Here is a 40,468-nt window from a genome sequence, read left to right as displayed (position 1 = left end):
GCTGTCGCCGGGCGCTGCGGCATGTTCGTCTCCGGCGCCGTAAGCGTGTTCCTCCCGGGGGTGCACCCCCGATACTGGGCGTGCCGGGCCCGGGCCAGCTGGGTCAGGGCCCAGGCCTCGCCGCGGGCGTCGCGGGTACGGCCGTACAGATCGAGGGCGGTGCGCAGTTCCCGTTCCGCGCGCGGGACGTCGCCCATGCGCAGGCCCAGCTGGCCGAGCTGGAAGTGGGCCCAGGCCTCGCCGTGCACGGACTCGCCCTCGCGGTGCAGGACCAGGGAGCGGGTCAGCAGGTCCAGTGCCTCGGCGACCCGGCCGCGGTCGCGCTCGACCGCCGCGAGGGCGTGCATCGTCCAGGCGCGGTCCGTGGCCAGTTCGGCGGGTGACTGGAGTTCCAGGGCCTCCTGGAGCTTGGCCGCCGCCTCCGTCAGCTGGCCCTGGTGGTGCAGGGTGATGCCGAGCGAGCAGAGCGCGCGGGCCGCGCCCGCGTCGTGGTGGGCCTCCATGTACAGGTCCACGACCGACGTCAGGGTGGTCCGCGCCTTGTCCAGCTCGCCCAGCTGGCGGGCCGCGATGCCCGTGCGCCACTGGACCGATCTCACCAGCAGGCCCTGGTCCACGGCCTGGGCCAGTTCGCTGATCTCGCCCAGGCGGTAGAGGTCGCCGCGCAGCAGGCAGTAGTCGCACAGGGCGCCCAGGAGGTTCAGCACCGCCGCCTGGTTGACGCCGTCGGCGTGTCTGAGAGCGGCCGTGATGAAGCTGGACTCGTCGTCCAGCCAGCGCAGCGCCTCGTCGAGGGAGGTGAAGCCGTGCGGGCTGAAGCGGTCGGAGCGGGTCGACATGTTGCCGTCGACCAGACGCAGCACCGAGTCGGCGAGATCGGCGTAGTTCTGGATGAGACGTTCCTGCGCGGCCGTCCGCTCGGCCGGTTCCTCCTCGTCGAGGAGGCGGGCCTGGGCGAAGGCGCGGACCACGTCGTGGACGCGGTACCGGCTGCCGCGGACGTGGTCGATCAGGCCCGCGCGGGAGAGCGCCGTCAGATGCCGCCTCGCCTCCGTCTCGTCCGTGGCCAGCAGCGCGGCGGCCGCGGCGGCGCCGAGCGAAGCGCGGCCGGCCAGCGCGAGCCGGCGCAGCAGCCGGCGGGCCGGCTCCGACTGGTCGGTGTAGCGCAGCCACAGCGCCCGCTCGACGGGCTCGACCGGGCCGTACGCGCTCAGGTCCGTGGCGAGTTGGCGTGGGGAGCGCGGGCCGAGCGAGGAGCCCGCGATGCGCAGCGCGAGCGGCAGTCCGCCGCACAACTCCCGGATCAGCTCGGCCGATTGGGCGTCGTAGGGGCCGGTGACGGACTCGGCGGCGGTGTCCAGGAGTTCCTCGGCGCCGGCCGCGTCCAGGGTGTCGACCGGCAGTTCGTGCACCCGGGCGGCCAGGTCGGACGGCAGGCCGAGCGGGCCGCGCGCGGTGACCAGGACCAGGCTGTCGGAGCGCTCGGGGACGAGGGTGCGGACCTGGTCCGGATCCGAGGCGTCGTCCAGCACGATCGTCACCGGCAGACCGGCCAGATGCTGGTGGTACAGCTCGCTCAGCCGCTTGACCTGCTGGTCCGGTGACGAGCGCTCACGGAAGAGCAGTTGCTCGCGCGGGGCGCCGAGGCGGTTGAGCAGATGCAGCAGCGCGTCCCGGGTGGACAGCGGCGACTCCTCCGGGCTGCCGCCGCGCAGGTCCACGACACAGGCGCCGCGGAAGTAGTCCTTGAGGTCGTGCGCCGCCCGCACCGCGAGCGCGGTGCGGCCGCTGCCGGGCGGGCCGTACAGCACGACCACCGTGGGCCGGGTGTCGGTGGTGGCGCGGGAGGCCTGCACCCACTGTCTGATCCGTCCCATTTCCGTACGACGGTCCGCGAACTCCCCGACCGGCTCGGGCAGTTGGCCGAACGACTGCTCCAGCACGCTGCGTCCACGGGCCGCCGCGCTCTTGTCCGAACCGCGCAGCCGCGGCCCCGCCTTCTTCGGGCCGGTGGACGCGCTCAGCACCCGCTGCTGGTCGAGGAAGGGCCGGATGCCCCGCACCTCCAGCGCGGTCAGCCACTGGAGGCGCAGCGCCTCGGGGCCGCCGGGCTGGCCGATCGCGCCCGCGCGGTGGTGGGCGGCCGGCAGATGCGAGCCGGCCACCTTCACCACGGTCGCGGCGGCGCCGACGACGCCCACCGTCAGGCCGGCGCCCAGGGCGGTGCCGGTGTCGGTGCCGAGCACCAGGTCGGCGACGGCGGCCGCGACCGCGGCAACGGCCGCCACCAGCAAGGGAGTTCCGGCCGCCTCCTTGGCGTAGCGCTGCCCGAAGGTCTGCTGTCCGGCCTCGGACTCGTCCAGGGCGCGGGTGTAGGCCTCGTACTCCTCGGCGGCGGTCTGTGCCATCGAGTCCAGCGCGCCGCGGGCCCGGGACAGCAGCACGGTCCCGTCGGTCCGCCCGCCCGTACGCCGTACCTCTTCCTCCACGGCCCGGGCCAACAGCCGTTCGGCGTCCGCCCGATGGCTGTCCCGCATGTCACGTCCCCCTCCGGCGGCAACGGCTTTCTTGGTCAAGTGTGCGGCGGACGGCGCATCGGGGCGAGAGGGCGTGGGCGTCGCGTTGCTGCGAAGGGTTGGTGAACCGGGGTTGTGGGGCGGCTGTGTGGCTATCGTGATCGCAGGGGGAGCGGGCGAACACGGGGGAGCGGATGACCGAGGAGAACACCACGCCGACGGAGCCGCACCAGCAGCCGCGCTGGGCCTGGTGGGTCGTCGGGATCCTGGTACCGCTGCTGGGGATCGTGGTCACGGTGGTGCTGAGCGGGTCGGACGGCGACGACCGAGGTGAGACGAACAGCGCCTCGGTGGCCCCGAGTTCGTCGGCCGTGACGGATTCCAGCGCTCCGGCGCGGACGACGCCGTCGCCGTCGAAGAGTGCGGACAAGGTGCTGTACGGGCCGGCCGTCGTGGAGGCCGACGTGTCCGAGGGCGGGACCGTGAACATCGACCTGGACGCGTCGAGCCCGGTCGTGTCGAAGGCCACGAAGGGGTCGGACGTGATCTACGGGGCGACCACCGGCGCTCCGACGCTGAGCATCTGGAACTCCGGTTCCAACCTGGCCCCGCTGCCCGAAGCCGACCCCACGCCGACAGCCGAGAGCTGTATGGAAGCCGTGGAACGCAACGGTACCTACAACCTGGAGGCCCATAGGGGCGACCGCCTCTGTCTCCTCACCGGCGAAGGCCGCGTCGTCTACATCCACGTCCTCGCGGCACCACCGGGCCTGGGCATCGGAAAGCTCGACCTCACCGTCTGGGAGGCGCCTGCCGTCTGATGCGCGGGGTACTGCGGCAGGATGGAACCCATGCCGAACCGACTGGCCCATGAGACGTCCCCGTATCTGCTTCAGCACGCCGACAACCCCGTGGACTGGTGGCCGTGGTCGGCCGGGGCCTTCGAGGAGGCGCGGAAGGCGGACAAACCCGTTCTGCTGAGCGTCGGTTACTCCAGCTGCCACTGGTGCCACGTGATGGCCCACGAGTCCTTCGAGGACGTGGACACCGCCGAGTTCCTCAACGAGCACTTCGTCAGTGTCAAGGTCGACCGGGAGGAGCGGCCGGACGTCGACGCCGTCTACATGGAGGCCGTGCAGGCGGCCACCGGGCACGGCGGCTGGCCCATGACCGTCTTCCTCACCCCGGACGCCGAGCCCTTCTACTTCGGCACCTACTTCCCGCCCGAGCCCCGGCACGGCTCGCCCTCCTTCCGGCAGGTCCTCCAGGGCGTCCGGCAGGCCTGGACCGAGCGGCGCGAGGAGGTCGCCGAGGTGGCCGGGAAGATCGTGCGCGACCTCGCCGGACGGGAGATCTCCTACGGCGACGCCCAGGCACCCGGCGAGGAACAGCTCGCCGCCGGCCTCCTCGGACTCACCCGCGAGTACGACGCACAGCGCGGCGGGTTCGGCGGCGCGCCCAAGTTCCCGCCGTCCATGGTGATCGAGTTCCTGCTCAGGCACCACGCCCGCACCGGCTCCGAGGGCGCCCTCCAGATGGCCCGCGACACCTGCGAGCGCATGGCGCGCGGCGGCATCTACGACCAGCTCGGCGGCGGCTTCGCCCGCTACTCCGTCGACCGCGACTGGATCGTGCCGCACTTCGAGAAGATGCTCTACGACAACGCCCTGCTCTGCCGCGTCTACGCCCACCTGTGGCGCTCCACCGGGTCGGAGCTCGCCCGCCGGGTCGCGCTGGAGACCGCCGACTTCATGGTCCGCGAACTGCGCACGAACGAGGGCGGGTTCGCGTCCGCGCTGGACGCCGACAGCGACGACGGCACCGGAAAGCACGTCGAGGGCGCGTACTACGTATGGACGCCCCAGCAGCTCGACGAGGTCCTCGGATCCCAAGCCGACCTCGCCGCCCGGTACTTCGGCGTCACCGAGGAGGGCACCTTCGAGCACGGCTCGTCCGTCCTCCAACTCCCGCAGCAGGACACGGTGTTCGACGCGGAGAAGATTGACGACATCAAGCGGCGGCTCCTCGACAAACGCGCGGAAAGGCCCGCTCCAGGCCGGGACGACAAGATCGTGGCCGCGTGGAACGGGCTCGCGATCGCCGCGCTCGCCGAGACCGGTGCGTACTTCGACCGTCCCGACCTGGTCGAGGCGGCGGTGGGGGCGGCCGATCTGCTGGTCCGGGTGCATCTGGACGAACAGGCCCGGCTCTCCCGTACCAGCAAGGACGGACAAGTCGGCGCCAACGCGGGCGTGTTGGAGGACTACGCCGATGTCGCCGAAGGGTTCCTCGCGCTCGCGTCCGTCACCGGGGAAGGGGTCTGGCTCGACTTCGCGGGGCTGCTTCTCGACCATGTGCTGACGCGGTTCAGCGAGGGGGAGGGGGCGTTGTACGACACCGCGGTGGATGCGGAGCGGCTGATCCGGCGGCCGCAGGATCCCACCGACAACGCGGTGCCCTCCGGGTGGACGGCGGCGGCCGGTGCGTTGCTGAGTTATGCGGCGCAGACGGGGGCTGAGCCTCATCGTGCGGCTGCCGAGAAGGCGCTTGGGGTCGTGAAAGCGCTTGGTCCTCGGGTGCCGCGGTTCGTGGGGTGGGGGCTTGCGGTGGCTGAGGCGTTTGTGGATGGGCCGCGGGAGGTTGCGGTGGTCGGGGCGACGCTTGAGGATGCGGGGCCTTTGCATCGCACGGCACTTCTGGGTACGGCGCCGGGGGCTGTGGTTGCCGTGGGGACGCCGGGGAGTGATGAGTTTCCGCTGCTTGCGGATCGGGTGCTGGTTGGTGGGGCGCCGACTGCTTACGTCTGTCGGCACTTCACGTGTGATGCGCCGACTGTTGACGCGGATGCGTTGAGGGGGGCGCTGGGGGGTTAGCGGGTGCGGCGCCGTTGGGGCTGGTCGCGCAGTTCCCCGCGCCCCTGGGGCAACTACGCGAACTCGGCCAAGGCGTTCTCCACGATGGCCTCCAGTTGTTCGTGGTGGGCGCCCTTCCAGTACGCGCGCCCGCAGTCCTGGCACTGGGCGAAGACGTCGTACGACTTTTCCGTGCCGCCCTCCAACTGGGTTGCTACCTCCTCCTTGGTGGCCTCCTTCAGCATCCCGTTGCAGGCCGTGCAGCGGGTCCATGGCCTCAGTGTGGGGCGGAAGCGGTCCAAGACGTCGCGGAGTTGCTCCTCGGGGCGGATGCTGTAGACGAAGGCGCCTGCCCAGAGTTCTCTGCGGTGCAGCAGGCCCCGGTCGCGGCTGAGGAGGACCCGGCGTTCGGATGCGGAGCGGGACGCCAGGGCCGGGTCGCCGATGTCCGTCGACTCGTACGCCGCGTCCACGCCGAGCAGCCTGAGGCGGCGGGCGAGGGTGCCGAGATGGACGTCCAGGAGGAAGCGCAGGGGAGCGCCGGGGACCGACTGGGGGCGGGTGACCGGCCGTACCTCCACACGGTCGCCCGCTACGGGAACGTACGCGCGCGGCACCTCGCGGCCGTCCACCCACAGCGCCCCGACCTCGGTCAGCGGGACGCCGGCCGACTCGACGACATGGCCGAGGGACGAGACGCCGTCGGTGACGAGCGTGCGGCGCGGTCCGCGCGGGACGAACAGGGCCAGCCGGGGTGCGAAGTCGAGGTGGATCTCGGGACCGGTCACCCGGTCAGGATGTCATGCGTCCCCCGAGCGGGCTCAGGGCTTTTCGGTGGGGAGGCCGTGTTCCATGACGTCCAGGGCGCGCTCCAGCATGGCGGGCAGGTCGCCCTTGAAGTCGTTCTCCGCCCAGGTCATGTTGACCTCCATCAGCCCGCCGACGAGGGACATCGCGCAGACCCGCACCTCCAGGCACTCCGGGTCCAGACCGGCCCGCTCGCCGATGGCCGCGCGGAGCATCCGTCCGGTCTCCGACATGCTCTCGAACATCCGGGCCCGGACGGCGGGGACCTGGATCCCGAGGTGGGCCCGCATCCGGACCACCTCGGGGTCCTCCGCCATCAGCGCGTCGGTGGCCAGGTGCAGGATGTGCCGCACCGAGTCCATCCACGGCTCGTCGGCCGGCCGGGTGCGCAACTCCTCCAGCATCAGCGGGTCGTACTCGTCCGTCAGGACGATGTCCTCCTTGGTGGGGAAGTACCGGAAGACGGTCGACGGCGACACCTCGGCCCGCTCGGCGATCTGCTCGATCGTCGTGGCGTCGTACCCCTGCTCCTTGACCAGCGCGTACGTGGCCGCGCGGATCGCCTCGCGGGTCTTGATCTTCTTGCGCTCGCGCAGGCCCAGCTGCGGGCGGTCGGCGGGGGCGGTGAAGGGGGAACGTGCGGCCGTCATGGCGTTCATTGTCGGGCATCCGCCTCCTCGGCGGCCATGACCGGAGCCGTGGAGGTCCTGGGCGGTCGCGGTGTCCCCGGCAGGAAGGCGGCGGCCAGGAGCGCCGAGAGCAGCGCCGCGACCCCGCAGACCAGCATGACCACACCCATGCCGTGGACGTACGCGCTGTTCGCGGAAGCCAGCAGGTCGGCCGAGCCGGTCCGCTCGGCGACGATGTGCGCCGCGACGACGGACTCCCCGGCGGTGTCGGCCGCCTGAGCCGGCAACCCGGTGACGTCCAGGCGGTCCCGGAAGGTGCTCGCGAGCAGGCTGCCCAGCAGGGCGATGCCGATCGCGCCGCCCACCTGGCGCAGCGTCATCAGCAGTCCGGAGCCGCTGCCGGCGCGGTCGCGGGGCAGGGCGCCGAGCGCTCCGGCCATGGCCGGCATGAGGGAGAAGCCGAAGCCGAGACCGGTGAGGGAGAGCCACAGCGCGGTGAAGCCGTAGCCGGAGTCGGTCGTCGTACGACTGGCCAGGAGGGCGGAGAAGGCCAGGACCACCAGACCGGCGCTGACCGTGGCCCGGGCGCCGAAGCGGGCTGCGGCCTGCGGCGCCGTCCGGGAGGCGAGCAGCAGACCGCCCATCATCGGCAGCAGGCGTACGCCGGTGCCGAGGGAGTCGTTGCCGAGGACGGCCTGGAGGTAGGGCGGCAGCACGAACAGCAGGCCGGACAGGACGAACATCACCAGGGTCGCGGCGACGGTGTTGAAGAGGAAGCCGCGGTGGGTGAGCAGGGTCATGTCGAGCATGGGGCGCTCGACCCGGCGTTCGCGCAGCACCAGGAGAGCTATGAGTACGACGGCTGCCGCGAGCATGGCCAGGACCAGCGGGTCGTCCCAGCCGCGGGTGGGGGCCTCGATGATGGCGTAGATCAGGGCGCCGAGGCCGGTCGCGGTGAGCGCGGTGGAGACGGTGTCGACCTTGGGGGAGGCCGGGTCGCGGGTCTCGGGGAGCAGGAAGACGCAGGCGGCGATGCCGATCGCGGCCATCGGCACGTTGACCAGGAAGACCGAGCCCCACCAGAAGTGGTTCAGCAGCCAGCCGCCGATGATCGGGCCGAGCGGCAGGCCGAGGGCGGAGGCGGCGGAGACGATCGCGTTGGCCTTGGGCTGCTCGTCGTGGGCGAACAGCGTGGGCAGCACGGAGAGTGCCAGCGGGGTGATCAGGGCTGCGCCGACACCCATCAGGGCGCGGGCGGCGATGACCCAGTTCACGTCCCCGGCGAGAGCCCCGACCAGGGAGCCGGCGAGGAAGACGCCGAGACCGGCGATCAGCATCAGCCGCCGTCCGAAGCGGTCGCCGAGGAGCCCCGCGGGGAGCATCAGCGCGGCGAAGACGATGACGTACGCGTCCGCCATCCACTGCTGCTGGCCGGTACTGGCGCCGAGGTCGGCGGCCATGGTCGGCAGCGCCACATTGAGGATCGTCGTGTCGAAGCCGAGCGTCAGCATGCTCGCGACGAGGGCGCCGAGGGCCCACCAGCGACGTGGATCCGGAGTGAGAGTGTCCATGAAATGAGAGTAGCTCTCAAAATCTAGTTACTGTCAAATGGTTTGGGCATGCAGGCGGGCATGCAAAAAGGGCCACGGCTCTCAAGCCGTGGCCCTTCGGGGTGGTATGGGGCGTTATCCGTGCTGGTAGGCGACCAGGGAGATCCCGACGTAGTGGACGACGAACGCGGCCAGCGTGAAGGAGTGGAACACCTCGTGGAAGCCGAAGAAGCGCGGGGAGGGGTTCGGGCGCTTGAGGCCGTAGATCACGCCGCCGGCGCTGTAGAGCAGGCCGCCGACGATCACCAGGACCAGGACCGCGATCCCGCCCGTGCGCATGAAGTCGGGGAGGAAGAAGACGGCCGCCCAGCCCATCGCGATGTAGCAGGGGGTGTACAGCCAGCGCGGGGCGCCGACCCAGAAGACCCGGAAGATGATCCCGGCCAGCGCGGCCCCCCAGATGCCCCACAGCAGCCACTGCCCCTTGGCTCCCGGCAGCAGCAGCATGGTCAGCGGGGTGTAGGTGCCGGCGATGATCAGGAAGATATTGGCGTGATCCAGCCGTCGCAGGACGCCGTCCATGCGCGGGGTCCAGTTGCCCCGGTGGTACAGCGCGCTGACGCCGAAGAGCAGACAGGCCGTCAGGGCGAAGATCCCGCAGGCGATCCGGCCTCTGGTGGAGTCGGCGAGGGCGGTGAGCACCAGCCCTGAGACGAGTACGGCGGGGAACATGCCGAGGTGGAGCCAGCCGCGCAGCTTGGGCTTGATGGGTTCGGCCAAATGCTGGGCGGTCTGCTTGATCTGGTGCGGCAGCGAAGCGGCGTCGGGGGCGGGCGGCGTCATGCCCGGCATCGTACCTACGGAACCGTAAGTTGCGGATCAGTCCGTCGGGGAGAACGCCCAAGAGTGGCCATCATCTCACGGGAGTTGATCGGTAAAGGGACCGTTGTCCCAACGCTACGTGTACGCAAATAAACGCGCTGTGCACAAAGAAAGCGTGGCGATCCTCACTCCGCTCACCTGTGATGCCCTCTGGACAGATGGGCGCTACGGTCGGATGATCAAATGAGTGCGGTCGGCACCGGATGAGCGCCAAGGTCACCACCGAAACGGCGCGACAGGCATCCGGGTCGCAGCCCCCACGGGGCCTCCAAACAAAAAATCCCTCATCTAGGAGCAATCGTGGCGCGCGACATCGCGGCTCCCCCCGTCATCCCCACCCAGCACAAGGAACTGATCTCGTGGGTGAACGAGATCGCCGAACTGACCCAGCCGGACAACGTGGTCTGGTGTGACGGATCCGAAGCGGAGTACGAGCGCCTGTGCGAGGAGCTCGTCGCGAAGGGCACCTTCAAGAAGCTCGACCCGATCAAACGCCCCAACTCCTACTACGCGGCCTCCGACCCGACCGACGTCGCGCGCGTCGAGGACCGCACCTTCATCTGCTCGGAGAAGGAGGAGGACGCGGGGCCGACGAACCACTGGAAGGCTCCCGGGGAGATGCGAGAGATCTTCGCGGGGGAGAAGGGCATCTTCCGTGGGTCGATGAAGGGGCGGACGATGTACGTCGTCCCGTTCTGCATGGGCCCGCTCGGCTCGGACCTCTCCGCGATCGGCGTCGAGATCACCGACTCCGCCTATGTCGCGGTCTCCATGCGGACGATGACCCGCATGGGACAGCCGGTCCTCGACGAGCTGGGCTCGGACGGCTTCTTCGTCAAGGCCGTCCACACGCTCGGAGCGCCTTTGGAGGACGGTGAGCAGGACGTCCCCTGGCCGTGCAACTCCACCAAGTACATCTCGCACTTCCCCGAAGCCCGCGAGATCTGGTCCTACGGCTCCGGCTACGGCGGCAACGCCCTGCTCGGCAAGAAGTGCTACGCCCTGCGCATCGCGTCGGTGATGGCCCGTGACGAGGGCTGGCTCGCCGAGCACATGCTGATCCTCAAACTCACGCCCCCGCAGGGCGAGTCGAAGTACGTCGCCGCGGCCTTCCCGTCCGCCTGCGGCAAGACCAACCTCGCCATGCTGGAGCCCACGATCTCGGGCTGGACCGTCGAGACGATCGGTGACGACATCGCCTGGATGCGGTTCGGGGAGGACGGCCGGCTGTACGCCATCAACCCCGAGGCCGGCTTCTTCGGCGTCGCGCCCGGCACCGGTGAGCACACCAACGCGAACGCGATGAAGACGCTGTGGGGCAACTCCGTCTTCACCAATGTGGCGCTCACGGACGACAACGACATCTGGTGGGAGGGGATGACGGAGGAGACTCCGGCGCACCTCACCGACTGGAAGGGCAACGACTGGACGCCGTCGTCCGACGCTCCGGCCGCCCACCCCAACGCCCGCTTCACCGTGCCGGCCTCGCAGTGCCCGATCATCGCGCCCGAGTGGGAGGACCCGCGCGGGGTGCCGATCTCGGCGATCCTGTTCGGCGGGCGGCGCGCGTCGGCGGTGCCGCTGGTGACGGAGTCCTTCGACTGGAACCACGGTGTCTTCCTGGGCGCGAATGTCGCCAGCGAGAAGACCGCGGCCGCCGAGGGCAAGGTCGGGGAGCTGCGCCGCGACCCCTTCGCCATGCTGCCGTTCTGCGGCTACAACATGGGCGACTACATGGGGCACTGGGTGGACGTCGCCAAGGGCAAGGACCCGGCCAAGCTGCCGAAGATCTACTACGTCAACTGGTTCCGCAAGAACGAGGCGGGCAAGTTCGTCTGGCCCGGGTTCGGGGAGAACAGCCGCGTTCTGAAGTGGATCGTGGAGCGGCTGGAGGGCAAGGCGGAGGGGGTGTCGACGCCGATCGGTGTGCTGCCGACGCCTTCGGCGCTGGACACGAAGGGGCTCGAACTGTCCTCGGCCGACCTGGAGTTCCTGCTCACGGTCGACAAGGAGGTCTGGCGGGAGGAGGCGTCTCTTGTGCCGGAGCATCTGAACACGTTCGGTGATCACACGCCGAAGGAGCTGTGGGACGAGTACCGGGCGCTGGTGCAGCGGCTGGGCTGACGTTCCGCTGAGTAGGGCGAGGCTCGGTACAACGGCGTGCCGGGTTGTGGGCCTGTCATCTTTTCCCGTCCGCCCCGACGAGGAGGGGTGGCAGGCCCTTCGTCTGCGGCTTCGGTGGGGGCTGGTCGCGCAGTTCCCCGCGCCCCTAAGGGTGTTGCTGTTCGCGTTCTTCCAAGTAGCGGGTGTGGGTTTCCTGTCTCCTGGCCTCCGTCTCCCTCAGGCCAGTTGCCAAGTGCTCTGCGTCCGTCCTCATCAGGCCCAACTGCTGTTCCAGGTGGAGTTCGGGGGATTCGCCGCCCGGGGTCATCCTCGTCCACCACCTTGTCCGTACGAAGCTGTCGACCGCCTCGGGCAGGTCGCGCCGGACGATACGGGACAGGGAGTGCACGCCCTCGGGGTCCTGTGCGAGCAGCTCCGTGCTCCAGCCCCTGTCCAGCAACGCCGTGAGCAGCTCGGTGAGTTCGCGGAGGCGGGCCGCCGCCGTGACCGACAACTCGACGTCCGTCAGATAGGCGTGCAGCTTCTCGAAGTCCTCGCGGACTTCGTCCAACTGGGCCGACGGATCGGCGAAATCCGGTACCGCCGGCCTCTCCGGTGGTGCCAGCAGGGCTCCCGCTCCGTACAGGCCCGCCACCACCGCCGGCCAGTACGGGCCCGCCACTCCCGTGAAGGTCAGGGCCAGGCCGATCAGGCCGCAGACGCTGCCCGTGATGTTCTTGCGGGACTCCAGGTATCTACTGATAGCCACGGATCTCCTCGAAGGCGCCGTCCAGCGAGCCCTGTTGGGCGTCGAAGAGGCGGCCGCCGGTCAGGTCGGCGATGTGGGACAGCTCCGTGCGGTCGGAGTCGCCGAAGAGGATGGGGAACACCGGGATCCGGCGGCGGTCCCCGTCGAGGGCGGCGTAGAAGGCGTCGAAGTCCTTCGCCTTCGCGCCCGCCGTGTTCTCGCCGTCCGTCATCAGCACGATCGACGTGAACGTGTCGCGGTCGGTGCCCAGATGGTCGTACGCCTTCTCCAGCGACGTGTAGATCGCGGTGTCGCCGTCGGCGGAGAGATCGGCCGTGTCCTTGCGGATCGCGGCCAGGCCCGCCTTCGGGTCCGCCGGGTCGACCACGTGGGTGCGGACGTCCTTGACCTCGGAGCCGAACGGCATCAGCGTGACCTCCTCGCGGTCGCGGAAGTCGCCGGTGAGGTCGGTGAGGGACTGCTTCAGGCGGGACAGCCGGTCGCCCTCCATCGAGCCCGAGGTGTCCAGGACGTAGACCGTGCGCGAGGGGCGGCGCAGTTCGTTCTCGTACGAGTCGAGCAGGCCGTCGGCGACGGATCGCGTTCCCGGGAAGGGGAGTTCGCGGCGGCGGGTCGTGTCGAGGCCGGCCGCCGGGGGGACCGAGGGGACGACCGGGCGGCGGTGGGTGCGGTCGGTGATCAGCTGCTGGATCGCCGGGGTGCGCAGGGCCTCCGTCAGTCGGCGGACGTCCTCGCGGGTGCGCGCGGTCGTCGAAGTGAGCGAGCTGACGGGGTAGTCGGCGGTGATCACTCCGTCGCGCGGGCGGATCACGGTCAGGCCCGGGATGCCCTTGAGGACGGACTCGTAGTTCAGGAGAGCGTCGACGTCACCGCGGCGGTCGTACGCCGTGGCCAGCCAGCCGGAGGAACCCGACGTCAGCTTCTGGCCCTTGAAGAACTCCTTCAGCCGGGGCGTGGCCTTCTCGACGTCCGCGTCGGTCAGCGCGGACTGGGCGCCGGAGAGGGCGGAGGCGACCGAGACCAGCGTGGAGAAGCCGGAGTTGGAGCGGGCCGGGTCGGTCATGCCGTACGTCAACTTGCCGTCCTGGACGGCCTGTTCGACCTGGGACCAGGTGACGTCCGCGGGCTTCCAGCCGAGTGACTTCAGCGTCGTGGACCGCACCCCGATCGCCACCGGGCTCGACATCACCGGCCTCTCGGAGACCACCTTCTTCGCCGCGGCCGGGTTCAGGCGGAGGTAGTCGTTCGAGGACAGCCACAGGGCGTCGTAACGGCCGTCCGTCCGGCCCTTCGCGAGCAGGTCCACGGCGTCCAGGGTGCCCATGTAGGTGGGCCGGACCTTGATGCCGGTGGTCTTCTCGACCCGCTCCAACACCGGGCTCATGTCGCTCAGTTCGCTGGACGCGAGGACGCGGAGGGTGCCGGGCTGTGGGGCGTTCGGGTCCTCGTCCGACGAGGAACTGCACCCTGCCAGGAGGGCGACCGCGAACAGCACCGGGAGAACTCGTCTCATCCCAGGCCCCCTTCCAGCGCGCCCCGCGACCGGCTGCGCTCCAAGTAGGCGGAGGCGTGCTGGAGTTCGGAGGTCAGGGACTCCACGGTCGTCGCCATCGCCTCGGTCGCCTGGACCTTGTACGTGTCGATCGCGTCGAGCGTGCGGTAGATCTGCTGGAAGGCGCTGCGGAGGGTCTCGGCGCCCACCGCCGGGTCGGCGGCGATGCGCTGGATCTCCCCGCTTTGCGTCGCCAGCATCTCGGCGTTGCCCCGGATCAGGTCCTCGGTCGTCCCGCGCAATGCGTTGACCTGCTCGATCACCTTCTTCTGGTGGTCGAGCGCGGACGCCAGCATCACCGAGATCCTGAGCGCCGAGACGGTCGTCGTGGCCGCCCGGTCGACGCCCTTGATCAGCTCGTCGTTGTTGCGGCGTACGACGTCCATGGCCAGGTATCCCTGGGCGCAGACGGCGAGTTGGGTGAGCAGGTCCTGGTGCTTCTGGCGGACCGGGAAGAGCACGTCGGCGCGGAGCGAGTCGGCGGCCTCGGGGTCCGGGACGCCGGCGATGTGCTGCTCGACGGCCGTGTCCAGGGCCTCGGTCAGCACGACGTACTCCTGGAGCTTGCCCATGCTCTCCCACAGGCGGACCCGCTCGGTCTGCAACGCGGCGTTGTCGCGCCGGAGTTCGTCCTGGCCGCCCCGGAGCGAGCCCACGATCCGGTTCAACGTCCCCTGTGCGGAGGCGTACTTGGCGACGTGGTCGCGCAGTCTGTTGCCGCCGGGCAGCTTGGAGAGGAGCTTGCGGCCCTTGGAGGCCGGGAGGTCGCGCGGGTCCAGGTCCTCGACCACCCGCCGGAGTTCGACGAGCGAGCCCGCGACCTGCGACTGGGCGTCCCCGCCCTTGTCGGGCAGGCTGCGGATCGTGCGCTCCAGCATGCGGTTGGACTGGGCGGCGGCGGTGCGCATATCGCCGGCGCCGAGCGCGGTGATCTCGCCGACCTTGCCCGCGAACTCGGGGGAGCGGGCGTCGAGCGCCGCGAGTCCCTCGACGTAGGCGGAGGCCTTCGCGGCCATGTCGGTGCGGACGGTGTCGTCGACGGGGACGAGTCCGCCGGCCTTCTCCCGGGGCACGGCGGCCACCGGTTCGGGCGGGGTGAGCAGGAAGGTGTCGTCGTTCATGGCTGTCATGACTCGGGTCCCCCGTTATCCGCGCGCCCGTCGCGCCAGTTCGTGCAGCACCTTCGAGGTGGGCACGGGCGCCTGGCGGACGCCGGTGAGCTGTTGCTTGAGATAGGTGTCCGCCGACGCGAACTCGGTGGCCTCGCCCTGCGGCCGGAACCCGTGCCGCACCTCCAGCCGCCGCAACCGCGGGTCGGTGGAGAGGAGTTCGGCGAGGGCCGTGCCGTTCTCGGTGAGTGGTACGACGGTGTGGTCGCTGTTGACGGTGGTGTCCGGGTAGAGGACGACCAGGTCGTCGGGGCGCTGTCCGTCCGCGAGGAGGGCGGCGACCTGCGACTCGTAGACGAGGACGAGCGGGTTGCCTGCGCCGCTGACGAAGTCCCGGAACGCCGCGTCCGTGCTGGACTGCTGGGCGCCCTGCACGCCGACGAGCTTGCGCAGCAGGGGAGTTGTCCGCCCGACCTCGCTGTCGCTCGCGACGACCTTGCCGCCGTTCGCCACATAGGAGGCGGCGGCGAGGTAGAGGGCGCCGGAGTTGGAGGTCTCGGGGTCGGTGCTGGACAGGTAGAGGGTGCCCGTCAACTCCCCGTACTTCTCCGCCCCCTTGAGCTGCTGCCAGGTGCGGTCCTCGCGGGCCGCGTCCAGGTAGGCGGCCATCTTGAGGGTGCCGCGGTGCTCGGCGTCCAGGGTGGCCAGGCCGTTGTTCGCCAGGACCTCGGCAGCGCTCTTGTGCGCCACGACGACGAGGGGCGAGTAGAAGGGGCGCGGGAGGGTTCCGCGGACCTTGTACTTCGCGGCGAGTTCGGCGGCCGGGGCCTGGCTGGAGGGGAGCGCGAAGTCGTACCCCTTCAGGTCCAGCCCCTCCATGGCCCAGGACCCGGAGGTCTCGGCCTTCACGGTGTAGCCCTTGGCGGCCAGGGCCTTCACCACGTCCGGATCCTCGAAGAACTCCGCCTTCTCCGATCCGATCACTCCACGCACGGTCTTCGTTGCCGTGCCCTTGTCCTCACTGCCGCGACCTGCGACGACGGCGGCCACCACGCCACCGATCAGCAGGACCGCGAGGACGATGCCTGCGATGCGTCTCACAGGGGGGAGCCTGCTCGCGGAACCCAACATTCCTGGGCGGGCCGGGTGAACACGGGGTGACCGGCCCTTCCCGGTATGCAACGGGAGTGCGCCGCTCCGGGCGGGGGTACCCGGACGGCCGACCGAAGGAGTGATCCGTGATGGCCGACGGTGACTTCTACTCCCGCGACCGCCCGCCCGACCCCGACCTCCGGGAAGACCGCCCCCGAGGCGGCGGCCCCGACGACCCCCGCGGCCGCGGGACCTGGCCGGTGTGGGTGCTGGTCCTGGGGATACTGGCGCTGTTCGTGATCCTGACGGTGCTACTGGGCTGACGCGGGCACGGGGCGGGCGGCGCTGCGGCGGATACCGTCCGGGCCGGTCGGCGACGCCGCGCGGTCGATGCGCCATGGCGGCGGATCTCGGCGACGCCCGTCGGACCGCCACCCGCGATCGCATACCGGCAGACAGGCGAACCGGCGTTCACCAGTAGCCCCGGTTCAAGCCAACGCAGTGTGGGGCGCCCGGTCCGCGCGGCGCTGTGGGTGCACGCGGACCGGGGCCGATCGAAGAGACCCCGTGAGGTCAGCCGGCGTCGACCAGTTCCCTCGGTCCGGCGAGCGCGGCGGCGTGCGCGTCCATGCGTTCCGCCGTGAGGATCGCCGCCGCCGTGTCCGCCCGGGACGCCGCCACGACGAGCGCGCGGCCCGCGAGGGTGTGGGCCTTCTCGTGCAGGGCGGCCGGATCGGTCCCCCGGCCGGAGCCGGCGGCACGGACCGGCGGGCGTCCGCCCCGCAGCCTGGTCACCTGCTCGGCGAGCCGCTCGGCCGCCGTGTCCAGGTCCTCGGACGGCACCGCCGTACGCAACTCGTCCGTGACGGCGAGCAGCGCGGCGAGGTGGCCCGCGAGCTGGATGTCCAGCTCCTCCTCGCGGGAGCGGTGCGGGAAGTCCGAGGACGCGCCGGCCATCGTGCTGTGGACCGACTTGGTGCGGATCGGCTCGTACATGGGATGGCCTCCTGGCTGTGTCAGGAAACCATCCTAGCTTAGATTCTGTCTAAAGTTGGCTGTAGCCGTCGAGGAAGTTCGCCATCCGCCCCACCGCGTCCCTGAGGTCCCCGACCGTCGGCAGCGTCACCACCCGGAAGTGGTCCGGCTCGGGCCAGTTGAACCCGGTGCCCTGCACGACCATGATCTTCTCCTGTCGCAGCAGGTCCAGGACCATCCGCCGGTCGTCCTTGATCTTGAAGACCTTGGGGTCCAGGCGCGGGAAGAGATACAGCGCCCCCTTCGGCTTCACGCAGGTCACACCCGGGATCTGGGTCAGCAGGTCGTACGCCACGTCCCGCTGCTCCCGCAGCCGCCCGCCCGGCAGCACGAGGTCGTTGATCGACTGCCGGCCGCTCAGCGCGGCGACCACGCCGTGCTGCCCCGGCATGTTCGCGCACAGCCGCATGTTCGCCAGGACGGTCAGGCCCTCGATGTAGGAGTCGGCGTGCGCGCGCGGGCCCGAGATCGACATCCAGCCCACGCGGTAGCCGGCCACCCGGTACGCCTTGGACATGCCGTTGAAGGTGAGGGTGAGCAGGTCTGGGGCGAGCGCCGCGGTCGGGGTGTGCTTGGCGTCGTCGTAGAGGATCTTGTCGTAGATCTCGTCGGAGCAGACCAGCAGGTTGTGGCGGCGGGCGATGTCGGTCAGCCCGCGGACCATCGCGTCGTCGTACACCGCGCCCGTGGGGTTGTTGGGGTTGATGATGACGAGCGCCTTGGTGCGGTCGGTGACCTTGCGCTCCACGTCCGCGAGGTCCGGCATCCAGTCGGACTGCTCGTCGCAGCGGTAGTGGACGGCCGTGCCGCCGGACAGGGAGACGGCGGCGGTCCACAGCGGGTAGTCGGGCGACGGTACGAGGACCTCGTCGCCGTCGTCCAGCAGACCCTGCATCGCCATCACGATCAGCTCGGAGACGCCGTTGCCGATGAAGACGTGCTCGACGTCGGTCTCGACGCCGATGGTCTGGTTGTGCATCACGACCGCGCGCCGCGCGGCGAGCAGGCCCTTCGCGTCGCCGTAGCCATGCGCCCCGGAGACGTTGCGCAGGACGTCCTCCAGGATCTCCGGGGGCGCCTCGAACCCGAAGGCGGCCGGATTCCCGGTGTTCAGCTTGAGGATGCGGTGCCCTGCCGCTTCCAGCCGCATCGCCTCCTCGAGAACCGGGCCCCGGATCTCGTAACAGACGTTGGCGAGCTTGGTCGACTGGATCAGCTGCATGTCTGGGAGCTTACGACCCGGTAACGCGATGCGGCTCGTGCTTTCCGCCACATGAGATGGGCGGGGTTGGGCTGTTATCGCCGGTAACTGTCGCTGTCGTCCCACCCGTCTCTGAAATGCGCGGCCATGTCGACGCCGCCCGAACACGAGAACGGACCAGACGTGGCGAACGTGTACCGACCGCAGGGCGGACCCGCTCCGGCCTACGAGGAGTACGAGGACCCGGCGGCCGCGCACGGCTGGCAGAACGCGTACGACGAGACCCGGGAGCTGCCCGCGGTGGGCGACGAGGGTGCCGGGCGCCCGGAACCCCGTACCCACAGGCGCTCGCGTCGCCGTACCCGCGGATCCCTCTCGCGCCGGACGGTCGTGGCCGTCGGCGCGGTCGGGGCCGTGTCGGCGGCCGCCCTGATCGCGGGCCGCCTGTCCCTCTCCGGCTCCTCCTCGGACGGCGACCGGACGCGGGGCGGTACGGGCGGTGTGCGGACGGCGTCCGAGGAGCCCGCGCCATCAACGTCCGCGAGTGCGTCGGCCGGCGGGTCCGTCGGCGCGGCGCCTTCCGATGCCGTTACGACGCTCCCGTCCCCGGCCGCCTCGACGAGCCGTCCCGCCGCCGGGGGCGAGGCGTCCTCGACGCCCACCGGGGCCTCGGCCTCCGCGACCGCCGCCGCGCCCGCCACCTCGGCGCCCGGCAACTCCCGCAACGGACAGAGCCGCGGACAGGGCGCGACCAAGAAGCCCAAGTAGACATCTTCGCGGGATGGTCACGTCATCACCCGCTCAAGTCACCGTTCCTGTCGATAGGTTGGCCGCCGGTCGTCCGGGCCGGAAACAACTCCTTGCCCTCACCCGCCCCCCAGTTCAGAATGTGCATGACAAATTAGCGGGTGGCCGGAGATTTTCCGGTCACCCTCGTCATGTAAGAGGGGACCCCCACATGAAGAAGCCTCTCGTCGCCGTGATCGGCGCCCTGGTGCTGGCCGGGGCCGGCGCGGCACCCGCGGTCGCGGCCGAGCCCACCGCCACGGGCGTGGGCAAGAGCGTGGACACGGAGACGCTCACCGGCGTGGTGCACGACGTGGTCACCTCGGCCACTTCGGCCGTCAACCAGGTCACCTCGCCGTCGCTCAGCGCGGTCTCCCTGGCCGGGACCGTCTCGCTCAGCAACTGTTCCGGATCGGTCGTCCGCCTCCCCAACTCCCTGGACACCGACCCGGCCCTGGTGATGTCCAACGGCCACTGCCTGACCTCCGGGTTCCTGGACCCGGGCGAGGTGGTCACCAACCAGAGCTCCACCCGCACCTTCGGCCTGCTCAACTCCTCCGGCACCCGGGTCGCCACCCTGCGCGCCAGCAAGCTCGCCTACGCGACGATGACCGACACGGACGTCTCGATCTACCAGCTCACGAGCACGTACGCGACGATCAAGAACTCGTACGGCATCTCGGCGCTCACCCTCCAGGACACGCACCCGACCGCCGGGACCGCGATCACCGTGGCCTCCGGCTACTGGAAGACGCTCTACAACTGCAACATCGACGGGTTCGTCTACCGCCTCAAGGAGGGCGACTGGACCTGGAAGGACTCGGTCCGCTACACCTCCGCCTGCAACACCATCGGCGGCACCTCGGGCTCACCCGTCATCGACCAGTCCACCGGCAAGGTCGTCGCCGTCAACAACACCGGCAACGAGGACGGCGAGTCCTGCACGGTGAACAACCCCTGCGAGGTCGACGCCAACGGCACCGTCACCGTCCGCCAGGGCATCAACTACGCCGAGGAGACCTACATCATCCCGGCGTGCTTCACCACCGGGAACCAGCTCAACCTGAACGCCAGCGGGTGCACCCTGCCCAAGCCGTAACTCTCGTACGGCTGTGAAGGCGGCGTTCCGTCACATGGGACTGCGACGGACCGCCCGCCCCGCCAGCACGTCCGTGCGCCGGCCGTCCTCGATCACGAACCGCCCGTCGACCAGGACGTGCGGGATGCCGTACGGCAGCCTGCGCGGTTCCTCGAAGGTCGAACCCGCCGCCACCGTCGCCGGGTCGAAGAGCACCAGGTCCGCCCGGTACCCCTCGCGGACCAGACCCCGGTCGGGCAGCCGCAGCCGCGCCGCCGGGCGCGAGGTGAGATGGGCGACGCACTCCTCCAGGGACAGCACGCCCAACTCCCGTACGTAGTGGCCGAGATAGTGCGGGAAGGTGCCGTACGCGCGCGGGTGCGGTTTCGCGCCCCGCAGGATGCCGTCGGAACCGCCGGTGTGGACGCGGTGCCGCATGATCGTGCGGACGTTCTCCTCGTGGCCGACGTGCTGGAGGATCGACGGGGCCAGCCGGTCGGCGAGCAGCAGATGCCGGGCGGTCGCCCAGCTGTCCAGACGGCGGCCCACGTACTCCGACAGCGCGGGATCCGTGACCCCCGAGATCTCGATCGTGTCCCACTCCATCGGCACCCCATGGCAGCCGTCCGAGCCGATGACTTCGAGGTGGTGGCGGATGCGCTCGGAGGTCCCGTCGTCCGCGAGCCGCTTGAGGATCTCCTCGGGTCCGCCCTCGCTGGCCCAACTGGGCAGCATCGCCACGAGCGTTGTGCAGCCCGGGGTGTAGGGATACGTGTCCAGGCTGATGTCCGCGCCCGACTCCAGCGCCTCGTCCAGGAGGGTCAGCAGCTCCGGTGCCCGGCCCTTGTTCACGCCGAAGTTCATGGTGGCGTGGGCCAGATGGAGGGAGCAGCCCGCCTCCCGGGTCAGGGCCACCATCTCCTCGTACGCCTCCAGCGCGCCCGCCCCGTACGAGCGGTGGTGCGGGCAGTAGTAGCCGCCGTACTCCGCCACCACCCGGCACAGCTCGGTCAGTTCGGCGTCCTTGGCGTACATGCCGGGCGTGTAGGTCAGCCCGGACGACATCCCGACCGCGCCCTGCGCCATGCCCTCCGCGACCAACTGCCGCATCCGGTCCAGCTCTTCGGGTGTCGCCTCACGGTCGTCCCAGCCGACGACGAGCGCGCGGACCGTGCCCTGCGGGATCAGATAGGCCGCGTTGACGGCGATCCCGCGGTCCAGCCGGTCCAGGTACTCGCCCACCGACCGCCAGTCGAAGTCGATGTCGTCGCCGTAGCCGTTCCACCCGGTGATGGCCCGGCGGACCTCCTCCAGGGTGCGGTCGTCGACCGGGGCGTACGACAGCCCGTCCTGGCCCAGGACTTCGAGCGTGACGCCCTGCGCGGCCTTGGCGCTGTGGTCGGGGTCGCGCAGGAGGGCCAGGTCGCTGTGCGCGTGCATGTCGATGAAGCCGGGCGAGAGGACCAGGCCCTCCGCGTCCAACTCCCGCCGGGCCTTCGGGCGTTGGCAGCCCGCGTCGGCCGCCTCTTTGACGATGGACACGATCCGGCCGCCGTCCACGACGACATCGGCGCGGTAGGAGGGGGCGCCGCTGCCGTCGACGACGTCCGCGTCCCGGATGACGAGCTCTTCCATGGCCGTACTCCTCGGGTCGCGGGGATCAGAAGAACGTGCGGATGTACTCGGTGACCGTGCCGTCGGCCTCGGCCACCGGGATCAGCTGCCACTTGTCGAAGGACGTGCAGGGGTGGGACAGGCCAAGGCCGAGCCAGTCTCCTACCTCCAGGTCCGTCCCGGGAGCGGTGCGCAGCCAGGCGTGCTGGTCGGACAGGGCGGTCACCTCGATGCCGGTGGCCGGGCGCTCGGCGCCGTCCCGGCGGACCACCTGCGCGAACGGCAGGTCGAGGTCGTAGGCCGCGTCCCGCTTGCCGGCGTTCGCGAAGGCCTGCGCGTCCGACGGCCGCGAGACGATCTGTGTCCACAGCCGGAACGCGGGCTCCAACGCCCCTTCCTCGGGCACCCGGTTGAAGGGGGTCACCTTGCGGTAGTGCCCGTCGTCGTGCGAGACGTACGCGCCCGAGCGCAGCAACTTCAGTACGGGGGCGGAGAGTTCGGGGATCTCGGCGAAGACGTCGGCGACTGCGTCGAACCAGGCGCTGCCGCCGGCGCTGATGACGATCTCCCCCTGGAATCGCTTGTCCTTGTCGAAGTCGACCGCCAGCGCGACGAGTCGGCGCAGCCATGCCCGCACCCGCTCCGGGTCGGCCCGCGGCACCTCGCCCTCGTAGCCGGCGACCCCGGCGAGGCGCAGGGTCTCCGTGCGGGCCACCGCGTCGGCGATCGCCGCGCACTCCGCCTCCGTACGGACGCCGGTACGGGCGCCCTCGCCGGCGCCGAGCTCGACGACGACGTCCACGGGGCGGGAGGTGCCGTGCAGGGCCGCGTCCATCAGCTCGACTCCGCGCACGGAGTCGACGTAGCAGAGGAAGCGGAAGTTCTCGTCGCGGGCCAGCTCGGCGGCGATCCACCGCAGCGCCGACGCGTCCACGAGTTCGTTCGCGAGGAAGATCCGCTGGACGCCGTACGCGCGCGCGACCCGGACCTGGTGGGGGACGGCGAGGGTGATGCCCCACGCGCCGTGCTCGATCTGCCGCCGGAAGAGCTGCGGGGCCATCGTCGTCTTGCCGTGCGGGGCGAAGGCGAGGCCGTGGCGGGCCGCGTACGACTCCATGAGGGTGAGGTTGTGCTGGAGGCGCTCGGTGGAGAGGGCGAGGACGGGGGTGGTGAAGCCGCCGGTGAAGAGGTTGCGGCGCTGGGCGGTCAGCTCGGCGACGGTCAGGCCCTCGGCGTCCGGGGGGAGGCCCTTGAAGCGGTGGTCGACGCGGTCTTCGGTGAGACGGGCGAGCGCTTCGGTGCCGGACACGAGGCCTCCCTGGTGGGGTGGGATGCGTTGCAGTGTGTGCAACGTTCATTGCGTATATCGCTGAGTGCTGTCTAACATCCAGGCCGACGCCGGGTCAATGAAGGAGTTCGGTCCATCGTGAATGCCTCCGACGCCGTGGATGTCGTCGCGCTCGGCGAGTCCATGGTCACGTTCCTTCCCGGCCGGGCGGGGCGGCTCGCCGACGTGCCGTCCTTCGACCGGGGGATCGGTGGGGCGGAGTCCAACGTCGCGTGCGTGCTGGCCGCCGGCGGGCATGCGGTGCGGTGGGTCAGCCGGGTCGGCGTGGACGGGTTCGGGGATCACCTGGTCGAGGCGATCGGGGGGTACGGCGTCGATGTCTCGGCGGTCGGACGGGATCCCTTGCGGCCTACGGGGGTGTATTTCCGTACGGCGGGGGATCGGGGGTCCGACGGGCATGAGGTCGCGTATTACCGGGCCGGGTCCGCGGCTTCGGCGATGTCCGTGGGGAATGTGGATCTTTCGGTGGTGCGAGCCACGAGGGTGGTGCACCTGTCCGGTATCACGGCGGCGCTCTCCGAGGGGTGCCTGGAGTTGGTCAGGGAGCTGACGGCTCCTTCTGAGGGGCGGCCGCTGGTGTCCTTCGACGTGAATCACCGGGCTGAGTTGTGGGGGGACGTGGAGGGGGCGCGGGTTCTGCTGGAGCTGGCTCGGGGGGCCGACATCGTGTTCGTGGGGGAGGACGAGGCGGAGGAGGCGTGGGGGATCAGCGGGGGTGCGTCGGTGATTCGGGAGGCGTTGCCGGAGCCTTCGGTGTTGGTGGTGAAGCAAGGCAGCAGGGGGGCTACAGCGTTCGTGTCGGGTGACGGCCGTCGTGGGCTGGTCGCGCAGTTCCCCGCGCCCCTTGAGGAAGTCACGCATGCCCCTGGTTTGCATGTGGACGTGGTTGCCAGCACCGGGGCCGGGGATGCCTTCGCCGCTGGATTTCTCTCGGCCTCTCTCCGCGACCTGCCCATGAAGAGCCGTCTCCGCACCGGACATCTCTGGGCCGCCGCCGCTCTCACCACCCCCGGTGACCTCGCCGTACCCCCCGTCCGTGCACACGCCGACCGGCTGGTCGCTCTGGATGAGGGGACCTGGGAGACACTTCGTCTCGGCCCCGGCTGGACGCAAGCCGTGCAGGCCCCGGAGGAGGTACGCACCCCATGAGCCAGACCGTCGACCGTGCGCTGAGCATTCTGCCGCTGCTCGCCGAGGGGCCCGCCGATCTCGGGCAGGTCGCCGACCGCCTCGGTGTGCACAAGTCCACCGCGCTGCGGCTGCTGCGCACCCTGCACGAGCACGGCATGGTCTACCGCCAGTCCGACCAGCGCTACCGGCTCGGCGCCCGGCTCATCGCCCTCGCCCAGGAGGCGATGGAGAACCTCGACATCCGCGAGATCGCCCACCCCCACCTCGTACGCCTGAACGAGCAGTGCGGGCACACCGTCCACCTCGCCGTGTACGAGGAGGACGAGGTGCTCTACATCGACAAGGTCGAGAGCCGGTACCCGGTGCGGATGTACTCGCGGATCGGGAAACCGGTGGCCATCACCGTCGCCGCCGTCGCCAAGCTGCTTCTCGCCGACCTGTCCGAGGCCGAGCGGCGCGTGATCGCCGAGAAGCTCGACTACCCCCTGTACACGGCCCGTTCGACACCCAACGCAGCCGCTTTCCTGCGCGAGTTGGAGAAGGTGCGCGAACAGGGCTGGGCCACCGACCTCGGTGGCCACGAGGAGTCCATCAACTGCGTCGCGGCCCCCATCCGCGGCGCCGACGGCAAGGTCGTCGCCGCGATGTCGGTCTCCGCGCCGAACGTCGTCGTCACCGCCGACGAACTCCTCGCCCTGCTCCCGCAGGTCCGCCGTACGGCCGATGCCGTCAGCGGCGAGTACTCCGGCAGAACCCCAGCAAAGGACCCCAAGGACCTCGTATGACGGACAAGATCGCGCTCACCCCCTCGACCCACACCACCCCGCCCGCGAAGTTCTCCCACGGGGTGCGGAAGGGCAACATCCTCCAGGTCGCCGGGCAGGTCGGCTTCCTGCCGGCGGTGGAGGGGCAACCCCCGACGCCCGCCGGCCCCACCCTGCGCGAGCAGACCCTCCAGACCCTCGCCAACGTCAAGGCGATCCTGGAGGAGGGCGGCGCGAGCTGGGACGACGTGATGATGATCCGCGTCTATCTGACGGACGTCGATCACTTCGCCGAGATGAACTCGATCTACAACACCTACTTCGAGGAGCAGGGGCTCACCGCGCCCCCGGCCGCCCGTACGACGGTCTACGTCGGCCTGCCCGCCGGGCTCCTCATCGAGATCGACGCGCTCGCCGTCCTCGGCTGAGGCCGAGGCTTGGGCTGACGCTCCCTCAACTCCCGCACGCCGTACACGGTGTGGCACCTCCCGAGGTGCCACACCGCGCTCCCCCCTGCCCGAAAGCTCGATGCACCCCTTAGCCAGAGGACCCCCACCCATGTCCCTACCGCTCGCCGCCACCGCCCCCGCGGCCCCACCCCACACCGGTGGCCTGCTCCTCCTCATCGACGGCACCGCCGGTCTGCTGACCGTCGCCGCCATCGGCATCGCCCTGCTGCTCTTCCTGATCATCAAGGTCCGGCTCCAGCCGTTCGTCGCGCTGCTCGCCGTGTCCATAGCCGTCGGCCTGCTCGCGGGCCTGTCCGTCACCGAGCTCTTCGGCACGGTCCAGCGCTCCGACGCCGTCTCCACCATCGAGTCAGGCATGGGCGGCATCCTCGGCCATGTCGCGATCATCATCGGCCTCGGCACGATGCTCGGCGCGATCCTCGAAGTCAGCGGCGGGGCCGAGGTGTTGGCGTCCCGGCTGCTGGGCCTGTTCGGCGAGAAGCGTGCGCCGCTGGCCATGGGCCTGACCGGTCTGATCTTCGGTATCCCGGTCTTCTTCGACGTCGGCATCTTCGTGCTGGCGCCGATCGTCTACGCGGCCGCCAAGCGGGGCGGCAAGTCGATCCTGCTGTACTGCCTGCCGCTGCTCGCGGGCCTGTCGATGACCCACGCCTTCCTGCCGCCGCACCCCGGGCCGGTCGCCGCGGCCGGGCTGCTGCACGTCGACCTCGGCTGGGTCATCCTCATGGGCGTCATCTGCGGGATCCCGGCCGTGCTGGCCGCCTGGGCGTTCTCCGCGTGGGTCGGCAACCGGATCTTCGTCGCCGTACCGCAGGACATGGTCGAGGCGGCCGCGGAGGCCAAGCAGGCCGTCGTCGAGGAGCAGCGCGCGTCGGGCGTGGAGCCGCGCGAGACGCCGGTGCCGCTCGGCACGGTCCTCGGCATCATCGGGACCCCGCTCATCCTGATCCTCGCCGCCACCTTCTCCTCGATCGCCCTCGACCCCTCCACCGGCCGCTCGGTGATCGAGTTCTTCGGCCACCCCTTCGTCGCCCTGACGATCGCCCTGCTGCTGGCCTACTACCTGCTCGGCATCCGGCGCGGCTGGTCCCGCAAGTCCCTGGAGACGGTCTCCACCGCCTCGCTGAAGCCGGTCGGCAACATCCTGCTCGTCGTCGGCGCGGGCGGGGTCTTCGGCGCGGTCCTCAAGGCGAGCGGGGTCGCGCAGGCCCTGTCGGACACGTTCAACGACGTCGGGCTCCCGGTGATCGTCCTGTCGTACCTGATCTCGGTCGTCCTGCGGGTCGCCCAGGGCTCGGCGACGGTCGCGATCGTGACGACGGCCGGCATCGTCGCCCCCCTCCTCGCGGAGGGCCACCACTCCCAGGCGTTCGTGGCCCTGGTCATCATGGCGATCTCGGCAGGCTCGATCTTCGCGTCCCACGTGAACGACGGGGGCTTCTGGATGGTGGCCAAGTACTTCGGCATCAGCGAACGCGACACCCTGAAGACGTGGACCGTGCTGGAGACGGTGCTGTCGGTGGCGGGGTTCGTGGTGGCTGGTTTGCTCAGTGTGTTCGTGTAAGGCGCGTGTAGGCGTCTGATAACGAAGTAGGGGCTGGCTGTGTGCGGCACAGGATCGTCGACCATACTGCCCGCTGTGGAGCAGCGCATAGGTTCGAGCAGCCAGCCCCTGGAAGGCGCCGGATTCGACCCGGCCTTCATCCCCGGGCTCACCTCACCCGTGTCCGCCGAGCCGAAGGACGGCGAGGGGGAGGACGCGGGGGCGGAGAGTGCCGAGGTGGAGGAGGCCGAGGCGGTCGACTCCGACGTGGTCGAGGCATCCGGAGCGGACGCGGACTCGGAGGACGGGCCGGAGGACGAGGCATCCTCCGAGCCCTCCGACGGACCCGTCTTCGAGGCCTCCGACCGCCGCGCGAAGATCACCGCCGACGCCAAGGGCGTACGCCTCTCCCTCGACGACCAGTCCTGCGAGTTCCGCTGGGACGAGATCGGCGCGGTGGAGACGGAGACCCCGCGTTTCGGCAAGCGGTTCACCGTGACCGTCCACACCCCCGACCGCCGCTGGTACCCGATCGAGATCGAGGCCAAGTCGAGGTCGAGCTTCGAGGAGTGGGACGCACAGCTGGACGCGGTCATGGACGAGTACTTCGAAGAGGGCTCGACGGAAACCGACTAGGGGCGCGGGGCTGTGTCTATCAGCGGCTTCCGCCGCGGGGCGCGACCAGCCACAACGGACCCGCAGTTCCCCACAGACCTCAGCAGTACTGCGCTTCCTTCCCGATCGACCGATACATACAGTCCGAGTTCTCCAGGAACTGCAACACCGCATCCCGGTTCCGGGAGGTCTCCCGCTCGATCACCTCGTCGGGCGGATAGAACCCACCCCCGGAGCTGGACGACGGATACATCTCGAAGGTGTACGAGAAGATCTTGTGCGTGCCCCACAGGTAGTCGTCGATCGACCCGTCGGTGATGTACAGATCGCTCGCCTGCTCCGCGGTGTACCCGTTGCTCGCGGCCATCTTCTGCCCGACCGCCTTGAACGCGGCGTTGTCGTCCGCGGTCATGCCGGTGGCGGTGTCGGCCGTGGTGTACCCGTAGGGCCACAGCACCAGTTCGCTGTACGTGTGGAAGTCGATGTTCGACTTGATCTGCTGGACCCCGCCGACCACCCGGCTGCGCACGAAGTTGGCGACCACCTTGACCTCGGGCGCCGACTCGGCCGCCGAACCCCGGTACGTCTCCGATGACGTCGACCCGGAGGAGCCGCCGCAGCAGCCCCAGCGGTAGGCCCAGTTGCGGTTGAGGTCCGTACCGACCGCGGAGGAACCGGAGTTGGGCTGCCGGTTCTTGCGCCACGACCGGTAGGAGCCCGTGGCGACGTCATACTCGCCGCCGTCCGGGTTGAGGTCGGGGACGATCCAGATCTCCCGGCTGTTGACCATGTTGGTCACCCGGGAGTCGCTGCCGTAACCCGCGCCGAGTTCACGCAGCAGGTACAACGCCATCTCCACCGTGAGGTGTTCACGCGCGTGCTGGTGGTGGGTGAACAGCACCTCGGGCTCGGCCTCGTCGGTCGCCACGTTGTCGCTGATCTTGATGGCGACGATGTCCCGGCCCTGGTACGACGTGCCGATGACCCGCTTGCTCATGATGTTCGGGTAGGCGGCGAGGCGTTGGTCGATCTCCGCGTTCATCTCGGCGTAGTTGTGGTAGCGCGAGTCGGCCGAGGGGAAGTCGTAGAGCCGGATCTCGTCCTCCGCGACCCGGTCCGGGGCGGCACCCAACGCCGTGACCTCGTAGCCGAGTTGGCGCAGCTGCTTGATCTGGGAGGCCCGGCCGGAGACCACCACGGTCTCCTCGTCGGCCTCGTCCACCGTCACCCCGGTCTGCTGGATCGCCGTACGGGTCAACGGAGTTGTGTGCTGGTGGATCTCGTACTGCCTGACGTCCTCGGCCGCGGGGGCCGCCTTCGTGGCGCTGTCGGCGGTGGCGGAGAGCGGGGCCGCGAGGGCGAGGGCGAGGAGGGCGGCGAGTGCGGCGTAGCGTCTGCCGCCCCGGGCGCCGGAACCGCGTATGCGAAGTCGCATGAAGTCTCCTACAGGAGTGGAGTGGGGGGTGGTTCAGCGACGTACAGGTGCGGGCGTGCGAGGTGTGCCGCTCATCGTCTGCTTATGGCATGAGCAGGTCAAGGGCGAATAAAGACGCGTTGGCGTGAACTGTGCGTTCCCTGTACGTCGGTTGAGCGGGTACCGAGGGCGGTACAGGTAGGGAAACAGGTAGTCCTCCCCGTGCGCCCCTCCCCACACGGGGGTCACCCTGGGGGCATGCTGGAACTCTCCGGGGGCCGTCTCCCGGATCCCGACCCTCGGTACGCCGCCTACCCCCAGCCGCCGCTCGGGGCCGGTCACTCGAGCGTCGCGTACGACCCCCGCCCCTGTGCCGTGCGCGAGGCCCGCGCCGAGGTGCGCAGACAACTGGAGCGCTGGGGGCTCGCGGATCTGGACGACGTGCTGGACACCGCCGAGCTGCTGGTCAGCGAGCTGGCCACGAACGCCCTGCTGCACGCGGCCAGCGGCTTCCGGCTCACCCTGTCCGCCGCGCACGGCCTGCTGCGCTGCGAGGTCTCCGACTCCGCCCACCGGGTGCCGCGGGTGCTGGACGCCGGCGGCGCGGAGAACGGGCGCGGGATGTTCCTGGTCGAGACGCTCGCCCTGCGCTGGGGCTGCCACCAGGACGGTCCGGGCAAGACGGTCTGGTTCGAACTGGCGACCTGCGGCTCGGACGACTGCGGCGGGCGCCGGACCCCCCGCCCCTGAGGCCTTCACGGTTTGCCCTCTTGCCGGTCGAGGGCCTTTAGGGTTTCTTGACCTTCATGGCGGACACCACGGACAACACAGCGACTTCAGCGGCCACTTCCGTCCCCCGTAGGTCCAGTTGGCGCCACATCGGTCCCGGCATCGTCGTCGCCGCCACCGGCGTCGGCGCGGGCGACCTGGTCGCCACCCTCATCGCGGGCAGCAACTTCGGCTACACCCTCCTGTGGGCCGCCGTGATCGGCTGCCTGGTCAAGATCTCCCTCGCGGAGGCGGCGGGCCGCTGGCATCTGGCCACCGGCCGCACCCTCTTCGACGGCTGGGCGAGCCTCGGCCGCTGGACCACGTACTTCTTCGTCTCCTACGTCGTGATCTGGGGCTTCGTCTACGGCGCGGCGGCGATGTCCTCCAGCGCGCTGCCGCTGCAGGCGCTCTTCCCGGACGTGATGGACCTCAAGTGGTGGGCGATCGCCTGCGGGTTGGTCGGTCTGGTCTTCGTCTGGTTCAACAAGTACGCGGTCTTCGAGAAGGTCATGACGGTCCTGGTGGGCGTCATGTTCGTGGTGACCGTCTACCTCGCGATCCGGGTCACGCCGAACCTGGGGGAGGCCTTCGCGGGCCTGCTGCCCGTGCTCCCCGACGAGAAGGACTCGGTCCTCAACACCCTCGGTCTGATCGGCGGCGTCGGCGGCACCATCACCCTTGCCGCGTACGGCTACTGGGTCAACGCCAAGGGCTGGACGGACACCGGCTGGATGAAGGTGATGCGGCTCGACAACCGCGTCGCCTACGCCACCACCGGCATCTTCGTGATCGCGATGCTCTTCGTCGGCGCGGAACTGCTGCACTCGGCGAACGTGGCGATCGCGAGCGGCGACAAGGGCCTGATCCAGCTCTCCGACATCCTGGAGGCGGAGTACGGCTCCGCGACCGCGAAGTTCTTCCTGATCGGCTTCTTCGCCACCTCCTTCACCTCGCTGATCGGTGTCTGGCACGGCGTGAGCCTGATGTTCGCGGACTTCGTGGCCAACTTCCGCCGGAAGAACGAGGGTTCGGGCGAGGCGGTCGCCTCCGGAGCGCGCGAACGCTCCTGGCCCTTCCGCGCCTACCTGCTGTGGCTGACCTTCCCGCCGATCATCCTGCTCTTCCAGGGCCAGCCCTTCCGCCTGATCATCCTTTACGGCGTGCTCGGCGCGGCCTTCCTCCCCTTCCTGGCCGGCACCCTGCTCCGGCTCCTCAACTCCTCGCGCACACCGGCGCAGTGGCGCAACGGACTGGTCAGCAACGCGATGCTGGCCATCGCCGGACTGCTGTTCCTGGTGCTGTGCGTGAAGCAGGTCTGGGACCAGCCGTGGTCGGAGTTCTTCTGACCGGCACCCTCAACTGCCGTCCCACCAACGGGCGTCGAGCGCCATCGTGCGCAACTGGGCGATGGTCAGCGCCGGGGTCTTGCGGGTCGCCGGTCCCTTCTGCGAACCGGAGTTGAAGGCGCTGATCACCACCCGCTTGCCGTCCTCGCGCATGGTGTCGACGGTCCACATCACGACGTCGCCCTTCTCGCCGGGACCCTGGTGGACGGCGACCCGGGTGCCGTCGGGCAGGGTCTCGTCGTCGGCGCCGAAGAGGTCGCCGGCCACGTCCCGCATGTCGGGCTGCACGTTCACCTGGACCATGCTCGCGCCCTTGCCGTCGTCGACCACGACATAGGCGTACTCGCCGTCGTCGTCGCTGCTCCGGTCGGTCACCTTCAGCCCCTTGGGCAGCAGGGCGAGCAGGTCGGCACGGGCGTGCAGGTCGGAGCCGGGGAGTTCGGGCTCGGGCCGGGGCGCGGGGAGGGCGTTCGCGACACCGCGCCACTCCTTTGCCGCCGCCAGGGTGGTCAACTGGGCCGGGGAGAGCGGGGGTTGGGGCCGGGTGACGGGCGAGTCCTTCTCGGCGGCCGCGTTCCACTCGCTCACGGTGATCTGCTGCCCGGTCGGGGTGACCAGGTCGGCGGACCAGTACTTGGTGTCCACGCGGCGGTCGGGATACTCGTACCCCTGGAGCACGGTGACGACGGAGCCGTCGGTGAGCCGGCTGGTCTTGCAGGCGTCGTACGCGACGAACGCCTTGTCGGGGCACTGGGCGGCCTGCCGGGCCTGTGTGCCGCCGGGCTGCACCCGGCCCACGGTGACGTTCATGGCCGCGGCGCCCTTGCCGTCGTCGAAGACGAGCGTGGCGAACGGCGCCGGCACCTTCAGTTTGTCGGTCTTCTGGGTGCCCTGCCCGTGCTCCTGGCTGAAAGTGCCCTTGGGCAGCAGGCTCTTGAAGGTGTCGATCATCTGCTGGTCGGTCATGGGCGTGGCGGTGGCCGTGGCGCTCGGCTTGGGCTTCGCGGAGGCGGCCAGGGAGGACGGTGCCGCCTCGGTGGCCGGGCCGCCCGAGCGCAGGATCAGCGCGCCGCCCACACAGGCGACCACGACGCTCGTGGCGGCGCCGACGACACCGGCCCGGCGCACCAGCTGCTTGCGCCGGCCCCGCAGCGTGCCGCGCTCGGCGAGGGCCACGCGGTCGGTGTCGAAGGTGTCGCCGGTGTCGTGCAGGGCGGTGGTGAGCCGCTGCTCGAAGGGGTCCTGGTGCGGGTCGACGGGCATGGGGAACCACCGTTTCGGGTCGGTGTGGCGAAAGAGAGGCGAGAGAGGTGAGAGGTGACGTGAGGGGCCGGCCGGGGTCAGGCGTACGCGTCGATGTCCTCGCCGAGGAGGCCGCGCAGCTGCTTCAGGGCCCGGGTGCAGCGGGTGCGGACGGCCGCGGCGCTGGCGTTCATGGCACCCGCGGTCTCCTCGACGGACCGGTCCTCCCAGTAGCGCAGGACGACCACGGCCCGGTCCTTGGCGGGCAGCCGCGCGAGGGCGTCGAGCAGGGTCAGCCGCAGCGGGGTGTCGACGCCGGCGGCGGTGACCTCCGGCAGGACGTCGGTGGTGCGCTCGGTGCTGCTGCGGCGGCGCTGGTGGGTGAGGAAGGCGCGGACGAGGACGGTCTGCGCGTAGCCGGCGGGGTTGCCGACGCGGGAGATCCGGCCCCAGCGGACGTAGATCCGACCGAGTGCCTCCTGCACCAGGTCCTCGGCGAGGTGGGTGTCACCGGCGGTCAGCAGACAGGCCGATCTGTACAGGTGGCCGGCCCGGGCGGCGGCGAACTCCGCGTACTCGTCCGCGCGGGCCTGTCGCATGCGTCCCCCTGGTGCTGTGTGCCGGCTGTAGAAGAGGTCCTCACTTCACTGACGCGGTGGGACGGGGAGAATGTTTCACACGACCTGAAACACCATGTGCAGGAAGTCCGACATACAAGGGGACGCACCCGATGACCACTCCGCCTCCGCCCGGCTTCGGCCCGCCGCCCCCGCAGTACGCCTACGGCTACCCGCCCCCGCCCCCGCCGGAGGGCCCGGAGTTCATGGCGGTGGACCGCCACAACTCCATCGTCGTCGACTCCGTGGGCGTCGCCTTCGAGGACCACACCATGACCGCGGAGTTCCCCTGGCCGGAGATCCGCAGCGTCCACTACAAGGCGGGCCCCAACGGCAAGACCCTGATGATGGCGGTCATCCACCACATCGACGGCCGCGTCTACGAATGCGTGGTCGACGCAAAGAGCCGGGACCTGCTGGGCCAATGGTTCGCCCAACTGGCCCCGGTACTCGGCTATTACCGTCCCCTGGTGTAGTCGGTGGACGCGGAACTCCAGATCTACGAGATACGAGGTACGACCGAGGGCGAGGTGACAGCCGTCGTCCGCTGCCTGCGCGGCCCTGTCCGCCTCGGGGCAATCCCCGGGCGCTGTCGGAAGACCGGCCACCCCGTTCCGGCTAAGGCAGCGCGTGCACGTGTGGGCCCACCGTGTTGGACCACGCGTTGCCCGCCGACGCGTCCCAGTTCGTGGACCAGGTCATCGCGCCGCGTAGGTCGGGGTAGGTCTTCGACGGCTTGAAGGAGCCGCAACTCGTGCCCCTCGTCAGGCAGTCGAGGGCGTTGTTGACCACCGTGGGGGAGACGTAGCCGCTGCCCGCGCCGCTGGTGGAGGCGGGGAGGCCGAGGCCCACCTGGGACGGGGACAGGCCGCCCTCCAACTGGATGCAGGCCAGGGCCGTCAGGAAGTCCACCGAGCCCTGGGAGTAGACCTTGCCGTCGCAGCCGAGCATCGAACCGCTGTTGTAGTACTGCATGTTGACGACCGTGAGGATGTCCTTGATGTTCAACGCCGTCTGGAAATAGGCGCCCGACGTCGACTGCATGTCGATCGTCTGCGGGGCCATCGTGATGATCAGCGACGAACCCGCCTTCGCCGAGAGGGACTTGAGCGCCTGCGACATGTACGTCGCGTTCAGACCGTTCTCCAGATCGATGTCCACCCCGTCGAACCCGTACGTCTGCATCAGCGAATACACCGAGTTCGCGAAGTTCGCCGCGGACGCCGAGTCGCTCACCGACACCGTCCCGTTCTGCCCGCCGACCGAGACGATCACCTTCTTCCCGGCCGCCTGCTTGGCTTTCACGTCCGCCTTGAACTGGTCGACCGTGTACCCGCCCAGCCCCGCCGAGTCGAGGGTGAAGGTCACGGCGCCCGGAGTCGTCGTGGCGTCCGCGAAGGCGACCGCGATGATGTCGTACTGCGCCTGCACGTCCGACAGCCTCTGGACCGTCGCCCCGTTGTTGAAGTTCTGCCAGTACCCGGTCACCGCGTGCTTGGGCAGAGCGGTCCCCCCACCGCCCCCGGTCGCGGACGTAGTCCCGGTCACCGCGGCCGACTTCGCCGACTCACCCGCCGAGTTGGTCGCCGTCACCTGGAAGCCGTACGACGTCGACGCGGCGAGCCCGGTCACGGTCGCCGAGGTCCCGGTGACCGCCGTGACCTTCGTACCGTCCCGGTAGACGGAGTAACCCGTCGCGCCCGACACCGGGTTCCACGCGAGCGACACGGACGAGGACGTCGTACCGGAGACGGCCAGGCCGCCCGGCGCGGAGGGGATCGTCGGCGGCGTGCCGCCCCCACCGCCCCCGTCCGGCCCGTACACCGACACGTCGTCCGCGTAGTACGCCGCCTGTCCGTACCAGCCGTGCGTGTACACCGTCACCGAGGTCGTCGAGGCGCCCGTGGTGAAGGTGGTCGTCAGCTGCTTCCAGGACGCGGAGTCCGGCGTCCACGTCGACACGTCCGTCGTGCCCGTGCCGCTCGCGCCCAGGAAGGCGTAGCCGCCCTGCACCCAGGCGCTCAGCGTGTACGTCGAGCTCGGCTTGACGGCCACCGTCTGCGCGCACTGCGCGTAGTCCTGCCCGGCCGGCGTCGCCTTCAGCGCGGCCGCGCCGCCGTGCACCGGGGAGGAGACCGTCGTACCGCTGCCCGCGGAACAGGTCCAGTCGCCGAGGCCGGACTCGAAGCCGGCGTTCTTCGCGTTGTCGACGTCCGCCGCGGACGCCGGTCCCGCGAGACCGATTGCCAGGGCGAGGGCGGCGGCCGCGGTGCCGAGCCCTCTCGTAAAACCTATGGGGGTGGACATGACAGCAGAGTTGGTCCAGACCAATCCCTCTGTCAAGGGAATGCGGCCAACTCGCCCCGCCCTGGCCCTGACCGGTGGCAAGTGCGCCCCATCTGGGCGGGAATCACCCGCTATTGGGCCCCGAAGTGGGTCAGGAAGTCACAGGATCGCTGTTCACCGGCCACAGAGCCGTGGTTACAGTGCTCAGGTAGTCACGCAGTGAAGTCGACCGGGTGTGCCGGGGTGATCCCGACAGGCCCACGGGCATGGGATACGGGGAGCTGCGCGTGCCAACTGCCATCGCCGTGACCGGTGCCGACCTGGCGCTGCCGCCACTGGACCAGCGGACCCTGCCCGCCGTCGTCCTCGACGACCTCGACCGGCAGCCCCTGGACGAGTCGCTCACCCGCTTCCAGTCCCTCATCGACCAGCACGGACATGTGATCGTCGCGTACTCGGCGGCCGCGCCCCCGGGCGTGGAGCAACGACTGTTCACCGTACGGTCGTTGCTGGAGAGCGACCGGATCGCCCTGTTCCGTCCCGATCTGCCGCCCCTCGGACTCGCCGTCCTCACCCGCCAGTTGCGCCAGCTCGCCTCCTGCGACCTCGGCCCCGGCGTCCTCGCCTCGGCCGGGCGGCTGCTCACCCACTACCTCCACGCCGGCGCGCTCCTCGGCTCCGTCGCCCGGCTCGACCGGGTCCCCGTCGACCTCAAGGCGCACGCCAAGTCCTGGGTCCCGGGAAGCCAGTTCGGCGTGGTCGCCCACCCGCAGCCGCAACTCGTGAAGATCATGCCGGGTGCCACGCTCGCCGGCCCGGAGTTCGCCACCTCGATGCTGATGGCCCGCGGCCAGCTCCAGTCCGACTGGGTCTCCGCCACCCTCGCCAAGTCCTGGCAGGTCCAGGGGTTGCGCGAGACCCCGCTGCCCGCCGAGTCCGCCGAGTGGTGGGGCACCGGGAAGCTGATCGAGTTCTGCACGTTCCTGTCCGACCTGTCCGTCCTTTACCAACTGGTCACCTCGGTGAGGCAGAACAGTTGTCACTGGTGCGGTATCGACCTGATCGGAGACCGCTGCGTCTTCTGCTCGGCCACCGCCCCTGTGCCCCCGACCGCCCAGCACCAACTCCCCGCCGGGTGACCCCCACCGGTTCACCCCCCGTCCCCGATTCCGCTCGACCGAGCCCCCCAACGAGGTTGTACGGTTCATGAACTCCCGTCAGCGCCGCGGCGTGATACTCCTGCTCCTGTCGGTCCTCGGTGCGCTCGCCGCGTTCGCCGGTGTGCTGTCCGTCATCGACGACGTGAAGTCCAAGGTCGGCCCCGAGGTGACGGCGTACGAGGTCAAGGACGACATCCAGCCGTACACCCGGCTCACCGCGGCGCAGTTCGAGAAGACCGAGATGCCGAAGCGCTGGCTCTCGGCGAACGCGGTCACCGACCTCGCCGCGATCAAGGACAAGATCGCCGTGACCACGCTGAAGAAGGGCTCGCTCCTCCAGAGCGACATGATCGTCGACCAGCCGGCGCTCCAGCCCGGGCAGCAGGAGGTCGCCATCATGGTCGACGCGGCGACCGGTGTGGCCGGCAAGATCACGGCGGACTCGCGGGTCAACGTCTACGCCACCTTCGAGGGCCAGAAGGAGGGCGACCCGGACCTGTCCAAGATCATCGTGACGAACGCCCGGGTCCTCGACGTCGGCCAGATCACCGCGCTCCAGCCGGACGCGGACGAGCGCACACGCGAGGCGACCAAGGCCGTCCCCATCACCTTCGCCCTCTCCGCCCTCGACGCCCAGCGCCTCACCTACGCCGAGTCCTTCGCCAAGCGCGTCCGGCTCGCGCTGGTCGCACCGGGGGAGACCGGCACCATCCCGGAGCAGGACCGCACGTACGAACTCACCAAGGACAAGTGAGAGGCCGCCATGCCCACGAGGATCCTCCCGGCAGTCGGCGACGTGGACGCGGTCCGGTCCCTCACCACCCTGCTCAGCCAGCTCCCGGACGCCGAGCCGGTCCCCCCGGTGACCGACTCCACGCAGCTCATCGACACGCTGGCCCGCCTCGCCTCCGAGTCCATCGACGAGCTGCCCGAAGTGGTCGTGGTGCATGAGCGCATCGGGCCCGTCCCCGCGCTGGAGCTGATCCGGGAAGTCGCCCTCCGCTTCCCGGCCGTGGGCGTCATCCTCGTCACCTCCGACGTCAGCCCCGGCCTCTTCCAGGCCGCCATGGACTACGGCGCCCGCGGTCTGATCGCCCTCCCGCTCGGCTACGAGGAGCTGGCGAGCCGGGTGCACGCGGTCGCCCAGTGGTCGGTGGGCGTACGACGGCACCTGGGCGCCCCCGGCGACGTGTTCACCGGCGTCGGCGGCACCGTCGTCACGGTCAGCGGCGCCAAGGGCGGGGTCGGCGCCACCACGACCGCGATCCAGCTGGCCCTCGCCGCCCAGGCCTCCGGCCGCCCGGCCGCCCTGCTCGACCTGGATCTCCAGACCGGCGATGTGGCCTCCTACCTGGACGTCCAGTTCCGCCGCTCGGTCGTCGACCTCGCGACCATCACCGACATCACCCCGCGCGTCCTCGCCGACGCCGTCTTCCGCCACGACACCGGCCTCGCGCTCCTCCTCGCCCCCGGCGAGGGCGAACGCGGCGAGGAAGTCACCGACCGCGCCGCCCGCCAGATCGTCTCCGCGCTGCGCTCCCGCTACGAGGTCGTGGTCGTCGACTGCGGGGCGCAGCTCAGCGGGGCGGGCGCGGCGGTCGTGGAGATGGCCGACACCGCGCTGCTGGTCACCACCCCGGACGTGGTCGCCGTACGCGGTGCCAAGCGGGCCGTGCGGATGTGGGACCGGCTCCAGGTCCGCAAGGCCGAGGAGACCACCGTCGTCGTCAACCGGCACACCCGCGGTACGGAGATCCAGCCCGCCCTCATCCAGAAGATCACCGGCACGGGCGTCGCCGCGACCGCGATCCCCGCCAACTTCAAGGAACTCCAGGGCGCGGTCGACGCGGGCCGGGTCCACGAGCTCGACGCCAAGGGCACGGTCAAGCAGGCCCTGTGGACGCTCGCCGGCGAACTCGGCCTGGTCAAGGGCACGGAGGCCAACTCCCACCGCAGCGGGCGGGAGCGGGGGGCGCTGACGTTCCGGCGGCGCAGGGAGCTGGGCAGATGAAGCGCCGCTCGGAGGAGGGCCAGGTGACCATCGAGTTCCTCGGCATGACCCCGATCATCGTCGTCACGCTGGTGCTGCTGTGGCAGTTCGTGCTGCTGGGGTACACGTTCACGCTCGCGGGGAATGCTGCCGACGAGGCGGTGCGGGCGGCGACGGCCGCGGCGCCGGGCGAGCGGGAGGCCGCGTGCGAACAGGCGGGACTGGACAAGCTCCCCGACGCCTGGAGCGGCACGGTGGACTGCGGCACCTCCGGCGGCTTCGTCACGGCGGACGTCCACCTGGACGTGCCCGTCCTGTTCCCGGGCTCGATCGCCTTCCCCTTCCAGGTCGACGGCCACGCGGGCGCCGTGGAAGAGGAGAAGGGGGACTGAGATGTCGTACGACGGGAAGCGGCTGCCGTACGACACGGCGGGCCGCCGGAACCGCGGCCGGCGGGGCGCGTCGGGCTCCCGGGACCGCGGCCGGCGCGGCGCGTCGAGCCGCCGGGACCGCGGCCAGGTCGCCATCGAGTACCTGGGGTTCATCCCGGTCCTGATCCTCGTCGCCATGGCCGGTGTCCAGCTCGGGCTCATCGCCTACGCCGCCCAGCAGGCCGGTACGGCGGCGCGGGCGGGGGCGCGGGCGGCCTCGCTGGAGCTGGGCGCGCAGGAGGGGTGCGTGAACGCGATCAGCGACTGGCTGTCGGTGTCCTGTTCGGCCGCCTTCGGGGGCGACGACGTCACCGTCACCGCCACGGTCCAGATCCCGTCCGTCGTGCCGGGCTGGGACTTCGACCCCGCGACCAAGACCGCCACCATGCCGCTCGACCACTGAACGAGGTGCCACCATGAGTCTGCGGTCCCGTATCAACACCCCCGAGGAGAACGGCAGTCGGGGCGAGGACGGCCACCTGGTCTCCTCCTACCGGGCCAAGCTCCTGGAGGAGATCGACCTCGCGGAGATGAGCTCGCTCGCGGCGGCCGAGCGGCGGGCCCGCCTGGAGCGGGTGCTCGGGCACATCATCAGCCGTGAGGGACCGGTCCTGTCGACGGTCGAACGCTCCCAGCTGATCCGGCGGGTGGTCGACGAGGCGCTCGGCCTAGGCATCCTGGAGCCGCTCCTGGAGGACGCCTCCATCACCGAGATCATGGTCAACGGACCCGACTCGATCTTCGTCGAACGCGGCGGCCGGGTCGAGCAGTTGCCGCTCCGCTTCCCCTCCCACGACCAGCTGATGCAGACCATCGAGCGAATAGTCTCGACGGTCAACCGCCGTGTGGACGAGACGAATCCGATGGTCGACGCCCGTCTGCCGTCCGGCGAGCGCGTCAACGTGATCATCCCGCCGCTCTCCCTGACCGGCGCGATCCTCACCATCCGCCGCTTCCCCCGCTCGTACACGCTCCAGGAACTGTCCGGCTTCGGCTCGCTCGACGAGCACATGCTGTACCTGCTGGCGGGGTTGGTGCAGGCCCGCTTCAACATCATCGTGTCGGGCGCGACGGGCACGGGGAAGACCACCCTGCTGAACGCGCTCTCCGGCCTCATCCCCGACAGCGACCGCATCATCACCATCGAGGACTCCGCCGAACTCCAGCTCCAGCAGAAGCATGTGGTCCGCCTGGAGTCCCGTCCGCCGAACGTGGAGGGCCAGGGACGGGTCACCATCCGCGACCTGGTCCGCAACTCGCTGCGTATGCGCCCCGACCGGATCGTCGTCGGTGAGGTCCGCGGCGGCGAGTCCCTCGACATGCTCCAGGCGATGTCCACGGGCCACGACGGCTCGCTCGCCACCGTCCACGCCAACAGCGCGGAGGACGCGCTGATGCGGCTCAAGACCCTCGCGTCGATGTCCGAGGTGGAGATCCCCTTCGAGGCGCTGCACGACCAGATCAACAGCGCGATCGACGTGATCATCCAGCTCACCCGGTTCGCCGACGGCGCCCGCCGCATCACCGAGATCGCCCTGCTGGACAGCCACGGCAGCGAGCCGTACCGGCTGGCGACGGTCGCCCGCTTCAACGCCCGCCCGATGGCTCCGGACGGCCGGATCTACGGCAATTTCGAGTACTTCCCGCTCCCTCGCCGCACCGTGGACCGCCTCTACATGGCGAGCCAGCCCACCCCCCAGGCCTTCGGTGTGGCCCAGTCCCCGGCCGAGTTGGCCCTCCGAGAAGCCAGGTAGGCCCCCATGGA

37 protein-coding genes are annotated in these 40,468 nt (G+C 70.3%); 20 read left to right on the top strand and 17 right to left on the bottom strand.

Translation table 11 applies throughout. From position 1 onward, the window contains the following. On the bottom strand, positions 1-2,537 hold a 2,537-nt coding region (locus tag ABZ896_RS31855), incomplete at its 3' end, for a tetratricopeptide repeat protein (protein WP_360936657.1). 173 nt (positions 2,538-2,710) lie between these two features. Between ABZ896_RS31855 and ABZ896_RS31850 the strand changes: the two genes are divergently transcribed. Both ABZ896_RS31850 and ABZ896_RS31845 read left to right on the top strand, forming a co-directional pair. Further along, positions 2,711-3,337, top strand: a complete 627-nt coding sequence (locus tag ABZ896_RS31850; protein WP_360936655.1) for a hypothetical protein — start codon at positions 2,711-2,713, stop codon at positions 3,335-3,337. A 30-nt stretch (positions 3,338-3,367) separates the two neighbouring features. Next, a complete protein-coding gene (locus ABZ896_RS31845) occupies positions 3,368-5,389 on the top strand; it encodes a thioredoxin domain-containing protein (RefSeq protein WP_360936653.1) in 2,022 nt (673 codons plus the stop codon). Between the two features lie 53 nt (positions 5,390-5,442). On the opposite strand, the gene ABZ896_RS31840 is transcribed toward ABZ896_RS31845, so the two are convergent. The 4 genes from ABZ896_RS31840 to ABZ896_RS31825 form a co-directional block, all read right to left on the bottom strand. Then, positions 5,443-6,156 carry a Mut7-C RNAse domain-containing protein gene (locus ABZ896_RS31840; protein ID WP_360936651.1) on the bottom strand — a complete coding sequence of 238 codons (714 nt, stop codon included), beginning with the start codon at positions 6,154-6,156 and terminating at the stop codon, positions 5,443-5,445. Positions 6,157-6,189: 33 nt separating this feature from the next. Next, positions 6,190-6,825 carry a TetR family transcriptional regulator gene (locus ABZ896_RS31835; protein WP_360936649.1) on the bottom strand — a complete coding sequence of 212 codons (636 nt, stop codon included), beginning with the start codon at positions 6,823-6,825 and terminating at the stop codon, positions 6,190-6,192. Between the two features lie 5 nt (positions 6,826-6,830). Continuing rightward, positions 6,831-8,375, bottom strand: coding sequence for a DHA2 family efflux MFS transporter permease subunit (locus ABZ896_RS31830; RefSeq protein ID WP_360936647.1), 1,545 nt, complete (start codon positions 8,373-8,375; stop codon positions 6,831-6,833). Between the two features lie 114 nt (positions 8,376-8,489). Then, entirely contained in the window at positions 8,490-9,197 is a 708-nt protein-coding gene (locus tag ABZ896_RS31825) for a hemolysin III family protein (RefSeq protein ID WP_360936645.1), read from the bottom strand. A 339-nt stretch (positions 9,198-9,536) separates the two neighbouring features. Between ABZ896_RS31825 and ABZ896_RS31820 the strand changes: the two genes are divergently transcribed. Beyond that, positions 9,537-11,360, top strand: a complete 1,824-nt coding sequence (locus tag ABZ896_RS31820) for a phosphoenolpyruvate carboxykinase (GTP) (protein WP_360936643.1) — start codon at positions 9,537-9,539, stop codon at positions 11,358-11,360. 145 nt (positions 11,361-11,505) lie between these two features. On the opposite strand, the gene ABZ896_RS31815 is transcribed toward ABZ896_RS31820, so the two are convergent. Genes ABZ896_RS31815 through ABZ896_RS31800 form a run of 4 tightly spaced genes read right to left on the bottom strand, consistent with a single transcriptional unit; the run spans position 11,506 to position 15,900 of the window. Further along, on the bottom strand, positions 11,506-12,108 hold the full coding sequence (locus ABZ896_RS31815; protein ID WP_360936641.1) for a hypothetical protein: 603 nt from the start codon (positions 12,106-12,108) through the stop codon (positions 11,506-11,508). Next, positions 12,095-13,621: a VWA domain-containing protein gene (locus ABZ896_RS31810; RefSeq protein WP_360936639.1), complete on the bottom strand. Its 1,527-nt coding sequence runs from the start codon at positions 13,619-13,621 to the stop codon at positions 12,095-12,097. The genes ABZ896_RS31815 and ABZ896_RS31810 overlap by 14 nt, the downstream gene beginning before the upstream one ends. Then, positions 13,618-14,781 carry a toxic anion resistance protein gene (locus tag ABZ896_RS31805; protein WP_360936659.1) on the bottom strand — a complete coding sequence of 388 codons (1,164 nt, stop codon included), beginning with the start codon at positions 14,779-14,781 and terminating at the stop codon, positions 13,618-13,620. The genes ABZ896_RS31810 and ABZ896_RS31805 overlap by 4 nt, the downstream gene beginning before the upstream one ends. Before the next feature lie 24 nt (positions 14,782-14,805). After that, entirely contained in the window at positions 14,806-15,900 is a 1,095-nt protein-coding gene (locus ABZ896_RS31800; protein ID WP_360936637.1) for a substrate-binding domain-containing protein, read from the bottom strand. A gap of 110 nt (positions 15,901-16,010) precedes the next feature. Here ABZ896_RS31800 and ABZ896_RS31795 point away from each other — a divergent pair, with 110 nt between their 5' ends. After that, positions 16,011-16,184, top strand: coding sequence for a hypothetical protein (locus tag ABZ896_RS31795; protein WP_360936635.1), 174 nt, complete (start codon positions 16,011-16,013; stop codon positions 16,182-16,184). Between the two features lie 250 nt (positions 16,185-16,434). Here ABZ896_RS31795 and ABZ896_RS31790 read toward each other — a convergent pair whose 3' ends face one another. Continuing rightward, on the bottom strand, positions 16,435-16,857 hold the full coding sequence (locus ABZ896_RS31790; protein WP_360936633.1) for a hypothetical protein: 423 nt from the start codon (positions 16,855-16,857) through the stop codon (positions 16,435-16,437). Positions 16,858-16,906: 49 nt separating this feature from the next. Continuing rightward, complete coding sequence (locus ABZ896_RS31785; RefSeq protein WP_360936631.1) at positions 16,907-18,118, bottom strand: pyridoxal phosphate-dependent aminotransferase; 1,212 nt, start codon at positions 18,116-18,118, stop codon at positions 16,907-16,909. Positions 18,119-18,280: 162 nt separating this feature from the next. Here ABZ896_RS31785 and ABZ896_RS31780 point away from each other — a divergent pair, with 162 nt between their 5' ends. Both ABZ896_RS31780 and ABZ896_RS31775 read left to right on the top strand, forming a co-directional pair. Next, positions 18,281-18,865: a hypothetical protein gene (locus ABZ896_RS31780; RefSeq protein WP_360936629.1), complete on the top strand. Its 585-nt coding sequence runs from the start codon at positions 18,281-18,283 to the stop codon at positions 18,863-18,865. 190 nt (positions 18,866-19,055) lie between these two features. Further along, on the top strand, positions 19,056-19,982 hold the full coding sequence (locus tag ABZ896_RS31775) for a serine protease (protein ID WP_360936627.1): 927 nt from the start codon (positions 19,056-19,058) through the stop codon (positions 19,980-19,982). A 30-nt stretch (positions 19,983-20,012) separates the two neighbouring features. On the opposite strand, the gene ABZ896_RS31770 is transcribed toward ABZ896_RS31775, so the two are convergent. Both ABZ896_RS31770 and ABZ896_RS31765 read right to left on the bottom strand, forming a co-directional pair. Continuing rightward, a complete protein-coding gene (locus ABZ896_RS31770) occupies positions 20,013-21,596 on the bottom strand; it encodes a D-aminoacylase (RefSeq protein WP_360936625.1) in 1,584 nt (527 codons plus the stop codon). Positions 21,597-21,621: 25 nt separating this feature from the next. Continuing rightward, on the bottom strand, positions 21,622-22,884 hold the full coding sequence (locus ABZ896_RS31765; protein WP_360936623.1) for an amino acid deaminase: 1,263 nt from the start codon (positions 22,882-22,884) through the stop codon (positions 21,622-21,624). Positions 22,885-23,001: 117 nt separating this feature from the next. Here ABZ896_RS31765 and ABZ896_RS31760 point away from each other — a divergent pair, with 117 nt between their 5' ends. The 5 genes from ABZ896_RS31760 to ABZ896_RS31740 all read left to right on the top strand — a co-directional run bounded on the left by ABZ896_RS31760 (position 23,002) and on the right by ABZ896_RS31740 (position 27,467). Next, positions 23,002-24,072, top strand: coding sequence for a sugar kinase (locus ABZ896_RS31760; protein ID WP_360936621.1), 1,071 nt, complete (start codon positions 23,002-23,004; stop codon positions 24,070-24,072). Continuing rightward, a complete protein-coding gene (locus tag ABZ896_RS31755) occupies positions 24,069-24,839 on the top strand; it encodes an IclR family transcriptional regulator (protein WP_360936619.1) in 771 nt (256 codons plus the stop codon). The genes ABZ896_RS31760 and ABZ896_RS31755 overlap by 4 nt, the downstream gene beginning before the upstream one ends. Next, on the top strand, positions 24,836-25,246 hold the full coding sequence (locus ABZ896_RS31750) for a RidA family protein (RefSeq protein ID WP_360936617.1): 411 nt from the start codon (positions 24,836-24,838) through the stop codon (positions 25,244-25,246). The genes ABZ896_RS31755 and ABZ896_RS31750 overlap by 4 nt, the downstream gene beginning before the upstream one ends. A 130-nt stretch (positions 25,247-25,376) precedes the next feature. Further along, positions 25,377-26,852, top strand: a complete 1,476-nt coding sequence (locus ABZ896_RS31745) for a gluconate:H+ symporter (protein WP_360936615.1) — start codon at positions 25,377-25,379, stop codon at positions 26,850-26,852. A 75-nt stretch (positions 26,853-26,927) separates the two neighbouring features. Beyond that, positions 26,928-27,467: a hypothetical protein gene (locus ABZ896_RS31740; protein WP_360936613.1), complete on the top strand. Its 540-nt coding sequence runs from the start codon at positions 26,928-26,930 to the stop codon at positions 27,465-27,467. 79 nt (positions 27,468-27,546) lie between these two features. On the opposite strand, the gene ABZ896_RS31735 is transcribed toward ABZ896_RS31740, so the two are convergent. Beyond that, positions 27,547-28,881, bottom strand: coding sequence for a M14 family metallopeptidase (locus ABZ896_RS31735; RefSeq protein ID WP_360936611.1), 1,335 nt, complete (start codon positions 28,879-28,881; stop codon positions 27,547-27,549). Between the two features lie 237 nt (positions 28,882-29,118). Between ABZ896_RS31735 and ABZ896_RS31730 the strand changes: the two genes are divergently transcribed. Further along, the gene (locus ABZ896_RS31730; protein WP_360936609.1) at positions 29,119-29,610 is read left to right on the top strand and encodes an ATP-binding protein; all 492 of its coding nucleotides are present in this window, start codon (positions 29,119-29,121) and stop codon (positions 29,608-29,610) included. A 56-nt stretch (positions 29,611-29,666) separates the two neighbouring features. Continuing rightward, positions 29,667-30,977, top strand: a complete 1,311-nt coding sequence (locus ABZ896_RS31725; protein ID WP_360936607.1) for an Nramp family divalent metal transporter — start codon at positions 29,667-29,669, stop codon at positions 30,975-30,977. A gap of 9 nt (positions 30,978-30,986) precedes the next feature. On the opposite strand, the gene ABZ896_RS31720 is transcribed toward ABZ896_RS31725, so the two are convergent. Both ABZ896_RS31720 and ABZ896_RS31715 read right to left on the bottom strand, forming a co-directional pair. Then, positions 30,987-32,240, bottom strand: a complete 1,254-nt coding sequence (locus ABZ896_RS31720) for a hypothetical protein (protein WP_360936605.1) — start codon at positions 32,238-32,240, stop codon at positions 30,987-30,989. A gap of 77 nt (positions 32,241-32,317) precedes the next feature. After that, positions 32,318-32,818: a SigE family RNA polymerase sigma factor gene (locus ABZ896_RS31715; RefSeq protein ID WP_360936603.1), complete on the bottom strand. Its 501-nt coding sequence runs from the start codon at positions 32,816-32,818 to the stop codon at positions 32,318-32,320. A gap of 131 nt (positions 32,819-32,949) precedes the next feature. On the opposite strand from ABZ896_RS31715, the gene ABZ896_RS31710 reads away from it, so the two are divergent. Further along, positions 32,950-33,312: a hypothetical protein gene (locus ABZ896_RS31710; RefSeq protein WP_360936601.1), complete on the top strand. Its 363-nt coding sequence runs from the start codon at positions 32,950-32,952 to the stop codon at positions 33,310-33,312. A gap of 142 nt (positions 33,313-33,454) precedes the next feature. On the opposite strand, the gene ABZ896_RS31705 is transcribed toward ABZ896_RS31710, so the two are convergent. Beyond that, the gene (locus tag ABZ896_RS31705) at positions 33,455-35,143 is read right to left on the bottom strand and encodes a glycoside hydrolase family 18 protein (RefSeq protein WP_360936599.1); all 1,689 of its coding nucleotides are present in this window, start codon (positions 35,141-35,143) and stop codon (positions 33,455-33,457) included. Positions 35,144-35,388: 245 nt separating this feature from the next. Between ABZ896_RS31705 and ABZ896_RS31700 the strand changes: the two genes are divergently transcribed. The 6 genes from ABZ896_RS31700 (at position 35,389) to ABZ896_RS31675 (ending at position 40,457) form a co-directional block, all read left to right on the top strand. Then, positions 35,389-36,261 carry a hypothetical protein gene (locus ABZ896_RS31700; RefSeq protein ID WP_360936598.1) on the top strand — a complete coding sequence of 291 codons (873 nt, stop codon included), beginning with the start codon at positions 35,389-35,391 and terminating at the stop codon, positions 36,259-36,261. Positions 36,262-36,328: 67 nt separating this feature from the next. Then, positions 36,329-37,036, top strand: a complete 708-nt coding sequence (gene cpaB, locus ABZ896_RS31695; RefSeq protein WP_360936596.1) for a Flp pilus assembly protein CpaB — start codon at positions 36,329-36,331, stop codon at positions 37,034-37,036. A 9-nt stretch (positions 37,037-37,045) separates the two neighbouring features. Further along, entirely contained in the window at positions 37,046-38,293 is a 1,248-nt protein-coding gene (locus tag ABZ896_RS31690) for an AAA family ATPase (RefSeq protein WP_360936594.1), read from the top strand. Further along, complete coding sequence (locus ABZ896_RS31685; protein WP_360936592.1) at positions 38,290-38,664, top strand: TadE/TadG family type IV pilus assembly protein; 375 nt, start codon at positions 38,290-38,292, stop codon at positions 38,662-38,664. The genes ABZ896_RS31690 and ABZ896_RS31685 overlap by 4 nt, the downstream gene beginning before the upstream one ends. 1 nt (position 38,665) lies before the next feature. Continuing rightward, entirely contained in the window at positions 38,666-39,106 is a 441-nt protein-coding gene (locus ABZ896_RS31680) for a TadE/TadG family type IV pilus assembly protein (protein ID WP_360936590.1), read from the top strand. Positions 39,107-39,119: 13 nt separating this feature from the next. Then, entirely contained in the window at positions 39,120-40,457 is a 1,338-nt protein-coding gene (locus tag ABZ896_RS31675; protein ID WP_360936588.1) for a CpaF family protein, read from the top strand. Positions 40,458-40,468: the final 11 nt, after the last annotated feature.

The sequence above is a fragment of the Streptomyces sp. NPDC047072 genome, assembly GCF_040643855.1.
Taxonomy (GTDB): Bacteria; Actinomycetota; Actinomycetes; order Streptomycetales; family Streptomycetaceae; genus Streptomyces.
This window is presented reverse-complemented; position numbering and strand designations above follow the sequence as displayed.

What these genes read in the sequence shown, in the direction of transcription:
- ABZ896_RS31790 (WP_360936633.1), bottom strand. Translation starts at nt 16,857, where the DNA reads ATGTACGAGCCGATCCGCACCAAGTCGGTCCACAGCACGATGGCCGGC.
- ABZ896_RS31785 (WP_360936631.1), bottom strand. Translation starts at nt 18,118, where the DNA reads ATGCAGCTGATCCAGTCGACCAAGCTCGCCAACGTCTGTTACGAGATC.
- ABZ896_RS31730 (WP_360936609.1), top strand. Translation starts at nt 29,119, where the DNA reads ATGCTGGAACTCTCCGGGGGCCGTCTCCCGGATCCCGACCCTCGGTAC.
- ABZ896_RS31750 (WP_360936617.1), top strand. Translation starts at nt 24,836, where the DNA reads ATGACGGACAAGATCGCGCTCACCCCCTCGACCCACACCACCCCGCCC.
- ABZ896_RS31805 (WP_360936659.1), bottom strand. Translation starts at nt 14,781, where the DNA reads ATGAACGACGACACCTTCCTGCTCACCCCGCCCGAACCGGTGGCCGCC.
- ABZ896_RS31735 (WP_360936611.1), bottom strand. Translation starts at nt 28,881, where the DNA reads ATGCGACTTCGCATACGCGGTTCCGGCGCCCGGGGCGGCAGACGCTAC.
- ABZ896_RS31795 (WP_360936635.1), top strand. Translation starts at nt 16,011, where the DNA reads ATGGCCGACGGTGACTTCTACTCCCGCGACCGCCCGCCCGACCCCGAC.
- ABZ896_RS31725 (WP_360936607.1), top strand. Translation starts at nt 29,667, where the DNA reads ATGGCGGACACCACGGACAACACAGCGACTTCAGCGGCCACTTCCGTC.
- cpaB (WP_360936596.1), top strand. Translation starts at nt 36,329, where the DNA reads ATGAACTCCCGTCAGCGCCGCGGCGTGATACTCCTGCTCCTGTCGGTC.
- ABZ896_RS31680 (WP_360936590.1), top strand. Translation starts at nt 38,666, where the DNA reads ATGTCGTACGACGGGAAGCGGCTGCCGTACGACACGGCGGGCCGCCGG.
- ABZ896_RS31845 (WP_360936653.1), top strand. Translation starts at nt 3,368, where the DNA reads ATGCCGAACCGACTGGCCCATGAGACGTCCCCGTATCTGCTTCAGCAC.
- ABZ896_RS31675 (WP_360936588.1), top strand. Translation starts at nt 39,120, where the DNA reads ATGAGTCTGCGGTCCCGTATCAACACCCCCGAGGAGAACGGCAGTCGG.
- ABZ896_RS31715 (WP_360936603.1), bottom strand. Translation starts at nt 32,818, where the DNA reads ATGCGACAGGCCCGCGCGGACGAGTACGCGGAGTTCGCCGCCGCCCGG.
- ABZ896_RS31775 (WP_360936627.1), top strand. Translation starts at nt 19,056, where the DNA reads ATGAAGAAGCCTCTCGTCGCCGTGATCGGCGCCCTGGTGCTGGCCGGG.
- ABZ896_RS31830 (WP_360936647.1), bottom strand. Translation starts at nt 8,375, where the DNA reads ATGGACACTCTCACTCCGGATCCACGTCGCTGGTGGGCCCTCGGCGCC.
- ABZ896_RS31850 (WP_360936655.1), top strand. Translation starts at nt 2,711, where the DNA reads ATGACCGAGGAGAACACCACGCCGACGGAGCCGCACCAGCAGCCGCGC.
- ABZ896_RS31835 (WP_360936649.1), bottom strand. Translation starts at nt 6,825, where the DNA reads ATGACGGCCGCACGTTCCCCCTTCACCGCCCCCGCCGACCGCCCGCAG.
- ABZ896_RS31690 (WP_360936594.1), top strand. Translation starts at nt 37,046, where the DNA reads ATGCCCACGAGGATCCTCCCGGCAGTCGGCGACGTGGACGCGGTCCGG.
- ABZ896_RS31810 (WP_360936639.1), bottom strand. Translation starts at nt 13,621, where the DNA reads ATGAGACGAGTTCTCCCGGTGCTGTTCGCGGTCGCCCTCCTGGCAGGG.
- ABZ896_RS31720 (WP_360936605.1), bottom strand. Translation starts at nt 32,240, where the DNA reads ATGCCCGTCGACCCGCACCAGGACCCCTTCGAGCAGCGGCTCACCACC.
- ABZ896_RS31710 (WP_360936601.1), top strand. Translation starts at nt 32,950, where the DNA reads ATGACCACTCCGCCTCCGCCCGGCTTCGGCCCGCCGCCCCCGCAGTAC.
- ABZ896_RS31705 (WP_360936599.1), bottom strand. Translation starts at nt 35,143, where the DNA reads ATGTCCACCCCCATAGGTTTTACGAGAGGGCTCGGCACCGCGGCCGCC.
- ABZ896_RS31700 (WP_360936598.1), top strand. Translation starts at nt 35,389, where the DNA reads ATGGGATACGGGGAGCTGCGCGTGCCAACTGCCATCGCCGTGACCGGT.
- ABZ896_RS31825 (WP_360936645.1), bottom strand. Translation starts at nt 9,197, where the DNA reads ATGACGCCGCCCGCCCCCGACGCCGCTTCGCTGCCGCACCAGATCAAG.
- ABZ896_RS31800 (WP_360936637.1), bottom strand. Translation starts at nt 15,900, where the DNA reads ATGTTGGGTTCCGCGAGCAGGCTCCCCCCTGTGAGACGCATCGCAGGC.
- ABZ896_RS31685 (WP_360936592.1), top strand. Translation starts at nt 38,290, where the DNA reads ATGAAGCGCCGCTCGGAGGAGGGCCAGGTGACCATCGAGTTCCTCGGC.
- ABZ896_RS31745 (WP_360936615.1), top strand. Translation starts at nt 25,377, where the DNA reads ATGTCCCTACCGCTCGCCGCCACCGCCCCCGCGGCCCCACCCCACACC.
- ABZ896_RS31755 (WP_360936619.1), top strand. Translation starts at nt 24,069, where the DNA reads ATGAGCCAGACCGTCGACCGTGCGCTGAGCATTCTGCCGCTGCTCGCC.
- ABZ896_RS31770 (WP_360936625.1), bottom strand. Translation starts at nt 21,596, where the DNA reads ATGGAAGAGCTCGTCATCCGGGACGCGGACGTCGTCGACGGCAGCGGC.